Origin of the sequence: Pseudomonas sp. W2Jun17 (genome assembly GCF_023127795.1) — a bacterium.
GTDB classification, from domain to species: domain Bacteria; phylum Pseudomonadota; class Gammaproteobacteria; order Pseudomonadales; family Pseudomonadaceae; genus Aquipseudomonas; species Aquipseudomonas synxantha_A.
In genome coordinates, this window is record NZ_SPKO01000011.1 from 125,808 (window position 1) to 181,198 (window position 55,391).

Sequence of the window (55,391 nt, forward strand, 5' to 3'; positions counted from 1 at the left end):
TCTATGCGGGCGCTGTACACCCTCATGCTGCTCAGCAGCCCCAAGAACTGAAGTTTTAACGGAATAGTTCATTATGTCGGCGACTCAAAATTACGGCACTGGCCGTCGCAAAACCGCAACCGCACGCGTTTTCCTGCGTCCGGGCACTGGTAACATCTCGATCAACAACCGCTCCCTGGACAACTTCTTCGGTCGCGAAACTGCCCGCATGGTAGTTCGTCAGCCGCTGGAATTGACCGAGACCGTTGAAAAGTTCGACATCTACGTCACCGTTATCGGTGGCGGTGTAAGTGGTCAAGCTGGCGCAATCCGCCACGGTATCACTCGCGCTCTGATGCAGTACGACGAAACCCTGCGTGGCGCTCTGCGCAAAGCTGGCTTCGTTACTCGCGATGCTCGTGAAGTTGAACGTAAGAAAGTCGGTCTGCGTAAAGCGCGTAAGCGTCCGCAGTACTCGAAGCGTTAATTCGCTTTACGTTCCAGAAAACGCCCAGCCTCCTCACGGAGCTGGGCGTTTTTTATTGCCTGCGATTTATGCACATTTTTCGCCGTGACAACTTGCCACATCCGTAGACCCCCTATACTACAAGGCCTGAGGGCGGAGGCCCGGGCAATTCCCTTGTCATACGTGGGGCTTTTCATTACCATCCGTCAAAATTTTTATAAGTAAAGATTCAACACTTAGTAGACGCCTGATTTAACAGGCCAAAAAGCTGATGGGAGAGGACTGAATGAGCAATGACGGCGTGAATGCAGGCCGGCGTCGCTTCTTGGTAGCAGCCACATCCGTGGTGGGTGCTGCAGGAGCGGTGGGGGCTGCGGTCCCGTTCGTGGGGTCATGGTTTCCCAGTGCCAAGGCGAAAGCCGCAGGTGCACCGGTGAAGGTGAATGTCAGCAAGATCGAGCCAGGTCAGCAGATGATTGCTGAATGGCGCGGCCAGCCGGTTTTCATTGTTCGCCGTACCGAGGAAATCCTGGGGAATCTGAAAAAGATCGAAGGCCAGTTGTCTGACCCGAAATCCGAAAATTCCGATCAGCCCGCCTACGCCAAGAACGAAATGCGTTCGATCAAGCCAGAGATCCTGTTGCTGGTTGGTCTGTGTACCCACTTGGGTTGCTCGCCTACCTTCCGCCCGGAAGTGGCCCCTGTCGATCTGGGCAAGGATTGGGTCGGTGGTTATTTCTGCCCCTGCCACGGCTCGCACTACGACCTCGCTGGCCGTGTCTACAAATCCCAGCCTGCTCCATTGAACCTGCCCGTGCCTCCGCATACCTACGAAACTGACGACCTCATAGTCATTGGCCTCGACAAGGAGAACGCGTGATGAGCAAGTTCATGGATTGGGTGGATGCGCGCTTCCCCGCCACCAAAATGTGGGAAGACCATCTCAGCAAATATTACGCGCCAAAAAACTTCAACTTCTTCTACTTCTTTGGCTCCCTGGCCTTGTTGGTGCTGGTCAACCAGATCGTCACCGGCGTGTGGTTGACGATGAGCTACACCCCGTCGGCGGAAGAGGCCTTTGCTTCCGTCGAATACATCATGCGCGACGTCGAGTACGGCTCGATCCTGCGCCTGCTGCACTCCACAGGCGCGTCAGCGTTCTTCATCGTCGTCTACATGCACATGTTCCGTGGCCTGCTCTACGGTTCGTACCAGAAGCCGCGTGAGCTGGTGTGGGTGTTTGGCATGTTGATCTACCTGGCGCTGATGGCCGAAGCCTTCATGGGCTACCTGCTGCCATGGGGCCAGATGTCGTACTGGGGCGCCCAGGTGATCATCTCGCTGTTCGGTGCAATCCCGGTGATCGGCAACGACCTGACCCAGTGGATTCGTGGCGACTACCTGATCTCCGGCATCACCCTGAACCGCTTCTTCGCCTTGCACGTGGTGGCCCTGCCGATCGTGATCCTGGGCCTTGTGGTACTGCACATCCTGGCACTGCACGAAGTGGGTTCCAACAACCCTGATGGTGTGGACATCAAGAAGCACAAGGACGAGAACGGCATCCCGCTCGACGGCATTCCATTCCACCCTTACTACACCGTGAAAGACATTGTCGGCGTAGTGGTGTTCCTGTTTGTGTTCTGCTCGATCGTGTTCTTTTTCCCGGAGATGGGTGGTTATTTCCTGGAGAAACCTAACTTCGAACAGGCCAACGCCTTCAAGACGCCCGAGCATATTGCCCCGGTCTGGTACTTCACGCCGTTCTACGCGATCTTGCGTGCGATCCCCGACAAACTCATGGGCGTGATCGCCATGGGCGCAGCCATCGCGGTGCTGTTCGTGCTGCCATGGCTGGACCGCAGTCCGGTCAAGTCGATGCGCTACAAAGGCTGGCTGAGCAAGATCTGGCTGTGGGTGTTCTGCATTTCGTTCGTGATCCTGGGTGTGCTGGGCGTGCTGGCGCCGACCCCCGAGCGTACGTTGCTGTCGCAGGTCTGCACCTTCCTGTACTTCGCCTACTTCATTCTGATGCCGTTCTATACCCGGCTCGAGAAGACCAAACCGGTTCCGGAAAGGGTGACTGGCTGATGAAAAAGTTATTCGTTGCATTCGTGCTTGCGGCCCTGCCGCTACTGTCCTTCGCCGCCGAGCATGGCGCGCAGCTGGAAAAAGTCGATATCGATGTGTCTGACAAGGCCGCCATGCAGGATGGGCTGCGTACATTCACCAACTACTGCATGGGTTGCCACAGCGCCAAGTTCCAACGTTACGAGCGTGTCGCCGATGACTTGGGCATCCCCCATGAAGTGATGCTCAGCCACGCGGTGTTCACTGGCGCGAAGATCGGTGACCACATGAACACCGGCATGCAACCGGCCGATGCCAAGGCCTGGTTCGGCGCCGCACCGCCCGACCTGACCCTGGTGGCCCGCGTGCGCGGCACCGACTGGCTCTACGGCTACCTGAAATCCTTCTACGAAGACCCTGCGCGCCCGTATGGCGTGAACAACAAAGTCTTCCCGAACGTCGGCATGCCGAACGTTCTGGTCGGCCTGCAGGGTCGTCAAGTGGTAGGATGCAAGCAGGTTCAGGTCGTTGAAGACGGCAAGAAGCAATATGATCCGTTGACCGGTACGCCTCTGACCCATGAAGCATGCGATCAACTGACCATCGTGCCCAAGACCGGTACGCTGAACGAAGAGCAGTTCGACGAGAAGGTCAAGAACCTGGTGACCTTCCTGGCCTACTCGGCCAACCCGGTCAAACTGCAGCACCAGCGCATCGGTACGTACGTCTTGCTGTACCTGGCTTTCTTCTTCGTATTCGCTTATCTGCTCAAGCGCGAATACTGGAAGGATGTGCATTGATCCAACCGTAAGCAATTGCTGTTAATCTTGCGCGCCCAGCGGCATCTCTGAACACGTAACGCCTGGTTTGACCGGACGTTACAGAGATGCTCTCTGGGCGCGCTCGTTTTTGAGCTTTCGATAATTTCAACAAGCGAGGAGGACCGCCATGGGCGTGACCAATCGGTTGGCCTGTTACTCCGACCCCGCCGACCACTATTCCCACCGAGTACGCATCGTGCTCGCAGAGAAGGGTGTCAGCGCCGAGATCATCAGTGTGGAGGCGGGCCGTCATCCGCCGAAACTGATCGAAGTGAACCCTTACGGCAGCTTGCCCACCCTGGTCGATCGTGACTTGGCGTTGTGGGAGTCAACCGTGGTGATGGAATACTTGGATGAGCGTTACCCGCATCCGCCTTTGCTGCCGGTGTACCCGGTAGCGCGTGCCAACAGCCGCCTGCTGATCCATCGGATCCAGCGTGACTGGTGCGGGCTGGTGGATGTCATTTTGGATTCGCGTTCTAAGGAAGCCGCTCGGGTGCAGGCGCGCAAGGAATTGCGCGAAAGCCTGACCGGTGTTTCGCCGCTGTTCGCTGATAAACCTTTTTTCCTCAGTGAGGAACAAAGCCTGGTGGATTGCTGCCTATTACCCATACTCTGGCGCTTGCCGATCCTGGGCATTGAACTGCCACGGCCGGCCAAGCCGCTGCTTGATTACATGGAGCGCCAATTTGCGCGTGAGGCTTTCCAGGCGAGTCTGTCTGGTGTCGAACGCGATATGCGCTAAGGCTTAAGGAGCCGTTGATGAACTCCAGTCGACCTTATTTGGTCCGCGCGCTCTATGAGTGGATTGTGGACAACGATTGCACACCGCACATGCTGGTCAATTCCGAGTTTCCCAAGGTGGATGTGCCACAGGGTTTCGCCAGCGACGGACAAATCGTGCTGAACGTATCGCCCAGTGCCGTGCGCCATCTGCACATGGACAACGAAGCGGTGAGCTTTGAAGGGCGTTTCGGTGGCGTACCACATACGCTGTTCGTGCCGATTGGTGCCATCCTCGGGATCTACGCCCGGGAGAATGGCCAAGGCATGGTGTTCGATCTGGAGTCGCCTTTCGAGGACGACGAAACGATCGACGGTGAAGGCGGTGATGATCTACCGCCACCGGACAGCGAGCCGCCGCGTCCTAGCGGTCGGCCGAGCTTGAAAGTGGTGAAGTAGGCGGATTTTGCCTTCAGACCCCTCTGAAAAATGCCTCGACGTTTGTCGGGGCATTTTTTTGCGCGAAGGATATGGATGAAAGTCGCGCCACAACGGTGATCGTACAACCACCATGGGCTATGATGCGGTCTTCAGTTCGCCGAGAAAGATGGTTCATCATGGAAAACGCCAGCGCCGCTCCACGTCTGCCCCGCAAGCGCCGCAGCCTTGCCCAGGAATTGGTCACGGTGTTGTCCGAGCAGATCCGCGATGGCCAGCTCAAACGCGGCGATAAACTGCCTACCGAGTCGGCGATCATGGACGCCCACGGCGTCAGCCGCACCGTGGTGCGCGAGGCCATCTCGCGCTTGCAGGCGGCGGGGCAGGTCGAGACCCGCCATGGTATCGGCACCTTTGTGTTGGACACGCCCAGCCCTAGCGGTTTCCGCATTGACCCGGCCACCGTGGTGACCTTGCGTGATGTGCTGGCGATTCTGGAGCTGCGTATCAGCCTGGAAGTAGAGTCGGCGGGCCTTGCCGCCTTGCGTCGCAGTGATGCACAACTGGCCGCCATGCGTGCGGCCCTTGATGCGCTGAATGAAAGTGCGGCCCACGCTGGTGATGCGGTGGCGTCAGACTTTGCCTTCCACCTGGAAATTGCACTGTCTACCGGCAACCGCTACTTCACCGACATCATGACCCACCTGGGTACCAGCATCATTCCGCGTACCCGCTTGAATTCGGCGCGCCTGGCCCATGATGACCAACAGCATTACATGAGCCGCCTGAGTCGCGAACACGAAGAAATCTATGAGGCAATTGCCCGTCAGGATTCGGATGCGGCGCGGGCGGCCATGCGTCTGCATTTGACCAACAGCCGTGAGCGGCTGCGCCATGCCCATGAAGAGGCAGAAGCGCAGCGCGGCTGAGGTTTGCCATATCCCGTGTGGGAGCTGGCTTGCCTGCGATAGCGGTGTGTCAGTCATTGAGTTTGTTACTGAACCAGTGCATTCGCAGGCAAGCCATCTCCCACATTTGATCTCCATTATCTGGAGTACCGGGCCTGTTTAGCTGGCGGGTTGATTGGGCTTGTAGTCTTTGAGCAACAGATACGTACTCCACCCCCACCAATCATTGGTCCAGTGTTTGTCGTTCAGGTCATTGACGTCCTTGCGCCGCAGCACCTTGTCCCCCTCCATCTTGAACAACGGCGAGAAGTTATTCGCCGGGTTTTGCGCGGCGTTCAGGTCGGGCACATACAGCGGTGCCTTGAAGCTGGCCGGGGAGGGCGTGACGCCGCTGATGAAGGTTTCGAAGATCTCGTCTGCCGAAGCCTGCACCGCACGTTTTACCTGCACGCGATTATCGGCGTCGATGCTGTCGAAGTAGCGCTTGTCGCCGTAGGCATGCCACTGATCACCCATGGCATTACGCACCTTGAGCCCGAACTTGCTGTCTTCGTCGTGCATGAAGCGGCTGATCAGCGAGCCCAGTTCACCTGGCGTCACAACGGCTGCCAACTGTTTGCGCGGCACTCGCAGGTGCCCGGCAGAAAACAGGTCGGTCAAGAAGTGATCAGCGAAGCTGTTCATCGCATAGGCCAGTTCCAGGGCCTGGTCGGTACCCGTCTGGTGGGCCACAACGGCTTGTTGCAGCGCCGCCGTGTGACCGGCCAGGTACGCGGACAAGGCCCACTCACCGAAGTGATCGGCATTGTCCGCTGCCAGCTTGAGGTAGCGTCCCAAGGGAATCAGGGCCGAAACAGCGCTGCCGCCACCCGTGATGCGGTTCCACTCCTCCGACAACGTATCACCCAGTGCGTCGTAGGCTTCATGGGGTTGTTTGCCATCCTTGATCGCCTGCTTGACGGCGTTGATTTCCTTTTGCATCACCGCCAGGATCTTCTGCGCCTCTTCCCGTGAGGCGGGCAATACGGCGAGAGAGTTGAAGGCTGCAGTGAAACGTTGCACGCGCTCGGCCGCAGAGGCGCCATCGCTGATGGCTTGGCCGGGGATGCCATAGAAATCGCCACCCAAAGCGATCACTTGGCCGTAGGTCAGCGCGAGCCCGTTGGGCAGATGCAATTGCACCTGGTGTGCAGGAATCGCCGCAGCGTCCTTGGCGAAGCGCAGCAGGGTTTCATCGCCGATGGCGGTGTGTTCACCCCCTTCAAAACGCAGGGTTGGCGGGAGTTTCTCGGGTACTGCTAGTTCAAGACCTGACATGTTAGCTCCTTGCTATGTCGTGGGAATCTTCCTTTTTAACTGTATGTATATACAGCTAAAGTTACTATAGGTGAGAAATTTCCTACGTCAAGAGTTGCAATCCACACGTCAGGTGCGAGCGGAGGCTCAACGAATTGCAGTTGACGAATCTTTTTATAGTTGTACGATGACGTACGACATCATCAAAACCAACAACAACGCTTTCCTCAGAAAGTCTTCGCCCAGGGTGTTCGAATAATGAATCCACAAGAACTGAAGTCCATCCTCTCCCACGGTCTGCTGTCTTTCCCGGTGACCGATTTCAACGCCCAGGGTGACTTCCACCAGGCGGGTTACATCAAGCGCCTCGAATGGCTAGCCCCTTACGGCGCCACCGCGTTGTTCGCAGCCGGTGGGACGGGTGAGTTTTTTTCCCTCGCTGCCAGCGAATATTCCCAAGTGGTAAAAACCGCCGTGGACACTTGCGCGTCCAGCGTGCCGATTCTTGCCGGTGTGGGCGGTTCGACCCGCCAGGCCATCGAGTACGCCCAGGAGGCAGAACGCCTCGGTGCCAAAGGCTTGCTGCTGCTGCCGCACTACCTCACCGAAGCCAGCCAGGACGGGGTTGCTGCCCACGTTGAAGCGGTGTGCAAGTCGGTCAAGATCGGCGTGGTGGTTTACAACCGCAATGTCTGCCGCCTGACCGCGCCGCTGTTGGAGCGTCTGGCCGAACGTTGCCCGAACCTGATCGGCTACAAGGATGGCCTGGGTGATATCGAGCTGATGGTGTCGATCCGTCGCCGCCTGGGTGACCGATTCAGCTACCTCGGCGGCCTGCCGACTGCAGAGGTTTACGCCGCGGCCTACAAAGCCCTTGGAGTGCCGGTGTACTCCTCGGCGGTGTTCAACTTCATCCCGAAAACCGCCATGGATTTCTACCACGCCATTGCCCGCGAAGATCACGTCACCGTCGACAAGATCATTGATGACTTCTTCCTGCCTTACCTGGACATCCGTAATCGCAAAGCCGGGTACGCAGTGAGCATCGTCAAGGCCGGCGCGAAAATTGTCGGGTATGACGCCGGCCCGGTGCGTACGCCGCTGACCGATCTGTTGCCGGAAGAATACGAAGCCCTGGCCGCGCTGATCGACAAGCAAGGCGCGCAATAAATTATCCACAAGGCCGCTGAGCAATCAGCGGCCTTTTGCGTCAGGAGAAGATTTGTGTCCCAAGCAAAGCGTTTCGAAAACTACATCAACGGTGAATGGGTAACCGGCGCCGACTATTGCACCAATATCAACCCGTCTGATTTGTCCGATGTCATCGGCGAATACGCCAAAGCGGACGTGGCCCAAGTCAACGCGGCCATTGACGCGGCCCGCGCAGCTTTCCCGGCCTGGTCCACGTCCGGTATCCAGGCGCGCCACGACGCGCTGGATAAAGTCGGCAGTGAAATCCTTGCCCGTCGCGAAGAGCTCGGCACCTTGTTGGCCCGGGAAGAGGGCAAGACCCTGCCCGAAGCCATCGGCGAAGTGACCCGCGCCGGTAATATTTTCAAGTTCTTCGCCGGTGAATGCCTGCGCCTTTCAGGTGATTACGTGCCCTCGGTGCGTCCGGGCGTCAGCGTTGAAGTGACTCGCGAAGCCCTTGGCGTGGTGGGGCTGATTACTCCATGGAATTTCCCGATTGCCATTCCCGCGTGGAAAATCGCCCCGGCCCTGGCCTACGGCAACTGCGTGGTGATCAAACCTGCGGAGCTGGTGCCGGGTTGCGCCTGGGCCCTGACGGAGATCATTTCTCGCGCTGGTTTCCCTGCTGGTGTGTTCAACCTGGTGATGGGCAGCGGTCGTGTCGTCGGTGACGTGTTGGTTAACAGCCCGAAAGTCGATGGCATCAGCTTCACCGGCTCCGTTGGCGTGGGTCGTCAGATCGCCGTCAATTGTGTGTCGCGCCAGGCCAAAGTGCAGTTGGAAATGGGCGGCAAGAACCCGCAGATCATCCTCGATGACGCCGACCTCAAGCAGGCGGTGGAGTTGTCGGTGCAGAGCGCGTTCTATTCCACCGGCCAGCGTTGCACCGCGTCGAGCCGTTTGATTGTCACCGCCGGTATTCACGACCGGTTTGTTGCGGCAATGGCTGAGCGCATGAAGTCGATCAAGGTCGGCCACGCGTTGCATACCGGCATCGACATCGGGCCAGTGGTGTCCCAGGCCCAGTTGGACCAGGACATGAAATACATCGACATCGGCCAAAGCGAAGGTGCGCGGCTGGTCAGCGGTGGCGGCCTGGTGACCTGCGACACCGAAGGCTATTACCTGGCGCCGACCTTGTTTGCCGACAGCGAAGCGGCGATGCGCATCAGCCGTGAAGAAATTTTCGGCCCGGTGGCCAACGTGGTGCGTGTGGCTGACTACGAGGCGGCGCTGGCCATGGCCAACGACACCGAATTCGGCCTGTCGGCGGGTATCGCCACTACGTCGCTGAAGTACGCCAACCACTTCAAACGCCACTCCCAGGCCGGGATGGTGATGGTCAACCTGCCGACGGCGGGTGTGGACTACCACGTTCCATTCGGTGGCCGTAAGGGCTCATCCTACGGTTCGCGCGAGCAAGGTCGCTATGCGCAAGAGTTCTACACCGTGGTGAAGACCAGCTATATCGGCTCGTAATACGCAGCATCCTGTGGCACTGGCTTTATGTGGGAGCTGGCTTGCCTGCGATAGCATCACCTCGGTCTTGCTGACACACCGAGGTGTCTGCATTGCGGGCAAGCCCGGCTCCCACAGGAAAAACAAAAAATCATTACCCGCAAAAAAAATAATTAGTGGGAGTACCTCTTCATGCAAGCGACCAAGCCGACCCATGTCCGCTATTTGATCCTGCTCATGCTGTTTCTGGTGACCACGATCAACTATGCCGACCGCGCAACTATCGCCATCGCCGGCTCCAGCCTGCAAAAAGACCTCGGCATCGACGCGGTCACCCTCGGTTACATCTTCTCCGCATTCGGTTGGGCTTACGTGGCCGGGCAAATTCCTGGCGGCTGGCTGCTCGACCGCTTCGGCTCGAAAAAAATATACGCCTTGAGCATCTTCACCTGGTCGCTATTCACCGTGCTGCAAGGCTATGTCGGTGAGTTCGGCGTCTCCACCGCCGTAGTGGCGCTGTTCATGCTGCGCTTTATGGTGGGCCTGGCCGAGGCGCCGTCGTTTCCGGGCAATGCCCGTATTGTTGCGGCGTGGTTTCCTACGGCTGAGCGCGGCACCGCATCGGCAATCTTCAATTCGGCGCAGTACTTCGCCACGGTGTTGTTTGCGCCATTGATGGGCTGGATCGTCTACCGCTTCGGCTGGCAGCATGTGTTTATCGTGATGGGCGTGATCGGCATCGTGTTCTCGATGATCTGGCTGAAAGTTATCCACAGCCCGCGCCAGCATCCGATGATCAACGAGGCCGAGTTCAACCACATCGCTGCCAACGGCGCGATGGTCGACATGGATCAGGACAAGGGCAAGGGTAAGAAAACTGATGGGCCGAAGTGGGATTACATACGCCAGTTATTGACCAACCGCATGATGCTCGGCGTGTATCTGGGCCAGTACTGCATCAACGGCATCACCTACTTCTTTCTGACCTGGTTCCCGGTGTATCTGGTGCAGGATCGCGGCATGACCATTCTCAAGGCTGGTTTTATCGCCTCGTTGCCGGCGATCTGCGGCTTTATCGGCGGTGTGCTCGGCGGGGTGATTTCTGACTACCTGCTGCGTAAAGGCCACTCGCTGACCTTTGCACGCAAGGCGCCGATCATTGGTGGCCTGCTGATCTCCAGCAGTATCGTGGCCTGCAATTACGTGGACATCGAATGGATGGTGGTGGGCTTCATGGCCCTGGCGTTCTTCGGCAAAGGCGTTGGCGCACTGGGTTGGGCGGTAGTGTCCGACACCTCGCCGAAGCAGATCGCCGGCCTCAGTGGCGGCCTGTTCAACACCTTCGGTAACCTGGCGTCGATCACCACGCCGATTGTCATCGGCTACATCATCAGCACTACCGGCTCGTTCAAGTGGGCCCTGGTGTTCGTCGGCGCCAACGCGCTGGTCGCGGTGTTCAGCTACCTGGTGATTGTCGGCCCGATCAAGCGCGTGGTGCTCAAAGAGCCACCCACCAAAGGCCCAGAGTTGACCAACCTTTCCCAAGCGCATTCCTGAGGTTCGTGTGATGCAGTTGATTGAACATGCCGACTCGCCGCGCTCGATCCGTTTGCACGAGCGCGACAATGTGGTGATCGTGGTAAACGACCAGGGTGTACCGGCGGGGACCGAATTCCCCGACGGCCTGGTCACCGTGGAGTTCATACCCCAGAGCCACAAGGTGACGTTGGAAGATATCCCCGAGGGCGGCCGGATTATTCGCTACGGCCAGACCATCGGTTACGCCTTGGCTCCGATTCCGCGTGGCAGTTGGGTGCAGGAAGATCAGCTGCGCATGCCCACCGCGCCACCGCTGGACAGCTTGCCGCTGTCCACCGAGGTGCCTGAAACCCAGGCACCGCTGGAGGGGTTCACCTTCGAGGGCTATCGCAATGCCGACGGTACCGTGGGCACGCGCAATATCCTCGGTATCACCACCACCGTGCAGTGCGTCACCGGCGTGCTGGACCACGCAGTCAAGCGCATCAAGGATGAGTTGCTGCCCAAGTATCCCCACGTCGATGATGTGGTGGCGCTGACTCACAGCTACGGCTGCGGCGTGGCGATTACGGCGACGGATGCCTATATCCCGATCCGCACCGTGCGCAATCTGGCGCGCAACCCGAACCTGGGCGGTGAAGCCCTGGTGATCAGCCTGGGCTGCGAGAAATTGCAGGCCGGCCAGGTGATGCACGACAACGACAGCTCCGTGGACCTGAGCGAGCCGTGGCTTTACCGCCTGCAGGACTCCAGTCACGGCTTCACTGAGATGATCGAGCAGATCATGGCGCTGGCCGAAGTGCGCTTGAAGAAACTCGACCAGCGCCGTCGGGAAACCGTGCCGGCTAGCGAGCTGATCCTGGGTATGCAGTGCGGTGGTAGTGATGCGTTTTCCGGTATCACCGCCAACCCGGCGCTGGGGTATGCCTCGGACTTGTTACTGCGGGCCGGCGCGACGGTGATGTTTTCCGAAGTGACTGAAGTGCGCGATGCCATTTACCTGCTGACTTCCCGGGCGCAGAACCAGGAGGTTGCCCGGGAACTGGTCAGGGAAATGGACTGGTATGACCGTTACCTGGCCAAGGGTGAAGCAGACCGCAGCGCCAATACCACGCCGGGCAACAAGAAGGGCGGGCTGTCGAATATTGTCGAGAAGTCCTTGGGCTCCATCGTCAAGTCCGGCAGCAGCGCGATCAACGGCGTGCTCGGCCCCGGCGAGCGCTTGAAGGGCAAGGGCCTGATTTTTTGCGCCACCCCGGCCAGTGATTTTGTGTGTGGCACCTTGCAACTGGCGGCAGGGATGAACCTGCATGTATTCACCACCGGGCGTGGCACGCCGTACGGGCTGGCGATGGCGCCGGTGGTCAAGGTGTCGACCCGCACCGAGCTGGCCCAGCGTTGGCCGGACCTGATCGATATCGACGCCGGGCGCATTGCCACCGGGCGCGCGAGCATCGAGGAGCTGGGCTGGGAGTTGTTTCACTTCTACCTGGACGTGGCCAGTGGCAGGAAGCAGACGTGGGCGGAGCATCACAAGTTGCATAACGACATCACGCTGTTCAACCCGGCGCCGATTACCTGAGACCGAGTCGCCTGCATCGGGAGCAAGCCCCCTCCCACATTGGTCCGCATTTCAACAGAATGAATGCGTTCAAATGTGGGAGGGGGCTTGCTCCCGATAGCGGTAGACCAGACGACACGGGCTGCATGGCTTATCATTAGCCAACTAACGACGCCCACCAAGGTTCTCCCCGGCATGCTGGCAATCTTCCTTACCACCCTCACCATCACCGCGCCGGTGTTTGCCATGCTGTTTCTGGGGGTGCTGCTCAAGCGCATCAACTGGATCAACGACAACTTTATCCACACCGCGTCGTCCCTGGTGTTCAACGTCACCATGCCGGCGCTACTGTTCCTGGGCATCCTGCATGCCGACCTGCACGCGGCACTCAAGCCGGGTTTGCTGATCTATTTTGCCGTCGCCACCCTGGCGAGCTTTGCTTTGGCCTGGGGCTGGGCGATTTTTCGCTGCAAGCGTGAAGACCGGGGCATTTACACCCAGGGTGCGTTTCGCGGCAATAACGGGGTGATCGGCCTGGCGCTCGCCGCCAGTATGTACGGTGACTACGGGATCTCCCTGGGCGCAATCCTCGCGGCGCTGGTGATCCTGTTTTACAACACGCTGTCGACCATTGTGCTGGCGGTGTACAGCCCGGTGATCAAGTCCGACCCGTGGAGCATTTTCAAGAGTGTGGTGGCTAACCCACTGATCATCAGCGTGATCGTTGCGGCGCCGTTCGCGTACTTTCAGATCAGCTTGCCCGGCTGGTTCGAAAAGTCCTTGCAGTACCTGTCGGATACCACGCTGCCGTTGGCGTTGATTTGCATCGGCGGCACCTTGTCCATGGCCGCGCTGCGCAAGAGCGGCAACATGGCGTTGAGTGCGAGCCTGATGAAGATGATCTGGTTGCCGGTGATCGCAACCTTGGGCGCTTGGTTGCTGGGCTTTCGCGGGCCGGAGCTGGGGATTCTGTTCCTGTACTTCGGCGCGCCGACAGCCGCGGCCAGCTTCGTGATGGCCAGGGCGGCGCAAGGCAATCATGAGCTGGCGGCGGCGATTATCGTGATCACTACGCTGATGGCGGCGGTGACCACCAATATCGGGATTTTCGTATTGCAGGCGGGTGGCTGGATCTAGGCGTCTTTCTGGTAGCTTTCGATCACTTCCTGCGCCGCCCGAAAGGCATCAATCGCCGCCGGCACACCGGCATACACCGCGCAATGCAGCAGCGCTTCGCGAATCTCGTCTACCGTGCAGCCATTATTAAGTGCACCGCGCACGTGGCCCTTGAGTTCCTGCGGGCATTTGAGGGCTGTCAGGGCGGCGAGGGTGATCAGGCTGCGGGTCTTGAGCGGCAAGCCTTCGCGGTTCCAGACAGCGCCCCACGCATGTTCATTGACGAAGTCCTGCAGCGGCTGGGTGAACGCCGTGGCATTACCCAGGGCGCGGTCGACGAATGCATCGCCCATGACTTGGCGTCGTACCTCAACTCCGGGTTTTTTCTGATCGGTCATTTCGATTCCCTCTTGTGTTGGCGGTGCCAGGCGCGCACAGAGGTGAACAACAGCAAAGCCACCAACGCCGGCAGGACGTAATACAGCATCAATTGTTCAAGCTTGTTGGCCAGGGGCATACCGGTGGTGAAGGCCATTACGTGCAGCCCGTACGCCAGGTACAACCCCAGCAGCACCAGCCCTTCGATACGCGTCACGCGGTAGCCGGTATAAAACACCGGCAGGCACAGGACGATGGCACCGAGCATCACCGGCAAATCAAAGTCCAGAGCATTGGGTGATACCGACAGCGGCGACGGCGCCACCAGCGCGGTAAAGCCCAGCACGCCCAGCAGGTTGAACAGGTTGCTGCCGATCACGTTGCCCACCGCAATTTCCCGCTCGCCGCGCAAGGCGGCGATCAGCGATGTGGCAAGGCAGGGCAGCGAGGTGCCCACGCCGATGAGCGTCAGGCCGATGACACGCTCCGACAAGCCCAGGTCGCCCGCCACTTCCACCGCGGCGCCCAGCAACAAATGCCCGGCCAGTACCAGCACCAATAGCCCGGCGAATATCAGCAACGCGCTGCTCAACCAGGGTGCCTTGGCCACGGTGTCCAGGGTGCGCGGGCGGCGTGAATGACGCGTCTGGTGGTGCAGCACGCCAAGGTAAGCTACCAGCGCCACCAGCAGCAAAACACCATCGAGCGGGGTCAGCACTTCATTGGCGGCCAGGATAAACACCAGCAGACCGGCGAAGATCATCACCGGGATATCCACACGCACCAGTTGCCGCGAGACCCGCAGCGGAATGATCAGCGCCGACAGGCCCAGGGTGACGAGGATATTGAAAATGCTGCTGCCAATAACGCTACCCACGGCGATATCGGTATTGCCGGCCAGCGTGGCCTGGAGGCTGACGGCCATCTGCGGCGCGCTGCTGCCGAAGGCGACAACGCTCAGGCCGATGATCAGCGGTCGCACTTTGAGGCTGGCCGCCAGGCGCACGGCGGCGCGTACCAGGATCTCGGCGCCGACGATCAACAGCAGCAAGCCGCCGACCAGTTCGAGCAGGCTCCAGGGCGAAAGGGCGTTCAATCCGAAAATACTCAAGGCGGCCTCAATCAGTTGTTCAGGGCTTGCACGCGAACCCGTGCGGTGCCGCTGCCCAGCATACGCAGTTGCTCGGCAGCCTTGCGGGAAACGTCGATCAGGCGCCCACGGGTGTGCGGGCCGCGGTCATTGATGCGCACCACGACCGATCGGTCGTTGTTCAGATTGGTCACTTTGACCCGCGTACCGAAGGGCAGGCGCCGATGCGCAGCGGTCAAGGCGTTCTGGTTGAAGGGTTCACCACTGGCGGTTCTTTTGCCATGGTGTTTGGCGCCGTAATAGGAGGCGGTGCCGGTTTCGTCGTAACCGTTGGGGTCGATGAGACCGCTGGCGCAACCGGCCAGCAGGGAGGACAAGGCCAGGAGGCCGAGTAGACGTTTCATTGTCAGGACATCCCCAATAAAAAATGTGGAGAGGGAGCAAGCCCCCTCCCACACAGGTTGGAGCCAGACCTTGAAGTCTGCTCCAACCATTCACCGCAATCAGCCTTCGAGCTTGCTTTTAAGCAGTTCGTTCACCTGTTGCGGGTTGGCTTTGCCCTTGGAGGCTTTCATGGCCTGGCCGACAAAGAAGCCGAACATCTTGCCGCGCTTGGCTTCGTCTGCGGCGCGGTATTGCTCGACCTGTTCGGCATTCGCCGCGAGCATTTCATCGAGTACGGCCGAAATCGCGCCGCTGTCGGTGACTTGCTTGAGGCCACGCTTCTCGATGATCTCGTCGGCGTGGCCTTCACCCGCGGCCATCGCTTCGAACACCGTCTTGGCGATTTTGCCGGAGATGGTGTTGTCCTTGATGCGCAGCAGCATCCCGCCCAATTGTTCGGCAGTGACGGGCGCTTCGTCGATTTCCAGGCCCTGTTTGTTCAGCAGGCTGCCCAGTTCGACCATCACCCAGTTGGCCGCCAGCTTGGCGTCGCCGGCAATGCTCACGACTTTTTCGAAGTAGTTGGCTTGTTCACGGCTGGAGGCCAGCACGCTGGCATCGTAGACCGACAGGCCGAACTGCTCCTGGAAGCGCTCGCGTTTTTGCTGCGGCAGTTCCGGCAGGGTGGCGCGGATGTCGTTGAGGAACGAATCTTCCAGCACCACCGGCAACAGGTCCGGGTCGGGGAAGTAACGGTAGTCGTTGGCTTCCTCCTTGCTGCGCATGGCGCGGGTTTCGTCTTTGTTCGGGTCGTACAGGCGCGTTTGCTGGATCACCTTGCCGCCGTCTTCGATCAATTCGATCTGGCGACGCACTTCGCTGTTGATCGCCTTCTCGATGAAGCGGAACGAGTTGACGTTCTTGATCTCGCAGCGGGTGCCGAACTCAACCTGGCCCTTTGGCCGGATCGACACGTTGCAGTCGCAACGCAGCGAGCCTTCGGCCATGTTGCCGTCGCAGATGCCCAGGTAGCGCACCAGCGCGTGGATGGTCTTGACGTAGGCCACGGCTTCCTTGGCGCTGCGCATGTCCGGTTCGGAGACGATTTCCAGCAGCGGCGTGCCGGCACGGTTCAGGTCGATACCGGTGGCGCCGGGGAATTCTTCGTGCAGGCTCTTGCCGGCGTCTTCTTCCAGGTGCGCACGGGTTACGCCGACACGCTTGATGGTGCCGTCTTCCAGCGGGATGTCCAGGTGGCCCTTGCCGACGATCGGCAGTTCCATCTGGCTGATCTGGTAGCCCTTGGGCAGGTCCGGATAGAAGTAGTTCTTGCGTGCAAACACGTTGTGCTGGCCGATCTCGGCGTCAATCGCCAGGCCGAACATCACCGCCATGCGCACCGCTTCCTGGTTCAGCACCGGCAGCACGCCGGGCATGCCCAGGTCGACCAGGCTGGCCTGGGTGTTGGGCTCAGAGCCGAACGTGGTGGCGCTACCGGAGAAAATCTTCGATTGGGTGGCGAGCTGGGTATGAATCTCCAGCCCGATCACAACTTCCCATTGCATAGTGTTCTCCTCAGAAGCCGGTAGGGGTGCGGGTGTGCCAGTCGGTGTGCAACTGGTACTGGTGCGCCACATTGAGCAGGCGGCCTTCCTGGAAATACGGGGCGAGCAATTGTACGCCTACCGGCAAGCCATCGACGAAACCGGCGGGCATGGACAAGCCCGGCAGGCCCGCGAGGTTGGCGGTAATGGTGTAGAGGTCTTCCAGGTACTCGGCGATCGGGTCGCCGGTCTTGGCGCCGATCTTCCAGGCCGGGTTCGGCGTGGTTGGGCCGAGGATCACGTCGACTTCTTCGAAGGCGGCCATGAAGTCGTTCTTGATCAGGCGACGGATTTTCTGCGCCTTGAGGTAGTACGCGTCGTAGTAGCCGGCGGACAGGGCATAGGCACCGACCATGATCCGGCGCTGGACTTCACTGCCGAAGCCTTCGCCACGGGAGCGTTTGTACAGGTCGGTGAGGTCTTTCGGGTTCTCGCAGCGATAGCCGAAGCGCACACCGTCGAAGCGCGACAGGTTGGAAGACGCCTCTGCCGGCGCGATCACGTAGTAGGCGGGAATCGCGTGCTGGTTGTTCGGCAGGCTGATTTCCTTGATCACCGCGCCGAGCTTTTCCAGCTCTTTGATGCTGTTTTGCACCAGATCGGCGATACGCGGGTCGAGGCCGGCGCTGAAGTACTCTTTCGGCACGCCGATGCGCAGGCCCTTGAGCGAGGTATTCAGGCTGGCGCTGTAGTCCGGCACGGGCTCATCGATGCTGGTGGAGTCCTGTTTATCGAAGCCTGCCATGCCTTGTAACAATATTGCACAGTCTTCAGCGGTGCGTGCCAGAGGGCCGCCCTGATCGAGACTTGAGGCGTAGGCGATCATGCCCCAGCGGGAAACGCGACCGTAGGTCGGCTTCAGGCCGGTGAGGTTGGTGAACGCGGCGGGCTGGCGGATCGAACCACCGGTGTCGGTCGCCGTAGCGGCGGGCAGGAAGCGTGCGGCCACGGCCGCAGCCGAGCCACCCGACGAACCGCCGGGCACGTGCTCAAGGTTCCACGGGTTTTTCACCGCGCCGTAGTAGCTCGACTCGTTGGCCGAACCCATGGCGAACTCGTCCATGTTGGTCTTGCCCAGGGTCACAGCCCCGGCGGCGGCCAGCTTGGAGACCACGGTGGCGTCGTAGGGCGCCTTGAAGTTGTCGAGCATCTTCGAGCCGCAGCTGGTGCGAATGCCCTGGGTGCAGAACAGGTCCTTGTGGGCGATGGGGGCGCCCAGCAGAGGGTTGTTTTCACCGTTGGCGCGACGTGCGTCGGCGGCCTTGGCCTGGCTCAGGGCCAGCTCTTGGGTGAGGCTGATGAAGCTGTTGACCTTGGGATCGTGCTCGGCGATACGCGCAAGCAGGGTCCGGGTCAGCTCTTCGCTGGAAAACGTTTTGTCGGCGAGACCGCGGGCGATCTCGGCCAGAGTCATGTGATGCATGAAAGGCTCTTTCCCTTTAGTCGATGACTTTCGGAACCAGGTACAGGCCGTTTTCGACCGCTGGCGCGATGGACTGGTAGGCCTCGCGGTTATTGCGCTCGGTCACGACGTCTGCGCGCAGGCGCTGACTGGCTTCCAGCGGGTGAGCCAGGGGCTCGATGCCGTCGGTATCGACGGCCTGCATTTGGTCAACCAGCCCGAGAATGCTGTTCAGGGCTGCGGTGGTCTGTGGAAGATCGGCGTCATTGAGGCCAAGCGAGGCCAGATGCGCGATTTTTTCCACGTCGGAGCGTTCAAGCGCCATGGGATTCTCCAGTGGAAAACAGAACGGAAGGCGTCCGTGTGTTAGATTGTCGGAACACTACCGCATTTCTACGGTCATATGGCCGCGATTGTGGGGGTTGGTGCACAGAAAGTCGGCCAATTTAGCACATTGGCGCCTTGCCCAAAATCCCTGTCGTTGTTAGAGTTTGCCGCACTTTTTTACCCACGCGTTGCCTAGGGTCCCTTTCCCATGTTCAAGAAACTGCGTGGCATGTTTTCCAGCGATCTTTCCATTGACCTGGGCACTGCCAACACCCTTATTTACGTGCGCGAGCGCGGTATCGTTCTGAATGAGCCATCGGTTGTGGCCATTCGGACCCATGGTAATCAGAAAAGTGTCGTTGCCGTTGGCACCGAGGCCAAGCGTATGCTCGGCCGTACACCAGGCAACATTGCTGCCATTCGTCCGATGAAGGATGGCGTGATCGCCGATTTCAGCGTCTGCGAGAAGATGCTGCAGTACTTCATCAACAAGGTTCACGAAAACAGTTTTCTGCAGCCCAGCCCTCGTGTGCTGATCTGCGTTCCGTGCAAGTCCACCCAGGTTGAGCGTCGTGCCATCCGTGAATCGGCCCTTGGCGCCGGTGCCCGCGAAGTGTTCCTGATCGAAGAGCCGATGGCGGCTGCGATCGGTGCCGGCCTGCCGGTTGAAGAAGCCCGCGGCTCGATGGTGGTGGATATCGGTGGTGGTACGACCGAAATCGCCCTGATTTCCCTGAACGGTGTGGTGTATGCCGAATCCGTGCGCGTGGGTGGCGACCGTTTCGACGAAGCGATCATCACGTATGTGCGTCGCAACTACGGCAGCCTGATCGGCGAATCCACCGCCGAGCGCATCAAGCAGGAAATCGGCACCGCATACCCGGGCGGCGAAGTTCGCGAAGTCGATGTTCGCGGTCGCAACCTGGCCGAAGGCGTTCCACGTGCCTTCACCCTGAACTCCAATGAAGTGCTGGAAGCTCTGCAAGAGTCCCTGGCCACCATCGTTCAGGCCGTGAAGAGTGCCCTGGAGCAGTCGCCGCCGGAGCTGGCTTCCGATATCGCCGAGCGTGGCCTGGTGCTGACCGGTGGTGGCGCCTTGCTGCGCGACCTCGACAAGCTGCTGGCACAGGAAACCGGTCTGCCGGTGATCGTTGCCGAAGACCCGCTGACCTGCGTTGCTCGTGGTGGTGGTCGTGCGCTGGAAATGATGGATAAACACACCATGGACCTGCTCTCCAGCGAATAAGATTGCCTGGATGGTTCATGCTTGGTCGGCAGGCAGCACTTTGCAGTGCTGCCTGTTGGCGTTTATCTTCTTCAATCTGCATCCAGGCCGGTTTGATGCCGTATGAATAAAGAGAACATTTGCCTGGGAGGAGCGGCTTATTAAACCGCTTTTCGCCAAAGGCCCCTCATTGGGCGTGCGCTTATTGGTGCTGACCGTGCTTTCGGTCGCGCTGATGGTGGTCGATGCCCGCTTTGCACTGCTCAAGCCCGTGCGTAGCCAGATGTCGCTGGTGTTGATGCAGACCTACTGGATCACCGACCTGCCACAACGTCTCTACCAGGGCGTGGCCAGCCAATTTGGCAGCCGCACCGAGCTGATCGCCGAGAACGAAAAACTCAAGACTGAAAACCTGCTGTTGCAGGGGCGCATGCAAAAGCTGGCGGCCCTCACCGAGCAGAACGTTCGTCTGCGCGAGTTGCTCAATTCTTCCGCGTTGGTCAATGAAAAGGTTGAAGTCGCCGAGCTGATCGGCATGGATCCGAACCCGTTCACTCATCGCATCATCATCAATAAGGGTGAGCGCGACGGTGTGGTCCTCGGCCAGCCGGTGCTCGATGCCCGTGGCCTGATGGGCCAGGTGGTGGAGTTGATGCCCTACACCTCGCGCGTCCTGCTGCTGACGGACACGACCCACAGCATTCCGGTTCAGGTCAACCGCAACGGCTTGCGCGCGATTGCCAGCGGTACCGGCAACCCCGAACGCCTCGAACTGCGCCATGTTGCCGACACTGCGGATATCAAGGAAGGCGACCTGCTGGTCAGCTCCGGCCTGGGCCAGCGCTTCCCGGCCGGCTACCCGGTGGCGACGGTCAAGGAAGTGATCCACGATTCTGGCCAACCATTCGCGATCGTTCGGGCCGTGCCGACGGCTGCCCTTAACCGTAGCCGTTACCTGCTGCTGGTGTTCAGCGATAACCGCACCCCGGAGGAGCGCGCCAACGACGCCGCCCAGGCCCAGGAAGCGGAAGACAAGCAGAACGGCACCGCGCCGGTCGTCCCCGCCATTGTGCCCAAACCGGCCTTCGTCGGGCCACCAGCGCCTGCGGCTGCGCCGGCCGTTCCGGCAACCGCAGCGCCTGTCGCCACACCAGCCAAGCCTGCTGCACAGGGTGCTCGCCCGGCTAAACCGGCGGCGACCACCGCGCCCGCGAGGCCTGCGACAACCGCTCCGGCCACCACACGGCAGAGGGAGGAATAATGGCCGGTACTCATTCGCGCAATGGCTGGATCGTCTGGCTGACTTTCGCCATTGGCTTGCTGCTCAGCGTTTCGCCGCTGCCGCAATTCATGGAAATCCTGCGCCCGCTCTGGCTGGCCTTGCTGCTGGCGTTCTGGTCTTTGAACCTGCCGCACAAGGTGGGCATGGTCACGGCGATGTGCCTGGGCTTGGCGGAGGATGTGCTCTATGGCACCTTGCTGGGCCAGAATGCGTTGATCCTGACCCTGATCACTTTCCTGGTGCTGTCGTTGCAACAGCGCCTGCGCATGTTCCCTATGTGGCAGCAGTGCCTGGTGATCCTGGTGATTTTCGGTCTGGCGCAGTTGGTGCAATTGTGGCTGAGCGCATTGACCGGCAACCGTCAGCCCACCCTGGCGCTGGTCTTGCCGGCCCTGGTCAGTGCACTGCTGTGGCCCTGGATCAGTTTTGGCCTGCGTGGGCTGCGTCGCCGCTATAAAATCAATTGAATGGTTGCGAGGCTCTGCCTGGTTATCGAACCCAACAGGGAGAGGCTGCAATGATTTCGCTTTATCTGGCCTCGGGCTCCCCGCGGCGACGTGAGCTGCTGACCCAGATCGGTGTGCCCTTCACCGTAGTCAGCGCCGCTATTGATGAAACCCCTCATGCCAACGAACCCGCCGTTGCCTATGTCGAGCGCCTTGCGCGCGGCAAGGCAACGGCGGGTTTTGTTGCGCTTGGCCAAACCTCGGGCACCTGCGTATTGGGCGCCGATACGGCGGTGATTATTGACGGCCAGATCCTGGGCAAACCCGTGGACCAGGCCGACGCGCTGGCAATGCTGATGGCCCTTTCGGGCCGCGAGCATGAAGTGCTCACCGCGATTGCCCTCACCGACGGCCAGCGCTGCGAAACTCGATATGTAAGCAGTCTTGTACGTTTTCGCCAGCTTTCTGTCGAAGAGGCTACAACCTACTGGCACAGTGGCGAACCCCAGGACAAGGCCGGCGGCTATGCTATCCAAGGCCTGGGTTCGGTGTTCGTTGCCGGCCTCAATGGCAGTTATTCTGCGGTGGTTGGCCTGCCCGTGTGCGAAACCGCGCAACTGCTCGTCCAATTCGGCATACCCTGTTGGCAAAACATTACCGTGCGCTGAACGCCGTATTCCAGCGCCAAGCCTTGAGCGATCGGTCACTATTGTGAAAACGCCTGAACGAGACCCAGCCATGAGTGAAGAGATTCTGATCAATATCACGCCGATGGAATCGCGCGTGGCGGTGGTAGAGAACGGTGTTCTGCAAGAAGTGCATGTCGAGCGTACCCAAAAGCGTGGGATCGTCGGCAATATCTACAAAGGCAAGGTGGTGCGCGTACTGCCAGGTATGCAGGCAGCATTTGTCGATATCGGCCTGGACCGTGCTGCGTTTATCCACGCTTCGGAAATTTCCCTGCGCGAAGGCCCTGCGGTGGAAAGCATCAGCGCCCTGGTGCACGAAGGGCAGAGTCTGGTGGTGCAAGTCACCAAGGACCCTATCGGCTCCAAGGGCGCACGCTTGACCACCCAGTTGTCGATTCCCTCGCGCTACCTGGTGTACATGCCGCGCACTGCCCATGTCGGCATTTCCCTGAAGATCGAAGACGAAGCCGAGCGTGACCGCCTGAAAAAGGTGGTCAGCGACTGCGTGGCTGCCGAGGGCATCAAGGAAGCGGGGGGGTTTATCCTGCGTACCGCCGCCGAAGGCGCCGGCGCTGATGAGATCCTTATGGATATCCGCTACCTGCGGCGGTTGTGGGATCAGATCGACGCACAGATCAAGACCATTGGCGCGCCCAGCGTCATCTATGAAGACCTGGGCCTGGCGCTGCGTACGCTGCGTGACCTGGTCAGCCCGAAAATTGAGAAAATCCGTATCGACTCGCGGGAAACCTTCCAGCGCACCACGCAATTTGTTGCCGAGCTGATGCCGGAAATTGCCGACCGCCTGGAGCACTACCCCGGCGAGCGGCCGATCTTCGACCTGTATGGCGTTGAAGACGAAATCCAGAAAGCCCTGGAGCGCAAGGTGCCGCTCAAATCCGGCGGCTACCTGGTGGTGGATCCGGCCGAAGCCATGACCACCATTGACGTCAACACTGGCGCATTCGTGGGCCATCGCAACCTCGAAGAGACCATCTTCAAGACCAACCTGGAAGCCGCCACCGCGATCGCTCGCCAACTGCGCCTGCGCAACCTCGGTGGCATCATCATCATCGACTTCATCGACATGGAAGATGAGGAGCACCAGCGCCAGGTATTGCGCACCCTCGAAAAGCAGCTGGAGCGCGATCACGCCAAGACCAACATCATCGGCATCACCGAGCTGGGCCTGGTGCAGATGACCCGCAAGCGCACCCGCGAAAGCCTTGAGCAGGTGCTGTGCGAGCCGTGCAGCAGTTGCCAGGGGCGGGGTAAATTGAAAACCCCGGAAACCGTTTGCTACGAAATTTTCCGCGAAATCCTGCGTGAGGCACGTGCCTATCAGGCCGAGGGTTATAGAGTGCTTGCCAACCAGAAAGTGGTCGATCGCCTGCTGGACGAAGAGTCGGGGAACGTCGCGGAGCTGGAGAGCTTTATCGGTCGCACGATTCGCTTCCAGGTCGAAACCATGTATTCCCAGGAACAATACGACGTGGTGCTGCTCTGATCCCCAATTGCTTGCCTTATTCGAGACCGGCGGACTTTGATCTGCCGTCCGCCAACTGTTTTTTGAGGGTCGCCTGACATGGAGCGTCTGATACGCTTTTTTGCCGCTTTGACCCGCTGGGGCTTGGGCCTGTGTGCGTTGCTGCTGGTATTGGCGGCGGTGTACGTAAGCCTGGGGCGTGAATTGACCCCATTGGTCGCCGAATATCGCGCCGAAATCGAAGCCAAGGCCCAGGCTGCAGTGGATACACCACTGCATATCGGCAGCCTTGAAGGCCGCTGGAGCGGGTTTGCCCCGGTATTGCTGGCCCACGATGTGATGGTCGGCGAGGGCACCAGTGCCTTGCGCCTGGACCAGGTGGAAGTGGTACCGGATATGTGGGCCAGCCTGTTGGCCCGTGAAGTGCGCATCGCCCACCTTCAAGTCAGCGGCCTGCAATTGAGCGTCAAGGAAGACAAGGACGGCCGCTGGACGCTGCAAGGCTTGCCGGTTCAGGACGACCAGCCGCTGGACCCGCAACAGTTGCTGACGCGCATGCAAATGGTCAAGCGCGTGTCGGTGCTGGACAGTCAGGTTACCTTGCAGCCCTTCGATCAGGCGCTGGTGACCGTGACCTATGTAGGCCTGAGCCTGCATACCGGCATGAGCCATCAGCGTCTGGATGCACGGCTGACCTTGCCTGATGGCCAGCCGCTTGCTGTCAGCCTGCGTAGCCGTATTCGCGCCAGCCAGTGGAAGGACGCAGAGATCGACGCCTACCTGAGCCTGCCGCAAAGCGACTGGGCCAAATGGATTCCCGCCCGGCTAACCCAGCAATGGAAACTCACGCGGTTCAAAGCCGGCGGTGAGTTTTGGCTCAGTTGGGCCAAAGGCACCGTGCAAAGCGCTGCTGTTCGCCTCAACTCGCCGCAAGTGAAGGGCAGCTACGCCGACCGCAAGCCCGTGCATCTGGAGAATCTGGCGCTGACGGCCTACCTGCAACGCAGTGATAGTGGCCTTGAAGTGCTGTTCGATTCGCTGGCAATGAACATTGGCGACACCCGCTGGGAGTCGCGCATTCAATTGCAGCAAAACCTGGCGACCGATAAAGAACAGGAAGTGTGGAAGTTGCAGGCCGATCGTCTTGACCTGACGCCGATCACGCCGCTGCTCAATGCCTTGGCGCCGTTGCCCGAAGGTTTCGCCAAGACCGTCGAGCATCTCAAGGCCACTGGCCTGTTGCGTAATGTGCTGGTGGATTTCCGCCCTCAGGACGCCACCGACCAGAAAGTCAGCTTTGCCGCGAACCTTGAGCGTGTCGGTTTCGACGCGTATTTTGGTGCGCCGGCCGCGCGTAATGTGTCCGGCAGCATCAGTGGCGACCTGGGCCATGGCGAACTGCGCATGGACAGCAAGGATTTTTCCCTGCATCTGTTCCCCATCTTCGCCAAGCCCTGGCAGTACATCCAGGCCAATGCACGCCTGACCTGGAAACTCGACAAACAGGGTTTCACCCTGATCGCTCCGTACATCAAGGTGCTGGGCGAAGAGGGCAAGGTCGCGGCGGACTTCCTGATTCGCCTGCATTTCGATCATAGCCAGGAAGACTACATGGACCTGCGGGTCGGCATGGTCGATGGCGATGGCCGTTTTACCCCCAAATACTTGCCGGCCGTGTTGAGCCCGGCGCTGGATGAGTGGCTGCGTACCGCGATTCTCAAAGGGGCAGTGGATGAAGGCTTTTTCCAGTACCAGGGGTCGCTGAGCCACAACGCCCTGCCGGCGTCGCGCAATATCAGCCTGTTCTTCAAGGTGCATGACGCCGAACTGGCCTTCCAGCCGGGTTGGCCCCATGTGAACAAGGTTAATGGTGAAGTGTTCGTCGAGGAAAGCGGCGTGCGCATCCTGGCGAGCAAGGGGCAGTTGCTCGACACCCGGGTCAAGGATGTGTACGTCAATATTCCTCACGCACCGGCCGGCAAGGACAGTCATCTGTTGCTCACCGGCGGGTTTTCCGGTGGCTTGGGTGATGGTCTGAAAATTCTTCAGGAAGCGCCCATCGGTACCGCGTCCACGTTCGCCGGCTGGAAAGGCGAGGGTGACCTGCAAGGTAGCCTGGACCTTGACGTTCCCCTGGCCAAGGGCACCGAGCCCAAGATCGTGGTGGACTTCAAGACCGACAAGGCACGCCTGCAATTGGCTGAACCGCCCTTGGACCTCACCCAGCTCAAGGGTGATTTTCGCTTCGATAGCGCCAAGGGCCTGAGCGGTCAGAACATCTCGGCCCAGGCATTCGAGCAACCTATCACTGCGCAGATCTTCGCCGAGGGCAAGCCGGGCAATATCAGCACTCGCGTGACTGCCAAGGGCCAGGTGGCGGTCAAGCGCCTGACGGATTGGCTGAACGTCAGTCAGCCGTTGCCGGTATCCGGCGATATTCCTTACCAGTTGCAGGTTATTCTGGACGGTGCGGACAGTCAGTTGATGGTCAACTCCAACCTCAAGGGTGTTGCGGTGGATCTACCGGCGCCGTTCGGCATGCCGGCCAGCCAGGGACGTGACAGCACCTTTCGCATGACGTTGCAGGGCGCTGAGCGACGTTACTGGTTTGATTACGGCGAGCTGGCGAATTTCACCTTTGCGGCGCCGCCGGACAACTTCAATAACGGCCGTGGCGAATTGTTCCTGGGTGACGGTGACGCGCTGTTGCCCGGGGCCAAGGGCTTGCGCATTCGTGGCGTGCTGTCGGAACTGGATATCGATCCCTGGAAAAAGCTCGTGGACCGCTACGCGGGTAACGACCCAGGTGGCAATGCCAAGCAACTGCTAAGTGGCGCCGACTTCAGGGTAGGCAAGCTGACCGGATTTGGTACCCAGTTTGACCAGGTCAAGTTGCAGCTTGATCGCAAGCCGGCTGCCTGGGGCCTGCAGCTCGACAGCCAGCAAGCCAACGGCACGGTGAACCTGCCCGATGCCAAGGGCGCGCCGATTGCGATCAACCTCAAGTACGTCAAATTGCCCGCAGTGGACCCGACAGCCCAGGCCGACGAAAACGCACCGGACCCGCTGGCCGATATCGACCCCAAAAGCATCCCGGCACTGGACATCGCCATTGACCAGCTGTTCCAGGGCCCCGATCTGATAGGGGCATGGTCGCTGCGGATTCGTCCGACTGCCAAGGGCCTGGCCTTCAATAACCTGGACCTGGGCCTCAAGGGGATGCTGCTCAAGGGCGCCGGTGGCTGGGAGGGCGCGCCGGGCGCCAGCAGCAGTTGGTACAAGGGCCGCCTCGATGGCAGAAATATCGCCGATGTGCTCAAGGGCTGGGGTTTTGCGCCTACGGTGACCAGTGAGGATTTCCATCTGGACGTGGATGGCCGTTGGCCGGGCTCGCCGGCCTGGGTTGGGCCCAAGCGCTTTTCCGGCAGCCTGGATGCCGCATTCCGTAAAGGTCAGTTCGTTGAAGTGGAAGGGGGCGCCCAGGCATTGCGGGTGTTTGGCCTGCTTAACTTCAACTCCATTGGCCGGCGTTTGCGTTTGGACTTTTCCGACCTGTTTGGCAAAGGCTTGAGCTATGACCGAGTCAAGGGCTTGCTGGCCGCCAGTAATGGTGTGTTCGTGACCCGTGAGCCCATCACCATGACCGGGCCCTCGACCAATCTTGAGCTTAACGGCACCCTGGATCTGGTCACCGATCGCGTCGACGCCAAGCTGCTGGTCACGTTGCCGGTGACCAACAACCTGCCCATCGCGGCGCTGATTGTCGGTGCGCCTGCCATTGGTGGTGCGTTGTTCCTGATCGACAAGCTGATCGGTGATCGGGTTTCGCGCTTTGCCAGTGTGCAGTACAAGGTGCAAGGCCCTTGGAAGGATCCGAAAATCACCTTCGACAAGCCATTTGAAAAGCCAAACTGAGAGCCTGTGGAGTAGCATGGCCCCATGCCCTGTCTGGAGTGTCGGCCCATGTCCTTTGCAGTAATCCAAATGGTCAGCCAGAGCGACGTGCTGGCCAACCTCGCCCAGGCACGCCGCCTGCTGGAGCAGGCGGCGGCAAACGGCGCGAAACTCGCGGTTTTGCCGGAGAACTTCGCCGCCATGGGACGCCGTGACGTGGCCGACATTGGCCGCGCCGAAGCATTCGGTGAAGGCCCGATCCTGCCATGGTTGAAACAGGCCGCCCGCGACCTCACCTTATGGATAGTGGCCGGCACGTTGCCGCTGCCGCCCAGGGAACAACCCCACGCCAAGGCCAACGCTTGCTCGCTGCTGATCAATGATCAGGGTGAAATCGTCGCTCGCTATGACAAGCTCCACTTGTTTGATGTGGACGTAGCGGATGCTCGCGGTCGCTATCGCGAATCCGACGACTATGCTTTTGGAAGCAATGTAGTGGTGGCGGATACGCCAGTGGGCCGCGTGGGGCTGACGGTGTGCTATGACTTGCGCTTTCCCGAGCTGTACAGCGAATTACGCGCTGCGGGGGCTGAATTGATTACCGCGCCCTCGGCCTTTACGGCGGTGACTGGGGCTGCCCATTGGGATGTGCTGATTCGGGCGCGGGCCATTGAAACCCAGTGCTACCTGCTGGCAGCGGCTCAAGGCGGTGTGCACCCAGGCCCACGGGAAACCTTTGGCCACGCGGCAATCATCGACCCTTGGGGGCGGGTGCTGGCGCAACAGGATCAAGGCGAAGCGGTGCTACTGGCCGAACGCGATAGCGGTGAACAAGCGTCGATACGGACGCGCATGCCGGTGGCGAACCACCGGCGCTTTTTCTCGCAGGGCGCGCAGCGGCCTGCTTCAGAACGATGAATTTAAGGCCAAACCTATGAGCGAGTTGTTGTCCTCAGTCAGTGAACACCTCCTGGCACCCGGTGGCGTGACCATCGAAAGTTTGCAAACCGTGCTGGGCGATCTCGCCGGGCCAGGCATTGACGCGGCTGACCTGTATTTCCAGGGGCAGATTTCCGAGTCCTGGGCCCTGGAAGACGGCATCGTCAAGGAAGGCAGTTTCAACCTCGACCAGGGAGTGGGCGTGCGTGCCCAGTCTGGTGAAAAAACGGGTTTTGCCTACAGCAATGCGATCACCCTGGAGGCGCTGGGCCTGGCAGCACGTGCTGCGCGCTCGATCTCCCGCGCTGGACAAAATGGCACGGTGCAGGCGTTCAGCACCCAGGACGTGGCTCAGTTGTATGCGCCGGATAACCCCCTGGAAGTGATCAGCCGTGCGGAAAAAGTCGAGCTGCTGAAACGTATCGACGCCGCTACTCGTGCCTTGGATCCCCGTATCCAGCAGGTTACCGTAAGCATGGCCGGTGTGTGGGAGCGCATCCTCGTTGCCTCCACCGACGGCGGGCTGGCGGCGGATGTACGGCCGCTGGTGCGTTTCAATGTGAGTGTGATCGTTGAACAGAACGGTCGTCGCGAGCGCGGTGGCCATGGCGGCGGCGGGCGTACCGACTACCGCTATTTCCTCACCGATGACCGTGCCATGGGTTATGCCCGTGAAGCGCTGCGCCAGGCGCTGGTCAACCTCGAAGCCATCCCTGCACCGGCCGGCACCTTGCCGGTGGTGCTGGGCTCGGGTTGGTCTGGCGTGTTGCTCCACGAAGCCGTCGGCCACGGGCTGGAAGGCGACTTCAACCGCAAGGGCAGTTCGGCCTACAGCGGGCGAATGGGCGAGATGGTTGCGTCCAAGCTGTGCACCATCGTGGACGACGGCACGCTGGCCGGGCGCCGTGGTTCGCTGAGCGTCGATGACGAAGGCACGCCGACCGAATGCACCACCCTGATCGAAAACGGCGTGCTCAAGGGCTATATGCAAGACAAGCTCAACGCTCGCCTGATGGGCGTGGCGCGCACCGGTAACGGCCGTCGTGAGTCCTACGCGCATTTGCCGATGCCACGCATGACCAATACCTACATGCTCGGTGGCGAAAGCGATCCGGCGGAAATCATCGCCTCGGTGAAACGCGGCATCTATTGCGCCAATCTGGGCGGTGGCCAGGTCGACATCACCAGCGGCAAGTTCGTGTTCTCCACCAGCGAGGCGTACCTGATCGAAGACGGCAAGATTACCGCGCCGGTCAAAGGGGCGACCTTGATTGGTAACGGGCCGGAGGCCATGAGCAAGGTGTCGATGGTCGGTAACGACCTGTCGCTGGACAGCGGCGTGGGCACATGCGGGAAGGATGGGCAGTCAGTGCCGGTAGGCGTGGGGCAGCCAACCCTGAAAATTGATGCGATCACCGTGGGTGGCACGGGGTCGTAAGGACGGAGCTTCGGGTGGCGAAGGCCGCCACCCGTGGAAGAGGATCAGCGCAGGCCGCGTTGAGTCTCGTCCAGCTCACGGATGTACTTGAAGATTTTACGGCTGGTGGCCGGCGCTTTGTTGTGCGCCTGCTCGTGCTGGGCCTGACGGATCAGGGAGCGCAATTGCTGGCGGTCCGCATCCGGGTAGTCCATCACGAATTTCTCCAGCACGACGTCATCGCCCGCGATCAGGCGGTCACGCCAACGTTCCAGGTTATGGAAGCGTTCGTTGTACTGGCGAGTGGAGGCATCGGTTTGATCAAGCAAGGTCAGAATGGCGTCAATGTCCTGATCGCGCATCAGTTTGCCGATAAACGAGATGTGCCGTTTGCGCGCGATATTCGCGGTGTGCTTGGGCGCATCAGCCAGGGCCCGGCGCATTTCGTCGGTCAATGGCAGTTTGGCAATCAAATCTTTTTTGAGCGTTGTAAGGCGCTCGCCGAGGTCAACCAGAGCATGCAGCTCGCGTTTGACCTGGGTTTTGCTTTTCTCCCCATCGAGGGAGTCGTCGTAAGAATCAACCATGGTGGCAGTCCGCAAAGAAACGCCGCCATGATAACCAGTCGGGGGCCGCTTGTCCGGCCCGGTCGCTCGATGGCCTTAACCGAAAGCAGAATTTGAGTGGAGAAAACCATGAGTGCAGCCCAAAGCGTCGGTCCGCAAGCGTTACCGGCACTGCAGGAACAAGTCGAGCAGATCCTCGCCGAGGCCAAGCGCCAGGGGGCCAGCGCCTGTGAAGTGGCGGTGTCGCTGGAGCAGGGGCTGTCGACTTCGGTGCGCCAGCGGGAAGTGGAAACGGTCGAGTTCAACCGCGACCAGGGGTTCGGCATCACCTTGTACGCAGGCCAGCGCAAAGGCTCGGCCAGCACCTCGGCCAGCGGCCCGGAAGCGATTCGCGAGACCGTCGCCGCTGCGTTGGCGATTGCCAAGCACACCTCCGAGGATGAAAGCTCGGGGCTGGCCGACAAGGCGCTGATGGCCAGGGATGTGCAGGATTTCGACCTGTTCCACGCCTGGGACATCACCCCGGAGCAAGCCATTGAACAAGCGCTGATCTGCGAAGCGGCGGCTTTCGATACCGACTCTCGGATCAAGAATGCTGATGGCACCACGCTGAGCACTCACCAGGGCTGCCGTGTGTACGGCAACAGCCATGGTTTTATCGGCGGTTATGCGTCCACACGTCACAGCCTCAGTTGCGTGATGATCGCCGAAGCCAACGGCCAGATGCAGCGTGACTACTGGTACGACGTGAACCGCCAGGGTGATTTGTTGGCAGACCCCGTCAGCATTGGCCAACGGGCTGCACAGCGTGCCGCCAGTCGCCTGGGCGCGCGCCCGGTGCCGACGTGCGAAGTGCCGGTGCTGTTTTCTGCGGAACTGGCCGGTGGTTTGTTCGGTAGCTTCCTGGGGGCGATTTCCGGTGGCAACCTCTATCGAAAATCGTCATTCCTTGAAGGCGCAATCGGCCAAAAGCTGTTTCCTGAGTGGTTGACCATCGATGAGCGCCCGCATTTGATGCGTGCGATGGGCAGTTCGTCGTTCGACGGTGATGGCCTGGCGACCTATGCCAAGCCGTTTGTCGAAAATGGTGAGCTGGTCTCGTATGTGTTGGGTACCTATGCCGGTCGCAAGCTTGGCCTGCCGAGTACCGCCAACTCCGGTGGCGTGCATAACCTGTTCGTGACCCATGGTGACGAAGACCAGGCTGCATTGCTGCGACGCATGGGGCGTGGCTTGCTGGTGACTGAGTTGATGGGCCAGGGCCTGAATATGGTCACCGGTGATTACTCCCGGGGCGCGGCAGGTTTCTGGGTGGAAAATGGCGAAATTCAATTCGCCGTCCAGGAAGTGACGATCGCCGGCAACATGCGCGATATGTTCAAGCAAATTGTCGCTGTGGGTAATGATCTGGAGTTGCGCAGCAATATCCGCACGGGGTCTGTGCTGATCGAGCGGATGACGGTCGCCGGTAGCTAACCTCTCCGGTACTCAAGGAAAGGCGCGCCATCCCAAGGATGGCGCGCCTTTTTTATTGCCCATGTCACAGAGGTATTAATCGGGTACTCTTGTGTTGATTCTCAATATCATTTAATAATAAATATCATTACCGAATGAGTGTGGATCATGAGTTCTGTCCTGCATGAGGATCCGTATCTGGAAAGCTGGCGCTGGATGAGCCGCCAGATTCGCTGTGGCCTCGATCCCAATGAACCTCGCCTGATCGAACATTACCTCAATGAAGGTCGATACCTGGCCTGTTGCACCGCGACCCATCCGTGGACGATCGCCGAAACTTCATTCCGCCTGCTGATCGACACCGCCAGCGATATCGCGCTGCCCTGGCATTGGCGTTCGATGTGCCTGGACCAAGCGTGGCGCCCGCTGCGCGACCTGGAAAAACTCTCCCAGTGTGCCTGCCGCCTCAAGCGCTGGCAGGCCTTTGCCTGGCAGTTGGCGACCTGTGAATTACTGCCTTCGATTTCCGTTTCTGACTTGGTGCAAGGATCTAATGATGAGTAATACCCGTATCGAACGCGACAGCATGGGCGAACTGCATGTGCCGCAAGACGCGTTGTATGGCGCGCAAACCCAGCGAGCGGTGAACAACTTCCCGATCAGCCATCAGCGTATGCCGGCGCAATTCATCCGCGCCCTGATCCTGGCCAAGACAGCCGCGGCCAAGGTCAACGTCGACCTCAAGCAGATCAGCGAAGGGCAGGGCAAGGCCATTGTCGATGCCGCCCAAGGCTTGCTCGAAGGTGACTACATGCAGCACTTCCCGGTGGATATCTTCCAGACCGGTTCCGGCACCAGCTCCAACATGAACGCCAATGAAGTGATTGCGACCCTTGCCAGTCGTTTGCTTGGCGAGGTGGTCAACCCTAACGATCACGTCAACTGCGGCCAAAGCAGCAACGACATTATCCCCACCACCATTCACGTCAGCGCCGCCTTGGTACTGCATGAGCAAACGCTGCCAGCCCTGCTGCACCTGGTGCAGGTGATCGAGCAGAAGGCTGAAGAGGTGCATCCGTTCATCAAGACCGGCCGTACCCACTTGATGGACGCCATGCCGGTGCGCATGAGCCAGGTGCTCCATGGCTGGGCGCAGCAGCTCAAGGCCAATATCGGGCACTTGCAGGACCTGCTTCCGGCCTTGCAAGCACTGGCCCAGGGCGGCACAGCGGTGGGCACCGGGATCAACGCGCATCCTGAATTTGCCGGGCGTTTCAGTCAGCAACTGAGCCATTTGACCGGGGTGAAGTTCACGCCCGGCAAGGACCTTTTTGCATTGATTGGCTCCCAGGACACTGCCGTCGCAGTTTCCGGCCAGTTGAAGGCCACGGCTGTATCGCTGATGAAGATTGCCAACGACCTGCGCTGGATGAACTCCGGCCCCTTGGCCGGCCTCGGTGAAATCGAGCTGGAGGGCTTGCAGCCGGGCTCGTCGATCATGCCCGGCAAAGTCAACCCTGTGATCCCGGAAGCCACGGCGATGGTCGCCGCGCAGGTCATCGGCAATGACACCGTCATCACAGTTGCGGGTCAATCGGGCAACTTCGAGCTGAACGTGATGTTGCCGATCATCGCCCAGAACCTGCTCAGCAGCCTTGAGTTGCTGGCCAACTCCAGTCGTTTGCTGGCGGACAAGGCCATTGCCAGCTTCAAGGTCAACGAAGCCAAGCTCAAAGAAGCACTGTCGCGCAACCCGATCCTGGTCACCGCCCTTAACCCGATCATTGGTTACCAGAAGGCCGCTGAAATTGCCAAGAAGGCTTACCAGCAAGGCCGCCCGGTCATCGATGTCGCCCTTGAGCACACCGACCTGCCGCGCAGCCAACTGGAAGTCCTGCTGGACCCGGAAAAGCTCACGGCTGGCGGCGTGTAATTAACCACCCTGCTTTGGAGGCTCACCATGGAGCACTGGAAACGTACGATCGAACGGGCCAATCGCTGCTTTATGGCGGGCGAGCTGGTGGATGCCCGCGAGGCCTATCTGCAAGCCCTGGCCCTGGCCCAAGTGTTGTTCGAACGCTGGGCGGATGCCGACGAAGCAGTGGCGGCCTGCGTCATTTCTCATCACAACCTGGCGGACCTGCACTTGCGCCTGAATCAACCTGAGGAAAGCGCGGAATACCTCTGCGCCATTCACCAGCGATTGTTGCAGACCATGCAGGACCCGCGCCTTAACCCGCAGTTGCGCGAGGCGGCGTTGCGCCAGAGCAGCAAGACCTACGTCGAGCTGTTGAATTTCATCAGCGATCACGGCGAGTACCCCCGCACCCACCGGTTGCTGGGCGATGCTGCGCTGCAGTCGACCTCGTCTCACTATGGAGCACATTGATATGACTTACACCCTGCCGGCACTGCCTTACGCCTATGACGCCCTTGAGCCGCATATCGACGCGCAAACCATGGAGATTCACTACACCAAGCATCACCAGACTTACATCAATAATCTGAATGCTGCCGTGGAGGGCACGGAATTCGCCGGTTGGCCGGTGGAGAAGCTGGTGTCCAGCGTGCAGAAATTACCGGAGAAATTACGCGTTGCCGTGGTCAATCAAGGAGGCGGCCATGCAAACCATTCGTTGTTCTGGGCGGTCATGTCACCTACAGGGGGCGGTAAGCCCGAAGGCACGCTGGGCAAGGCTATCGATGAGCAATTGGGCGGTTTTGACAGTTTCAAGGAGGCATTCACCAAGGCTGCGCTGACCCGCTTCGGCAGTGGCTGGGCCTGGTTGAGTGTCACCCCGCAAAACACGCTGGTCGTGGAAAGCAGCGGCAACCAGGACAGCCCGCTGATGAGCGGCAACACGCCAATCCTCGGTCTGGACGTCTGGGAACATGCCTACTATTTGCGTTACCAGAACCGTCGCCCTGAATACATCAATGCGTTCTACAGCGTAATTAACTGGCCGGAAGTTGCTGCCCGCTACCAGGCCGCCTTGGCTTGACATTCACTCTAAAACAAGATCTAAGGGCGACTATGGGCACTGAAACACTGGCGATCAGCAGCGTGCGAATGTTCCGTTATGCGTTCGGTTCACTGCTGTTATTGGCAGGGACTGCGTTGCTGGTGGCCCATGGGCTGGCCTGGTTGGACCTTGAGCCGCGTATCCTGCGCGCGTTGCAGGGCGGCGCGATTTGCGCGCTCGGCACGGCGCTGGGCGCGGTGCCGGTCCTGGTGATACGGCGGATGCCGGTAGCGTTGAGCGACACCTTGCTGGGCTTCGGTGCAGGTGTGATGCTCGCAGCGACCGCTTTTTCCCTGGTCGTGCCGGGTATCGCCGCGGCTGAAGGCCTGGGCCTTTCGCCGTGGGGTGCGGGTGGGCTGATCAGCTTCGGCATCATGCTGGGCGCATTCGGGTTGTATCTGGTGGATCGCAAGGTCTCCGGCGCCAGCCCGGAGATGCTGGTGGGGACGCCGGATAAGCCGGTGATCCCGCCGCGCATCTGGCTGTTTGTATTCGCCATCATTGCGCACAACATTCCCGAAGGCATGGCAGTGGGCGTCTCCGCGGGAGGAGGGATGGCGGATGCTGACAGTCTCGCCATGGGCATTGCCTTGCAGGATGTACCCGAGGGCTTGGTGATCGCGCTGGTATTGGCTGGGGCGGGGATGTCGCGGATCAAGGCGTTCCTGATCGGCGCCGCATCAGGATTGGTTGAACCGGTATTTGCGGTGCTCTGCGCCTGGCTGGTGAGCCTGGCTGAGGTGTTGCTGCCGTTGGGGCTGGCGCTGGCCGCCGGTGCGATGTTGTTGGTAGTGACCCATGAAGTCATCCCCGAATCGCGTCGCAACGGTCACGAAAAGCTCGCCAGCCTGGGGTTGTGTATCGGGTTTTGCCTGATGATGGTGATGGATACGGCGTTGGGCTGAAGCCAGCTCTCGTATCGGCGGTTATTCGCCTTCATCGAATTTGTTGTTGATCAGCTCAACCAACGCCTTCATCGCTTCCTGCTCTTGCTCGCCTGCAGTGTGCAGATGAATCGTGGTGCCCTTGCCGGCTGCCAGCATCATCATCGCCATGATGCTCTTGCCATCGACCATGGACTCCGGTGTGCGCCCGGCGCGGATCTGGCAGGGAAACTTTCCGGCCACGCCGACGAACTTTGCCGACGCCCGGGCGTGCAGGCCCAGCTTGTTGATGATTTCAATTTCCAGAGCGGGCATCGCGCAGGTGTTCCTTTCAGCTTAGGTCGCGGTGGCGAACCTGGACATTCTTGAGGGTTTGTTGCAGCACCTGGCCCAGCCGCTCAGTCAGGTAAACCGAGCGGTGATGGCCACCCGTGCAGCCAATGGCAATGGTGACATACGCCCGATTGCTCGCGGCAAAACGCGGCAACCATTTAAGCAGGTAGCTGGAGATGTCCTGGAACATCTCTTCCACATCCGGCTGCGCGGCAAGGTAGTCGGCGACGGGCTGATCCAGCCCCGACTGATCGCGCAATTCCGGCTTCCAGTAAGGGTTGGGCAGGCAGCGCACATCGAACACCAGGTCGGCATCGACCGGCATGCCACGCTTGAAGCCAAACGACTCGACCAGGAACGCTGTGCCCGGCTCGGGCTGATTCAGCAGGCGCAACTTGATCGCGTCACGCAACTGGTACAGGTTCAGGCTGGTGGTGTTGATCTTCAGGTCGGCCAGATCAATGATCGGCCCCAGCAGTTTGGTCTCGTCTTCAATGGCTTCGGCCAGGGAGCGGTTGGCGCTGCTGAGCGGGTGGCGTCGACGGGTTTCGGAGAAACGCTTGAGCAGGGTTTCTTCATCGGCATCCAGGTACAGCACATCGCAATGAATGTGCTTGGCGCGCACTTCTTCGAGCAGTTCCGGGAACCGCGAGAGGTGGCTGGGCAGGTTGCGGGCGTCGATCGACACAGCGACCAGCGGCTGCGCCAGCTCGGTGTGGATAAGGGCGCGCTCCGCCAACTCCGGCAGCAGGCCGGCCGGCAGGTTGTCGATGCAATAGAAGCCGTTGTCCTCAAGCACATTGAGGGCGGTGCTTTTACCTGAGCCGGAGCGGCCGCTGACGATGATCAAACGCATGATTACTGCCCGTTTTGTTCATCCAGGACGACCTGATACAGCGCCTCGTTGCTGCTGGCACTGCGCAACTTGTCACGTACTTCCTTACGGTCGAGCATACTGGCTATCTGCCGGAGCAGTTCCAGGTGCGCATCGGTGGCGGCTTGCGGGACCAGCAGCACGAACAGCAGGTCAACCGGAGCACCGTCGATGGCGTCGAAGTCGATGGGTTTTTCCAGGTGTAGCAAGGCGCTGACCGGGGTCTGGCAGCCTTCGAGACGGCAGTGAGGAATAGCGATGCCGTTGCCAAAACCGGTGGAGCCGAGTTTTTCACGGGCAATCAGAGCCTCGAAAACATCTTGCATCTCCAGCTCAGGCACTTGGCTGCTGATCAGGTTGGCAATTTGTTCCAGGGCGCGCTTTTTACTGCCGCCCGGCACGTTCACAAGGGAACGGCCGGGGGTCAGGATGGTTTGAAGTTGGATCATGGGGGAGGGTTAACGACCTGTACCTTGCATCAGGTGCAGATTCTTTTCCTTATGCTTTATGAGTTGGCGGTCGAGCTTTTCGTAGAGCGAGTCAATCGCCGCGTACATGTCTTCGTGTTCCGCATTGGCGACGAGCTTGGCATTCGGTACGTGCAGGGTGGCCTCGATTTTCTGCTTGAGCTTATCGACCTCCATGATGACCTGCACGTTGGTGATCTTGTCAAAATGCCCCGCAAGCTTGTTCAGCTTGCTCTCGGTGTATTCACGCAGGGGCTTGGTGACTTCCAGCTGGTGTCCACTGATGTTGACTTGCATACAGCTTCTCCTTCGTTGCCAGTGCATAAAGCGGTGGGCAGGAATACCCACCACTGGAACGCTGTGGCCCGCCCGTCACATCAACCGCTTACGCTCGCTGGAAGGCGCGATCCCAAGGGACTCACGGTACTTGGCGACGGTTCGACGGGCGACCTGAATGCCTTGTGCCTCCAGTAAACCAGCGATCTTGCTGTCACTCAACGGCTTTTTCTGATTTTCCGCGGCAACCAGTTTTTTGATGATCGCGCGGATCGCCGTGGACGAGCATTCGCCGCCTTCGGAGGTGCTGACGTGGCTGGAGAAAAAGTATTTCAGCTCATAAATACCGCGCGGGGTATGCATGAATTTTTGCGTGGTTACCCGGGAAATTGTCGATTCATGCATGCCTACCGCTTCGGCGATATCGTGCAGCACCAGAGGCTTCATGGCTTCGTCCCCGTATTCCAGGAACCCGCGCTGGTGCTCGACGATCTGGGTGGCGACTTTCATCAGGGTTTCGTTGCGGCTTTGCAGGCTCTTGATGAACCATCGCGCTTCCTGCAACTGGTTGCGCATGAAGGTATTGTCGGCGCTGGTATCGGCGCGGCGCACAAAACCTGCGTATTGCGGGTTGACCCGCAGCCGTGGCACCGATTCCTGGTTCAACTCCACCAGCCAGCGCTCGTTGTCCTTGCGCACGATCACGTCGGGAACCACGTATTCGGCTTCGCTGGATTCAATCTGCGAACCGGGGCGCGGGTTGAGGCTTTGCACCAACTCGATGACCTGGCGCAAGTCGTCTTCCTTGAGCTTCATGCGGCGCATCAACTGGCTATAGTCGCGGCTACCCAGCAGATCGATGTAGTCGCTGACCAGGCGCTGGGCCTCGGCGAGCCATGGCGTCTTGGCAGGCAACTGGCGCAGTTGCAGCAACAGGCACTCGCTGAGCGTGCGGGCGCCGATGCCGGCGGGCTCGAATTGCTGGATGCGGTGCAGGACGGCTTCGATTTCGTCCAGCTCGATGTCCAGTTCCGGGTCGAAGGCTTCGAGGATCTCGTCGAGGGTTTCGTCCAGGTAACCCTGGTTATTGATGCAATCGATGAGCGTAACCGCGATCAGGCGATCAGTGTCCGACATCGGCGCCAGGTTGAGTTGCCACAGCAAGTGGCTCTGCAGGCTCTCGCCAGCCGAGGTGCGGGTGGTGAAGTCCCACTCGTCATCATCATTGCTCGGCAGGCTGCTGGCGCTGGTCTGGTAAACGTCTTCCCATGCGGTATCCACGGGAAGCTCGTTGGGAATGCGTTCGTTCCATTCCCCTTCTTCCAGGTTGTCCACCGTAGGGGCGGTTTCCTGGTAGGAGGGTTCCTGCACGTCGGGATTGGGTTTTTGCTCGATGTTGTCGGCCAGTGGGTCGGCATTGTCGAAGTCGTCGCCTTCTTCCTGGCGTTCGAGCATCGGATTGGACTCCAGGGCCTCCTGGATTTCCTGCTGCAGGTCCAGGGTCGACAATTGGAGCAGGCGGATGGCCTGTTGCAGCTGCGGTGTCATCGTCAGCTGCTGGCCCATTCTCAGGACTAGCGATGGTTTCATGGCAGGGGCTTAACACCTTATTCGCCGGCGCAATGCGCCATCCACGACAGGGCGCGTGAGCGCCAACATAAGCAAATTATATGCCTGATATCAGGGCCTTTGCCTAGAGCGCGGTAACAATAAAAAAACCAAGGTTTCTATTGACTCCTGCGCGCTCCGGCGAAAGGCGCGATACCACTCCGTCTACAGGCGGAACTCGTGACCCAGATAAACTTCCTTGACCAGTTCATTGGCCAGGATGGTCTCGGCGTCGCCTTCAGCAATCAACTGACCATCGTTGACGATATAGGCGGTTTCACAGATATCCAGCGTCTCACGGACGTTGTGGTCGGTGATCAGCACGCCAATACCCTTGGCCTTGAGGTGGTGAATGATCTGCTTGATATCGCCGACCGAAATCGGGTCAACGCCGGCAAACGGCTCATCCAGCAGGATGAACTTCGGTGCGGTGGCCAGGGCGCGGGCGATTTCCACGCGGCGGCGCTCACCACCGGACAGGCTCATGCCGAGGTTGTCGCGAATATGGTTGATGTGGAACTCCTGCAACAGGCTTTCCAGCTCTTTGCGGCGGCCGTCGCGGTCGAGTTCCTTGCGGGTCTCGAGGATCGCCATGATGTTGTCGGCTACCGACAGTTTGCGGAAGATCGACGCTTCCTGGGGCAGATAACCGATACCGGCGCGTGCACGACCGTGCATGGGCTGGTGGCTGACGTCCAGGTCGTCGATCAATACGCGACCCTGATCCGCCTGGACCAGCCCGACGATCATATAGAAGCAGGTGGTCTTGCCGGCACCGTTGGGGCCGAGCAAGCCGACGATCTGGCCGCTGTCGATCGACAGGCTGACATCACGTACCACCTGGCGGCTTTTATAGGCCTTGGCCAGATGCTGGGCTTTCAGGGTTGCCATTACTGGGCCTTCTTCTTCGGCTGGATAACCATGTCAATGCGCGGACGTGGCGCGGTGACCTTGGTGCCATTGGCGCGGCCAGCAGTGGCGACCTGCTTGACGGTGTCGTAGACGATTTTCTCGCCTTCGGTCGAGTTGCCGTCGCTGCTGATCACTTTGGCGCGGTCAGTCAGTACGATGCGGTTCTGCGGCGCGTGGTACTGGATGGTTACGCCGTAGCCTTTGATCGGGCCTGGATCGGCGGCGTTTTGCTTCTGTTCGAAATAGGCAAGGTTGCCCACCGAGGTCACGACGTCGATATCGCCGGCCGGGGTGCGGGTCAGGGTGACGGTATTGCCGGTAATCTTCATCGAACCTTGAGTGATGATTACGTCGCCCTTGTAGGTCGCGACACCTTGCTTGTCATCGAGCTGCGCATCGTCAGCCGAGATGTGGATCGGTTGCTGGCTATCGTTCGGCAGAGCCCAGGCGCTCACGCTTCCCAGTGCTGCGCCCAGACCGAGCAAAATAGGGAGGGTTTTAACGAGCCTCATACTGTCCTCTTACGTTCGATAGCAGGTGTATCCTGCTTTCTTTCAAATACGCTTTCATTCCCTTGCCAGTCGATACACCGCCAGCGCCGTCGATTCTAACGTCTTGCTCGGTCTGCGCATATTGCTTCTGTGGGAATACCGTCATGCGACTGCTGGTAATGATGGTGTCGCGGTTCTGCGCGTCTGTACGTGCGACGCGTACCGAGTCGATCAGTTCAACTTCGGTGCCGTCCGAGTTCACCTCGCCACGCTTGCTGGTCACGTGCCAGGGAAATTCTGTACCGCGATACAGATTCAGGTCCGGGTTGGTCAGCAGGCTGACATCGGCTACCTTCAAGTGCTCGACCTTGTCCGACGTCATTTCATACTGCACCTTGCCGTCTGGCAGGAACTGAATGCTGTAGGCGTTGGTGGCGTAATAGTCGATAACACCTTCGTCAACCTGCGCAACAGGCTTGTCGAGAAAGCGCTCCGGGCTGATATTCCAGTAGCCCACCGCCAGGAACAGCGCGGCAATGACCCCGAATAGCAGGAAGTTGCGAATCTTTTTGCTCAGCATATAACGCTCTATAGGTAGGCGGCGTGGGCCGCTTCAAGGCTGCCCTGGGCACGCAGGATCAACTCGCAGAACTCGCGGGCAGCACCTTCGCCGCCACGGGCGGTGGTGATGCCATGGGCGTGTTCGCGCACAAACGCCGCGGCATTCGCGACCGCCATGCCCAGGCCCACCCGGCGAATCACCGGCAGGTCGGGCAGGTCGTCACCCAGATAGGCGACTTGTTCATAGCTTAGGTTGAGTTGGCCAAGAAGCTCGTCCAGCACCACCAGTTTATCCTCGCGGCCCTGATACAGGTGAGCAATTCCGAGGTTTTGTGCGCGGCGTTCCACAACCGGCGTCTTTCGACCACTGATAATCGCCGTTTGTACGCCCGCCGCCATCAGCATCTTGATGCCCTGGCCATCGAGCGTATTGAATGTCTTGAATTCGCTGCCGTCTTCGAGAAAGTACAGGCGGCCGTCGGTCAGCACGCCGTCAACGTCGAAAATCGCCAGCTTGATGTTTTTACCGCGTTGCAACAGATCGCTGGTCATTTACATCACTCCTGCGCGCAGCAAGTCGCCAAGGTTAAGGGCTCCGATCGGTCGATCATCGTTATCGACGACGATCAGCGCGCCGATCCGGTGGTCTTCCATGATTTTCAGCGCTTCAGCCGCGAGCATTTCAGCGCGGGCGGTCTTGCCGTGGGGTGTCATCACCGCGTCGATGGTGGCGGTGTGAATATCAATGGTGCGGTCCAGGGTGCGGCGCAGATCACCGTCGGTGAATATCCCGGCCAAGCGTCCGTCGGTCTCCAGGATTGCCGTCATGCCGAGGCCCTTGCGGGTCATTTCCATCAGCGCATCCCTGAGCAGGGTACCGCGTGGAACGCTTGGCAGTTCGGCGCCCGAATGCATGACATTTTCCACTTTCAGCAGCAAGCGACGCCCGAGGGCACCGCCTGGATGGGAAAATGCGAAGTCTTCTGCGGTAAACCCGCGGGCCTCCAGCAGCGCCACCGCCAGGGCATCGCCCATGACCAGTGCGGCGGTGGTGGAGGAAGTCGGTGCCAGGTTCAACGGGCAGGCCTCATGGGCCACGTGCACGTTGAGGTTGACGTCGGCGGCCTTGGCCAGGGTCGATTCCGGGTTGCCCGTGAGGCTGATCATCTGGATACCCAGGCGCTTGATCAACGGCAACAGGGTCACGATTTCGTTGGTAGTGCCGGAATTGGACAGCGCCAGAATCACGTCATCCTTGGTGATCATGCCCATGTCGCCGTGGCTGGCTTCTGCCGGATGCACGAAAAAAGCGGTGGTCCCGGTGCTTGCCAGGGTGGCGGCGATCTTGTTGCCGATGTGGCCGGATTTACCCATGCCGACCACGACAACGCGGCCCTTGCTGGCCAGGATCATCTCGCAGGCGCGCACGAAATCCGCGTTGATATGGGCCAGCAAGCCTTCTACGGCTTCAAGCTCTAGGCGGATGGTGCGTTGTGCGGATTGAACAAGTTCGCTGGATTGGCTCATGTCTGAAATCGTATAGCCTGACGAAAAGGCGGCGATTATAGCGGTAATGATCAATTCCCTCACGTAAGTTCGTCAGGCTTTGTGCGCGAAGTTCCAGCCAATCACCTTCGGTAACGGTTATTCCCTGTCCTAAATCTGAACGAGCGCTGTTCCGGCCTTGGGGGCGCCGCACCAGCGGTGATATAGTTCGCCGCCAGTTCGGTCCGCCCAACCCATGTGCCTAATTATTGCGCATCCGTTGCAAACCAAAGTCGCACACATGGTGTCTGAGTGAAAGGCTGCATCCCAAGGAGATTAGATGAGTGCCGATAACGCCTACGCGGTCGAGCTGAAGGGCCTTACCTTCAAGCGCGGTTCGCGCAGCATCTTCAATAACGTCGATATTCGCATTCCTCGCGGCAAGGTCACGGGCATCATGGGGCCTTCCGGTTGCGGCAAGACCACCCTGTTACGCCTGATGGGCATGCAATTGCGCCCCAGTGCCGGCGAAGTGTGGGTCAACGGCCAGAACCTGCCGACGCTGTCGCGCAGCGATCTGTTCGATGCGCGCAAGCATATGGGCGTGCTGTTCCAGAGCGGTGCGCTGTTTACCGACCTCGATGTTTTCGAAAACGTAGCCTTCCCGCTGCGGGTGCATACCCAGCTGTCCGATGAAATGATTCGTGACATTGTGTTGCTGAAGCTGCAGGCCGTTGGCCTTCGCGGTGCCATCGACCTGATGCCGGACGAATTGTCCGGCGGTATGAAGCGCCGTGTCGCCCTGGCGCGGGCCATTGCCCTCGACCCGCAGATCCTTATGTACGACGAGCCATTCGTGGGGCAGGACCCGATCGCCATGGGTGTGCTGGTGCGCCTGATCCGCCTGCTCAATGATGCATTGGGAATCACCAGCATCGTGGTGTCTCACGATCTGGCCGAAACCGCGAGCATCGCCGACTACCTGTACGTAGTGGGTGATGGCCAGGTGCTGGGGCAGGGTACGCCTGAAGAGCTGATGAACGCCGATAACCCGCGTATCCGCCAATTCATGACCGGCGATCCCGATGGCCCGGTGCCTTTTCACTTTCCGGCAGCGGACTACCGCTCAGATCTTCTGGGGAAGCGCTGATGCGCAAGACATCTCTTATCGAAAAGGTTCGCCTTTTCGGTCGCTCGGGCATCGACATCATCGAAGTCCTGGGGCGTTCGACCATTTTCCTGTTCCACGCCTTGCTGGGCCGCGGTGGCATCGGCGGGGGCTTCGGCCTGCTGCTCAAGCAGCTGCACGCAGTGGGTGTGATGTCCCTGGTGATCATTGTGGTCTCCGGGGTGTTCATCGGCATGGTGCTGGCGCTGCAGGGCTTCAACATCCTGTCCAGCTACGGCTCGGAGCAGGCGGTAGGCCAGATGGTGGCCTTGACCCTGCTGCGTGAGCTCGGCCCGGTGGTCACTGCCTTGCTGTTCGCGGGGCGTGCAGGTTCGGCGCTGACCGCCGAAATCGGCAACATGAAGTCCACCGAGCAACTGTCCAGCCTGGAAATGATCGGTGTGGACCCGCTCAAGTACATTGTTGCCCCGCGCCTGTGGGCCGGCTTTATTTCCCTGCCATTGCTGGCGATGATTTTCAGCGTGGTGGGTATCTGGGGCGGTTCGTGGGTGGCGGTTGACTGGTTGGGCGTCTATGACGGTTCCTACTGGGCCAACATGCAAAACAGCGTGACCTTCACCGGTGACGTGCTCAACGGCATCATAAAGAGCATTGTCTTTGCCTTTGTGGTGACGTGGATTGCCGTATTCCAAGGCTATGACTGCGAGCCCACCTCAGAAGGGATCAGTCGTGCCACTACCAAGACCGTTGTGTACGCCTCGCTGGCGGTACTGGGCCTTGACTTCATTTTGACCGCCTTGATGTTTGGAGATTTCTGATGCAAAACCGCACTGTGGAGATCGGTGTCGGCCTTTTCTTGCTGGCTGGCATCCTGGCTTTACTGTTGTTGGCCCTGCGAGTCAGCGGCCTGTCGGCCAGCCCCACCGCCGATACCTATAAACTTTACGCGTATTTCGACAATATCGCCGGTTTGACGGTCAGAGCCAAAGTGACCATGGCCGGCGTTACCATCGGCAAGGTCACGGCAATCGATCTGGACCGCGACAGCTTCACCGGGCGAGTGACCATGCAGGTGGACAAGAAGGTAGATAACCTGCCGACCGACTCCACGGCATCTATCCTCACTGCGGGGCTACTGGGCGAGAAATACATCGGTGTCAGCGTGGGCGGGGAAACAGCCTTGCTCAAGGATGGCTCTACAATCCACGACACACAGTCGTCGTTGGTACTTGAAGACCTGATCGGTAAATTCCTGCTCAATACGGTCAATAAAGACGCTAAATGAGGAATCTGTTCATGATCTCTACCTTGCGACGTGGCCTGCTGGTACTGCTTGCAGCGTTGCCGCTGATGGCCAATGCGGCAGGTTCTGCGCACGATTTGGTGCAGGACACGACCAGCAGGATGCTGGCCGACCTGAAGGCCAACAAAGAGCAGTACAAGCAAGACCCTTCCAGGTTCTACGAAGCACTCAACACGATTGTTGGCCCGGTGGTCGATGCCGAAGGTATTTCCAAAAGCATCATGACGGTCAAGTATTCGCGCAAGGCAACCCCGGCGCAGATGCAGACGTTCCAGGAAAACTTCAAGCGTGGTCTGTTCCAGTTTTACGGCAACGCTCTGCTGGAATACAACAACCAGGGCATCGTCGTTGACCCTGCCAGGGAGGAGTCGGGCGACCGTGCCGAGGTCGGAATGAAAGTCTCGGGCAGCAATGGCGCGATCTATCCGGTGTCCTACACCCTGACGAAAATCAACGGTGAATGGAAGCTGCGCAACGTGGTCATCAACGGCATCAACATCGGCAAGCTGTTCCGTGACCAGTTCGCCGATGCGATGCAGCGCAATGGCAATAACCTGGACAAGACCATCAATGGTTGGGCCGGTGAAGTGGCCAAGGCCAAGGAAGAAACCGACAAAGCTGCCGGGAAGCCTGCGCAATGACCGAGGCGGCTGTTCGTATCGGCGACGCCGGCGAGCTGTTGCTCAGCGGCGTGCTCGATTACCGTACCGGGCCTGACCTGCGCAAGCAGGGCCAGGCACTGATCAAGGCCAGCAATGCGCCTGCGCTGGTGGTTGACTGTTCGGCGGTGACCAAGTCCAGCAGTGTCGGTCTGTCGTTGCTGCTGTGCTTCATGCGCGATGCCGAAGCAGCAAAAAAGCCGCTCAGTATCCGTGCCTTGCCTGAAGACATGCGCGAGATTGCCGAGGTTTCCGGCCTGACCGAGCTGTTGGCACACCCTTAATACACATTTATCAGAAAAGCCCCCCCGTCAGAGTCCTGCTATGCGGGGTTCGCAGGCGCGGGGCTTTTTTGTATGATGTGCGACCCGTGCGCACTGGGCGCCGATAGAGGTTGAGCATGCAGGCCCTAGAAGTTAAGAGCTTCCTTGAAGGAAAGCTGCCGGAAACGACTGTTGAAGTTGAAGGCGAAGGCTGCAATTTCCAGCTGAACGTGATTAGCGATGAACTGGCGGCATTGAGCCCGGTCAAGCGTCAGCAGCAGATCTATGCCCATTTGAACCCATGGATCACCGATGGCAGCATCCATGCGGTCACTATGAAATTTTTCAGCCGCGCGGCCTGGGCCGAGCGCACCTGAGCCCCCAAGGCGTCGAGATTCTTATGGATAAATTGATTATTACCGGCGGTGCCCGCCTTGATGGCGAGATCCGCATTTCCGGTGCGAAAAACTCCGCCTTGCCGATCCTGGCAGCGACCCTGCTGTGCGATGGCCCGGTGACTGTAGCCAACCTGCCGCACCTGCACGACATTACCACCATGATCGAGCTGTTCGGCCGCATGGGCATTGAGCCGGTGATCGACGAGAAGCTGGCCGTCGAAATCGACCCGCGCACCATCAAGACCCTGATCGCACCGTACGAACTGGTGAAAACCATGCGTGCGTCGATCCTGGTGCTGGGCCCGATGGTTGCTCGTTTCGGCGAAGCCGAAGTGGCCTTGCCTGGCGGTTGCGCCATTGGTTCGCGTCCGGTCGACCTGCACATCCGTGGCCTTGAGGCCATGGGCGCAGTCATCGACGTCGAAGGCGGCTACATCAAGGCCAAGGCGCCGGAAGGCGGCCTGCGTGGCGCGAACTTCTTCTTTGATACCGTCAGTGTGACCGGTACCGAAAACATCATGATGGCCGCTGCCTTGGCCAACGGCCGCAGCGTGCTGCAAAACGCTGCGCGTGAGCCGGAAGTGGTCGACCTGGCCAATTTCCTGAACGCCATGGGCGCGAAGGTTTCCGGTGCTGGCACTGACACCATCACTATTGATGGTGTAAAGCGTCTGCACACCGCCACCTACAAAGTCATGCCTGACCGCATCGAGACCGGTACCTACCTGGTTGCCGCTGCTGTGACCGGTGGCCGCGTGAAGGTCAAGGACACCGATCCGACCATCCTTGAAGCCGTCCTGGAAAAACTCAAGGAAGCCGGCGCAGAGATCACCACCGGCGAAGACTGGATCGAGCTGAACATGCACGGCAAGCGGCCAAAAGCCGTCAATGTGCGTACTGCTCCGTATCCGGCGTTCCCGACCGACATGCAAGCGCAGTTCATCTCCCTGAACGCCATTGCCGAAGGCACCGGTGCCGTGATCGAGACCATCTTCGAAAACCGCTTCATGCATGTGTATGAATTGCACCGCATGGGCGCCAAGATCCAGGTCGAAGGCAATACCGCCATCGTCACCGGCATCGACAAGCTCAAGGGCGCGCCAGTAATGGCTACCGACCTGCGTGCTTCCGCCAGCCTGGTGATCTCGGCACTGTGCGCCGAAGGCGACACCCTGATCGATCGCATTTACCACATAGACCGTGGCTACGAGTGCATCGAAGAAAAACTGCAGATGCTCGGCGCGAAGATCCGCCGCGTACCGGGCTAACCCCCACTGCCCTGTAGGGGTGAGCAAGCTCGCTCCTACACACTGGTTTGTTTCAAATCGAGGCTGTCATGGCCTCGATCTGTGTCTGGCACTGTTTGTGACCGGACAGCAATAGCATGATGAAGGACTGACGTTCCCATGTTGACCATCGCACTGTCCAAGGGCCGCATCCTTGACGACACGTTGCCGCTTCTGGCTGAAGCGGGCATCGTGCCGACCGAGAATCCGGACAAGAGCCGCAAGCTGATCATCCCCACGACCCAGGACGACGTTCGCCTGCTGATCGTGCGGGCTACCGACGTGCCGACCTACGTTGAACATGGTGCCGCCGACCTCGGTGTCGCGGGTAAGGATGTGCTGATGGAATACGGTGGCCAGGGCTTATATGAGCCACTGGACCTGCGTATCGCCCTGTGCAAGTTGATGACCGCTGGCCGTGTCGGTGATGTCGAGCCCAAGGGCCGTCTGCGAGTGGCGACCAAGTTCGTCAACGTCGCCAAGCGCTACTACGCCGAACAGGGCCGCCAGGTCGATATCATCAAGCTCTACGGCTCGATGGAGCTGGCACCGCTGATCGGCCTGGCCGACAAGATCATCGACGTGGTCGACACCGGCAACACCCTGCGCGCCAACGGTTTGGAGCCACAGGATTTCATCGCCGACATCAGCTCTCGCCTGATCGTCAACAAAGCTTCTATGAAGATGCAACACGCCCGTATCCAGGCGTTGATCGACACCCTGCGCAAGGCAGTGGAGTCTCGACACCGCGGTTGACTCACCCGCGTAGCCCAAAGGCTGCGCCCGTCTATCCGCCTCATAGCCAGAATTCTCAGGTGCCCAAGCGGAAACGACTGCTAGTTTAGGGCGCCTGAGTTTTTGCCAATTCTATTGAGGCCCTCGCTATGACCACGTCCACTGCAATTGCCCGACTCAACGCTGCCGACCCGGATTTCGCCCATCATCTGGATCATCTGCTGAGCTGGGAAAGCGTGTCCGACGATTCGGTCAACCAGCGGGTGCTCGACATTATCAAGGCCGTGCGCGAGCGCGGTGATGCGGCGCTGGTGGACTTCACCCGTCAGTTCGACGGCCTGGACGTCAAGTCGATGGCGGACCTGATCCTGCCCCGCGAGCGCCTTGAGCTGGCCCTGACGCGTATCACCGCGCCCCAGCGCGAAGCCCTGGAAGTCGCAGCGGCGCGGGTACGCAGCTACCACGAAAAGCAGAAGCAGGACTCCTGGAGCTACACCGAAGCCGATGGCACCGTACTAGGCCAGAAGGTCACGCCGTTGGACCGTGCCGGCCTTTACGTGCCGGGCGGTAAAGCCTCTTATCCGTCGTCCGTGTTAATGAACGCGATTCCGGCCAAAGTGGCGGGCGTCACTGAAGTGGTCATGGTGGTGCCGACCCCTCGTGGTGAAATCAACGAACTGGTACTGGCTGCCGCCTGCATCGCGGGTGTCGACCGAGTGTTCACCATCGGTGGCGCCCAGGCCGTCGCGGCCTTGGCCTATGGCACCGAAAGCGTGCCGAAGGTCGACAAGGTTGTTGGCCCAGGCAACATCTACGTCGCCACCGCCAAGCGCCATGTGTTCGGCCAGGTCGGCATCGACATGATCGCCGGCCCTTCGGAAATTCTGGTGGTGTGTGACGGCCAGACCGATCCGGACTGGATCGCCATGGACCTGTTCTCCCAGGCTGAGCACGACGAAGATGCCCAGGCGATCCTGGTCAGCCCCGATGCCGAGTTCCTCGACAAGGTCGCCGCCAGCATCAATAAGCTGCTGCCGACCATGGAGCGTGCCGAAATCATCGAGAAGTCGATCAATGGCCGCGGCGCACTGATTCTGGTGCGTGATATGGAGCAAGCCATCGAAGTGGCCAACCGCATCGCGCCGGAACACCTGGAGCTGTCCGTAGCGGACCCGCAAGCCTGGTTGCCGTCGATTCGTCACGCCGGTGCGATCTTCATGGGGCGTCACACCAGCGAAGCCCTGGGCGACTACTGCGCCGGGCCTAACCACGTGTTGCCGACCTCCGGCACTGCGCGTTTTTCATCGCCGCTGGGGGTGTATGACTTCCAGAAGCGTTCGTCGATTATCTTCTGCTCGCCACAAGGTGCTTCCGAGCTGGGCAAGACTGCTTCGGTGCTGGCCCGTGGTGAATCCCTCAGCGCTCACGCACGCAGCGCTGAATACCGCATCGTCAAGGGAGAGTAAGGCATGAGCAAATTCTGGAGCCCTTTCGTCAAGGACCTCGTGCCTTACGTACCCGGTGAGCAACCGAAGCTGACCAAGCTGGTCAAGCTCAACACCAACGAAAACCCATACGGCCCATCGCCCAAGGCATTGGCAGCGATGCAGGCCGAGTTGAACGACAACTTGCGCCTGTACCCGGACCCCAACAGCGACCTGCTTAAACAGGCAGTGGCCAGGTATTACGGAATCGACGCCGGGAAGGTATTCCTGGGCAACGGTTCCGATGAAGTCCTGGCGCACATCTTTCATGGCCTGTTCCAGCACGATCTGCCACTGCTGTTCCCGGATATCAGCTACAGCTTTTACCCCGTGTATTGCGGCCTCTACGGCATCAAGTACGACGCGCTGGCGTTGGACGAGCAGTTCCAGATTCGCGCATCTGACTATGCCAGGCCCAACGGCGGGATCATCTTCCCCAACCCTAACGCACCCACCGGCTGCGTACTGGCGCTGGATGCGGTGGAGCAGATCCTCAAGGCCAGCCCGGATTCGGTGGTGGTGGTCGACGAAGCCTACATCGACTTCGGTGGCGAAACCGCCATCAGCCTGGTGGACCGTTACCCGAACCTGCTGGTGACCCAGACCCTGTCCAAATCGCGCTCACTGGCCGGTTTGCGTGTGGGCCTGGCCGTGGGTCATCCGGACCTGATCGAGGCGCTGGAGCGGGTCAAGAACAGCTTCAACTCCTACCCGCTGGATCGCCTGGCGATTGTTGGCGCGGCGGCGGCGTTCGAAGACCGTGAATACTTCGAGCAGACCTGCCAGATGGTGATCGACAGCCGCAACAAGGTGGTCGCGCAACTGGAAGGCAAAGGGTTTGAAGTGTTGCCCTCGGCGGCGAACTTCATCTTTGCGCGCCACCCACGGCATGACGCTGCTGGATTGGCAGCCAAGTTGCGTGAGCAGGGGGTTATCGTGCGGCACTTCAAGCAGGAGCGGATTGCCCAGTTCCTGCGGATCAGTATCGGTACGCCTGAGCAAAACCAGGCGCTGGTTGATGGCCTGGGCGAGCTCTAAGCCACACTGAAAATCAAAAAAATGTGGGAGGGGGCTTGCTCCCGATAGCGGTGGATCAGTCGATTAGATGTCGACTGGCACTCCGTCATCGGGGGCAAGCCCCCTCCCACATTCTATTTTGCGGCGTTAGTTAAAGAAGCGGCTCATCCGGCTTCTTGTTCTTCCAGCCATCATTGCCCGGCAGCAGCAGGTTCAAGCCAATCGCCACCACCGCACACAGGGCAATGCCCTTGAGGCCGAAATCGTCCGGGCCGGTGCCGGTGCCGACCAGCACACCGCCAATCCCGAATACCAGGGTTACCGACACGATCACCAGGTTGCGTGCTTCACCCAGGTCGATCCTGTGGCGAATCAGCGTGTTCATCCCCACCGCGGCAATCGAGCCGAACAGCAGGCACAGAATCCCGCCCATCACTGGCACGGGGATGCTCTGCAGCAGTGCGCCGAACTTTCCGATAAACGCCAGGCTGATGGCAAACACTGCCGCCCAGGTCATGATTTTCGGGTTGTAGTTCTTGGTCAGCATCACTGCGCCGGTCACCTCGGCGTAGGTGGTGTTCGGCGGGCCGCCAAACATGCCGGCAGCCGTAGTGGCGATACCGTCACCCAGCAAGGTGCGGTGCAGGCCGGGCTTTTTCAGGTAGTCGCGACCGGTCACGCTGCCCACCGCAATCACACCGCCGATATGTTCGATCGCCGGGGCCAGGGCAACCGGGACGATAAACAGGATCGCCTGCCAGTTGAACTCCGGCGCGGTAAAGTGGGGCAGGGCGAACCACGGCGCAGCCGCGATCTTTGCCGTGTCGACCACGCCAAAGTAGAACGACATGGCAAAACCCACCAGCACGCCGGAGATGATCGGCACCAGGCGGAAAATACCTTTGCCGAACACGGCCACGATCAAGGTGGTCAGCAGTGCGGGCATCGAGATCAGCATCGCCGTCTGGTAATGGATCAACTCGGCTCCGTCGCCGGACTTGCCCATGGCCATATTGGCGGCAATCGGCGCCATGGCCAGGCCGATCGAGATGATCACCGGGCCGATGACCACCGGTGGCAGCAGCCGATCGATAAAGCCGGTGCCCTTGACCTTCACGGCCAGGCCCAGGAACGTATAGACGAAACCGGCCGCCATCACCCCGCCCATGGTCGCCGCCAGGCCGAATTGGCCTTTGGCGAGGATGATCGGGGTGATAAACGCGAAGCTCGATGCCAAAAATACCGGCACCTGCCGCCCTGTCACCACCTGGAACAGCAATGTGCCCAGGCCGGCGGTGAACAGTGCGACGTTTGGATCAAGACCTGTGATCAGCGGCATCAACACCAGCGCGCCAAATGCTACGAAGAGCATCTGTGCGCCAGACAGGATCTGGCGCCAAAGCGGGTCGTTGAATTCATCCTGCATGTTCACGCGTCCTTCTGCTTGGTGCCGAAGATCTTGTCACCGGCATCGCCAAGGCCTGGGATGATGTAGCCGTGTTCATTCAAGCGCTCATCAATGGATGCGGTGTAGATCTGCACATCCGGATGGGCTTTCTCGACGGCGGCGATGCCTTCGGGCGCGGCCACCAGCACCATGGCACGGATGTCCCGGCAGCCGGCTTTTTTCAGCAGGTCGATGGTCGCGACCATGGAGCTACCGGTGGCGAGCATCGGGTCGATGATCATGGCCAGGCGCTCGTTGATTTCCGGAACGAGCTTCTCCAGGTAGGTGTGGGCCTGCAGTGTTTCTTCATTGCGGGCAACGCCCACGGCGCTGACCTTGGCGCCCGGGATCAGGCTGAGTACACCTTCGAGCATGCCGATACCGGCGCGCAGGATAGGGACGACGGTAATTTTCTTACCGGCGATTTTTTCCACTTGTACGGGACCGGCCCAACCGGGGATCTCGTAGGTTTCCAGGGGTAAATCCTTGGTGGCTTCGTAAGTCAGCAGCGCTCCGACTTCCTGAGCAAGCTCACGGAAATTCTTCGTGCTAATGTCGGCACGGCGCATAAGGCCGAGTTTGTGTCGGATCAGCGGGTGGCGGATCTCGCGAGTGGGCATGGGAAAGGCTCCGGCGGCGGGCAAAAAAACCGGCCTAGATTAATCTATCCGAGAGTGTTGTCCTATAGACATCAAGTACGTTAGTCCATAAAGGCTTGATTGGAGCGCACGAGAAGCGTACCTTCGCCCGCTTTTCTTGCCACAGCACCCCCTTGGAGAGCGCCATGTCTGCTGATCTCGAGCATATCCGTCAAATCATGCACGAGGCTGACTGCCTGTACACCGAAGCGCAGGTCGAAGCAGCAATCGCCAAGGTCGGCGAGCACATCACCCGCGAAATGGCCGACACCAACCCGGTGGTCTTTTGTGTGATGAACGGTGGCCTGATCTTCGCCGGTAAATTGCTCACCCACCTGCAATTCCCACTGGAAGCCTCTTACCTGCACGCCACCCGTTATCGCAACGAAACCAGCGGCGGCGATCTGTTCTGGAAGGCCAAGCCGGAAGTTTCGTTCATTGACCGCGATGTGCTGATCATTGATGACATCCTCGATGAAGGTCATACCCTGGGCGCGATCATCGATTTCTGCAAACATGCCGGCGCGCGCAAAGTGCATACCGCTGTGTTGATCGATAAAGACCACGACCGCAAGGCCCGCCCTGAATTGAAGGCCGATTTTGTTGGGCTGCCGTGCGTCGACCGCTATATCTTCGGGTATGGCATGGATTACAAAGGCTACTGGCGTAACGCCAATGGCATCTTTGCCGTTAAAGGAATGTAATCGATGGCCCGCTTTCTTGATCAGACCCTGTTTGCCGAATTGGCCGAGAAAGCGGCCGCCAGCCCTCGTGGCCGGTATCACCATAATTTCCATCAGATGGAAGAACCTTGCCATCGCTTGGCTGTGGCCCTGCAACCGAGCACATATGTACCGCCCCATCGTCACCTGAGTGCCGACAAGGCGGAGACCTTGCTGGTGCTTCAGGGGGCCCTGGGTCTACTGATATTCACCGAAACGGGTGAAGTGATTGCCAAGCGCGTGATGCAGGCGGGTGGTAAGTGCGCCGGTGTCGACTTGCCGCCGGGCGTATTCCATGGCCTGGTGGTGCTGGAGCCTGACACTGTGATGTTCGAATGCAAGGCCGGGCCTTATCGACCGGTGGGTGAGGGGGAGCTGGCTGATTGGGCGCCGCGAGAAGGTGATGCCGGTGTGGCTGACTACCAACGCTGGATGCTTGCCCAGTTCGATTGAGCCCCTCCCACATCCTGCGTCGCGCAGGTAGACTTCAAACCCCGTGTAAATGTCTGCAGGCTGGAGTCGGTAATGCGTAAAGATAAGAAACAGGTGATTGGCGACGAGATCGGTGACGACCAAATCAAGTTGTTCCTGGACTTCGAGCCGGTTGATGCGACTTCGCCGTCCCTGCACAAACTGATCAAGGCCTATCGCGGCCTGCGTATCGACGACTTCGAGCGTTTCCTGGGCTTTTTCCAAGAAGCAGGCCTGGACCTGGATGGCAAGGACGAGCATGGCCAGACCTTCGTTGATCTGATCAAGGACCAGCGCAACGCCGCCGAGTACATCGAGCTGATCGAAAAAGCCCGCGGCTGATTATCCGAGCCACAAAAAAACGCCCCGAGGGGCGTTTTTTTTGCATTCAAACCTTAAGCGTAGCTTTGGGCTTCGTTGCTTTGCTCCACCAGCTCAAGGCTGATGTTGTTCTGGGTGTTGATCTTGCGATACAGCTCGGCATCCGTCTCCAGGACCTTTTCCCGCGCCGGGAAGATCTCGTGCAGCTTGCTCGCCCATTCACCGGCAGCCTTCTGCGGGAAGCAGCGTTCAATCAGCTCCAGCATGATCGATACGGTCACCGAGGCACCCGGAGATGCGCCCAGCAGCGCCGCGAGCGAACCGTCCTTGGCCGCCACCAGCTCGGTGCCGAATTGCAGCACGCCGCCTTTCTTCGGGTCTTTCTTGATGATCTGCACCCGCTGGCCGGCCACTTCCAGGCGCCAGTCTTCGGCTTTTGCCTCGGGGTAGAAGC

The 55,391-nt window shown here is 59.7% G+C and carries 61 protein-coding genes (2 of these 61 cut by a window edge); 40 read left to right on the top strand and 21 right to left on the bottom strand.

Annotation, left to right across the window (positions count from 1 at the left end):
* The 8 genes from rplM to E4O98_RS09545 all read left to right on the top strand — a co-directional run.
* A protein-coding gene (gene rplM, locus E4O98_RS09510) for a 50S ribosomal protein L13 (protein WP_003171742.1) crosses the window boundary here: on the top strand, nt 1–59 show its end. It extends 370 nt beyond the left edge of the window; only the last 59 of its 429 coding nucleotides appear in the window; the start codon falls outside the window, past its left edge; it ends in the stop codon at nt 57–59.
* Between the two features lie 14 nt (nt 60–73).
* A complete protein-coding gene (rpsI, locus tag E4O98_RS09515; RefSeq protein WP_002555064.1) occupies nt 74–466 on the top strand; it encodes a 30S ribosomal protein S9 in 393 nt (130 codons plus the stop codon).
* Nucleotides 467–731: 265 nt separating this feature from the next.
* On the top strand, nt 732–1,325 hold the full coding sequence (petA, locus tag E4O98_RS09520) for a ubiquinol-cytochrome c reductase iron-sulfur subunit (protein WP_032877804.1): 594 nt from the start codon (nt 732–734) through the stop codon (nt 1,323–1,325).
* On the top strand, nt 1,325–2,536 hold the full coding sequence (locus tag E4O98_RS09525) for a cytochrome bc complex cytochrome b subunit (protein WP_032877803.1): 1,212 nt from the start codon (nt 1,325–1,327) through the stop codon (nt 2,534–2,536). Before petA ends, E4O98_RS09525 begins: the two co-directional genes overlap by 1 nt.
* On the top strand, nt 2,536–3,315 hold the full coding sequence (locus E4O98_RS09530) for a cytochrome c1 (RefSeq protein WP_032877802.1): 780 nt from the start codon (nt 2,536–2,538) through the stop codon (nt 3,313–3,315). Before E4O98_RS09525 ends, E4O98_RS09530 begins: the two co-directional genes overlap by 1 nt.
* A gap of 148 nt (nt 3,316–3,463) precedes the next feature.
* On the top strand, nt 3,464–4,081 hold the full coding sequence (locus tag E4O98_RS09535) for a glutathione S-transferase N-terminal domain-containing protein (protein WP_005784778.1): 618 nt from the start codon (nt 3,464–3,466) through the stop codon (nt 4,079–4,081).
* A gap of 17 nt (nt 4,082–4,098) precedes the next feature.
* Nucleotides 4,099–4,518 (top strand): ClpXP protease specificity-enhancing factor, encoded by a 420-nt coding sequence (locus E4O98_RS09540; protein WP_005784780.1) that lies wholly within the window; start codon nt 4,099–4,101, stop codon nt 4,516–4,518.
* 158 nt (nt 4,519–4,676) lie between these two features.
* Nucleotides 4,677–5,426, top strand: a complete 750-nt coding sequence (locus E4O98_RS09545) for a FadR/GntR family transcriptional regulator (protein WP_032877801.1) — start codon at nt 4,677–4,679, stop codon at nt 5,424–5,426.
* 138 nt (nt 5,427–5,564) lie between these two features.
* Here E4O98_RS09545 and E4O98_RS09550 read toward each other — a convergent pair whose 3' ends face one another.
* Nucleotides 5,565–6,722, bottom strand: a complete 1,158-nt coding sequence (locus E4O98_RS09550; protein ID WP_103734634.1) for a phospholipase — start codon at nt 6,720–6,722, stop codon at nt 5,565–5,567.
* 237 nt (nt 6,723–6,959) lie between these two features.
* Here E4O98_RS09550 and kdgD point away from each other — a divergent pair, with 237 nt between their 5' ends.
* The 5 genes from kdgD (at nt 6,960) to E4O98_RS09575 (ending at nt 13,587) form a co-directional block, all read left to right on the top strand.
* On the top strand, nt 6,960–7,871 hold the full coding sequence (kdgD, locus tag E4O98_RS09555; protein ID WP_005784786.1) for a 5-dehydro-4-deoxyglucarate dehydratase: 912 nt from the start codon (nt 6,960–6,962) through the stop codon (nt 7,869–7,871).
* A gap of 54 nt (nt 7,872–7,925) precedes the next feature.
* Nucleotides 7,926–9,371 carry an aldehyde dehydrogenase family protein gene (locus E4O98_RS09560; RefSeq protein WP_078820288.1) on the top strand — a complete coding sequence of 482 codons (1,446 nt, stop codon included), beginning with the start codon at nt 7,926–7,928 and terminating at the stop codon, nt 9,369–9,371.
* Between the two features lie 171 nt (nt 9,372–9,542).
* A complete protein-coding gene (locus tag E4O98_RS09565; protein ID WP_228309343.1) occupies nt 9,543–10,907 on the top strand; it encodes an MFS transporter in 1,365 nt (454 codons plus the stop codon).
* Nucleotides 10,908–10,917: 10 nt separating this feature from the next.
* Entirely contained in the window at nt 10,918–12,471 is a 1,554-nt protein-coding gene (gene garD / locus E4O98_RS09570) for a galactarate dehydratase (RefSeq protein WP_005784791.1), read from the top strand.
* Nucleotides 12,472–12,645: 174 nt separating this feature from the next.
* Nucleotides 12,646–13,587 carry an AEC family transporter gene (locus tag E4O98_RS09575; RefSeq protein WP_005784792.1) on the top strand — a complete coding sequence of 314 codons (942 nt, stop codon included), beginning with the start codon at nt 12,646–12,648 and terminating at the stop codon, nt 13,585–13,587.
* On the opposite strand, the gene E4O98_RS09580 is transcribed toward E4O98_RS09575, so the two are convergent.
* The 6 genes from E4O98_RS09580 to gatC all read right to left on the bottom strand — a co-directional run bounded on the left by E4O98_RS09580 (nt 13,584) and on the right by gatC (nt 18,749).
* Complete coding sequence (locus E4O98_RS09580; protein WP_032877796.1) at nt 13,584–13,964, bottom strand: carboxymuconolactone decarboxylase family protein; 381 nt, start codon at nt 13,962–13,964, stop codon at nt 13,584–13,586. The genes E4O98_RS09575 and E4O98_RS09580 overlap by 4 nt on opposite strands.
* Nucleotides 13,961–15,040 (bottom strand): calcium/sodium antiporter, encoded by a 1,080-nt coding sequence (locus E4O98_RS09585; RefSeq protein WP_248134880.1) that lies wholly within the window; start codon nt 15,038–15,040, stop codon nt 13,961–13,963. The genes E4O98_RS09580 and E4O98_RS09585 overlap by 4 nt, the downstream gene beginning before the upstream one ends.
* 26 nt (nt 15,041–15,066) lie before the next feature.
* Nucleotides 15,067–15,438 carry a septal ring lytic transglycosylase RlpA family protein gene (locus E4O98_RS09590; RefSeq protein ID WP_005784798.1) on the bottom strand — a complete coding sequence of 124 codons (372 nt, stop codon included), beginning with the start codon at nt 15,436–15,438 and terminating at the stop codon, nt 15,067–15,069.
* A gap of 99 nt (nt 15,439–15,537) precedes the next feature.
* Nucleotides 15,538–16,983 (bottom strand): Asp-tRNA(Asn)/Glu-tRNA(Gln) amidotransferase subunit GatB, encoded by a 1,446-nt coding sequence (gatB, locus tag E4O98_RS09595; RefSeq protein WP_216090745.1) that lies wholly within the window; start codon nt 16,981–16,983, stop codon nt 15,538–15,540.
* Nucleotides 16,984–16,993: 10 nt separating this feature from the next.
* Entirely contained in the window at nt 16,994–18,445 is a 1,452-nt protein-coding gene (gene gatA / locus E4O98_RS09600) for an Asp-tRNA(Asn)/Glu-tRNA(Gln) amidotransferase subunit GatA (protein WP_148853462.1), read from the bottom strand.
* Between the two features lie 16 nt (nt 18,446–18,461).
* A complete protein-coding gene (gatC, locus tag E4O98_RS09605) occupies nt 18,462–18,749 on the bottom strand; it encodes an Asp-tRNA(Asn)/Glu-tRNA(Gln) amidotransferase subunit GatC (protein WP_005784804.1) in 288 nt (95 codons plus the stop codon).
* A 210-nt stretch (nt 18,750–18,959) separates the two neighbouring features.
* Between gatC and mreB the strand changes: the two genes are divergently transcribed.
* The 8 genes from mreB to tldD all read left to right on the top strand — a co-directional run bounded on the left by mreB (nt 18,960) and on the right by tldD (nt 30,150).
* Nucleotides 18,960–19,997, top strand: coding sequence for a rod shape-determining protein MreB (gene mreB, locus E4O98_RS09610; RefSeq protein ID WP_002555108.1), 1,038 nt, complete (start codon nt 18,960–18,962; stop codon nt 19,995–19,997).
* Between the two features lie 139 nt (nt 19,998–20,136).
* Nucleotides 20,137–21,237 carry a rod shape-determining protein MreC gene (gene mreC, locus E4O98_RS09615; RefSeq protein WP_348984629.1) on the top strand — a complete coding sequence of 367 codons (1,101 nt, stop codon included), beginning with the start codon at nt 20,137–20,139 and terminating at the stop codon, nt 21,235–21,237.
* On the top strand, nt 21,237–21,725 hold the full coding sequence (gene mreD, locus E4O98_RS09620; RefSeq protein WP_003188558.1) for a rod shape-determining protein MreD: 489 nt from the start codon (nt 21,237–21,239) through the stop codon (nt 21,723–21,725). Before mreC ends, mreD begins: the two co-directional genes overlap by 1 nt.
* 50 nt (nt 21,726–21,775) lie before the next feature.
* A complete protein-coding gene (locus tag E4O98_RS09625) occupies nt 21,776–22,372 on the top strand; it encodes a Maf family protein (RefSeq protein ID WP_078820291.1) in 597 nt (198 codons plus the stop codon).
* 70 nt (nt 22,373–22,442) lie between these two features.
* Nucleotides 22,443–23,900, top strand: coding sequence for a ribonuclease G (gene rng, locus E4O98_RS09630; protein WP_046070915.1), 1,458 nt, complete (start codon nt 22,443–22,445; stop codon nt 23,898–23,900).
* A 78-nt stretch (nt 23,901–23,978) separates the two neighbouring features.
* Nucleotides 23,979–27,794: a YhdP family protein gene (locus E4O98_RS09635; RefSeq protein ID WP_248134837.1), complete on the top strand. Its 3,816-nt coding sequence runs from the start codon at nt 23,979–23,981 to the stop codon at nt 27,792–27,794.
* A gap of 48 nt (nt 27,795–27,842) precedes the next feature.
* Nucleotides 27,843–28,691 (top strand): carbon-nitrogen hydrolase family protein, encoded by an 849-nt coding sequence (locus E4O98_RS09640; protein WP_248134839.1) that lies wholly within the window; start codon nt 27,843–27,845, stop codon nt 28,689–28,691.
* A 16-nt stretch (nt 28,692–28,707) separates the two neighbouring features.
* Complete coding sequence (tldD, locus tag E4O98_RS09645) at nt 28,708–30,150, top strand: metalloprotease TldD (protein WP_012722229.1); 1,443 nt, start codon at nt 28,708–28,710, stop codon at nt 30,148–30,150.
* 44 nt (nt 30,151–30,194) lie between these two features.
* Here the strand turns inward: tldD and yjgA are convergent, their stop codons facing one another.
* A complete protein-coding gene (yjgA, locus tag E4O98_RS09650) occupies nt 30,195–30,716 on the bottom strand; it encodes a ribosome biogenesis factor YjgA (protein WP_248134848.1) in 522 nt (173 codons plus the stop codon).
* Nucleotides 30,717–30,824: 108 nt separating this feature from the next.
* Here yjgA and pmbA point away from each other — a divergent pair, with 108 nt between their 5' ends.
* The 6 genes from pmbA to E4O98_RS09680 all read left to right on the top strand — a co-directional run bounded on the left by pmbA (nt 30,825) and on the right by E4O98_RS09680 (nt 36,078).
* Nucleotides 30,825–32,171, top strand: a complete 1,347-nt coding sequence (gene pmbA, locus E4O98_RS09655) for a metalloprotease PmbA (RefSeq protein WP_248134850.1) — start codon at nt 30,825–30,827, stop codon at nt 32,169–32,171.
* Nucleotides 32,172–32,318: 147 nt separating this feature from the next.
* The gene (locus E4O98_RS09660) at nt 32,319–32,714 is read left to right on the top strand and encodes a FagA protein (RefSeq protein ID WP_122733947.1); all 396 of its coding nucleotides are present in this window, start codon (nt 32,319–32,321) and stop codon (nt 32,712–32,714) included.
* Nucleotides 32,707–34,083, top strand: a complete 1,377-nt coding sequence (locus tag E4O98_RS09665) for a class II fumarate hydratase (protein ID WP_078820293.1) — start codon at nt 32,707–32,709, stop codon at nt 34,081–34,083. The genes E4O98_RS09660 and E4O98_RS09665 overlap by 8 nt, the downstream gene beginning before the upstream one ends.
* A 27-nt stretch (nt 34,084–34,110) precedes the next feature.
* Nucleotides 34,111–34,539 carry a hypothetical protein gene (locus tag E4O98_RS09670; RefSeq protein ID WP_248134852.1) on the top strand — a complete coding sequence of 143 codons (429 nt, stop codon included), beginning with the start codon at nt 34,111–34,113 and terminating at the stop codon, nt 34,537–34,539.
* A gap of 1 nt (nt 34,540) precedes the next feature.
* Nucleotides 34,541–35,152, top strand: a complete 612-nt coding sequence (locus E4O98_RS09675; protein WP_032877788.1) for a superoxide dismutase — start codon at nt 34,541–34,543, stop codon at nt 35,150–35,152.
* A gap of 32 nt (nt 35,153–35,184) precedes the next feature.
* Nucleotides 35,185–36,078 (top strand): ZIP family metal transporter, encoded by an 894-nt coding sequence (locus E4O98_RS09680; RefSeq protein WP_005784830.1) that lies wholly within the window; start codon nt 35,185–35,187, stop codon nt 36,076–36,078.
* A gap of 21 nt (nt 36,079–36,099) precedes the next feature.
* On the opposite strand, the gene E4O98_RS09685 is transcribed toward E4O98_RS09680, so the two are convergent.
* From E4O98_RS09685 to E4O98_RS09730, 10 genes are all read right to left on the bottom strand, one after another.
* Complete coding sequence (locus tag E4O98_RS09685; RefSeq protein WP_216090750.1) at nt 36,100–36,372, bottom strand: HPr family phosphocarrier protein; 273 nt, start codon at nt 36,370–36,372, stop codon at nt 36,100–36,102.
* Between the two features lie 16 nt (nt 36,373–36,388).
* The gene (gene rapZ / locus E4O98_RS09690; RefSeq protein WP_005784834.1) at nt 36,389–37,246 is read right to left on the bottom strand and encodes an RNase adapter RapZ; all 858 of its coding nucleotides are present in this window, start codon (nt 37,244–37,246) and stop codon (nt 36,389–36,391) included.
* A gap of 2 nt (nt 37,247–37,248) precedes the next feature.
* A complete protein-coding gene (ptsN, locus tag E4O98_RS09695; protein WP_032877784.1) occupies nt 37,249–37,713 on the bottom strand; it encodes a PTS IIA-like nitrogen regulatory protein PtsN in 465 nt (154 codons plus the stop codon).
* A 9-nt stretch (nt 37,714–37,722) separates the two neighbouring features.
* A complete protein-coding gene (gene raiA, locus E4O98_RS09700; RefSeq protein WP_223017593.1) occupies nt 37,723–38,028 on the bottom strand; it encodes a ribosome-associated translation inhibitor RaiA in 306 nt (101 codons plus the stop codon).
* Between the two features lie 75 nt (nt 38,029–38,103).
* On the bottom strand, nt 38,104–39,597 hold the full coding sequence (locus tag E4O98_RS09705; protein WP_005784839.1) for an RNA polymerase factor sigma-54: 1,494 nt from the start codon (nt 39,595–39,597) through the stop codon (nt 38,104–38,106).
* A 183-nt stretch (nt 39,598–39,780) separates the two neighbouring features.
* Nucleotides 39,781–40,506, bottom strand: coding sequence for an LPS export ABC transporter ATP-binding protein (lptB, locus tag E4O98_RS09710; RefSeq protein ID WP_005784841.1), 726 nt, complete (start codon nt 40,504–40,506; stop codon nt 39,781–39,783).
* On the bottom strand, nt 40,506–41,039 hold the full coding sequence (gene lptA, locus E4O98_RS09715; protein WP_032877782.1) for a lipopolysaccharide transport periplasmic protein LptA: 534 nt from the start codon (nt 41,037–41,039) through the stop codon (nt 40,506–40,508). Before lptA ends, lptB begins: the two co-directional genes overlap by 1 nt.
* A complete protein-coding gene (gene lptC, locus E4O98_RS09720) occupies nt 41,026–41,598 on the bottom strand; it encodes an LPS export ABC transporter periplasmic protein LptC (RefSeq protein ID WP_032877780.1) in 573 nt (190 codons plus the stop codon). The genes lptA and lptC overlap by 14 nt, the downstream gene beginning before the upstream one ends.
* 8 nt (nt 41,599–41,606) lie before the next feature.
* Nucleotides 41,607–42,131: an HAD family hydrolase gene (locus tag E4O98_RS09725; RefSeq protein ID WP_005784847.1), complete on the bottom strand. Its 525-nt coding sequence runs from the start codon at nt 42,129–42,131 to the stop codon at nt 41,607–41,609.
* A complete protein-coding gene (locus E4O98_RS09730; RefSeq protein WP_032877777.1) occupies nt 42,132–43,106 on the bottom strand; it encodes a KpsF/GutQ family sugar-phosphate isomerase in 975 nt (324 codons plus the stop codon). It lies immediately after the preceding gene.
* A gap of 298 nt (nt 43,107–43,404) precedes the next feature.
* On the opposite strand from E4O98_RS09730, the gene E4O98_RS09735 reads away from it, so the two are divergent.
* The 10 genes from E4O98_RS09735 (at nt 43,405) to hisC (ending at nt 51,359) form a co-directional block, all read left to right on the top strand.
* Complete coding sequence (locus tag E4O98_RS09735) at nt 43,405–44,214, top strand: ATP-binding cassette domain-containing protein (protein WP_005784851.1); 810 nt, start codon at nt 43,405–43,407, stop codon at nt 44,212–44,214.
* A complete protein-coding gene (gene mlaE, locus E4O98_RS09740) occupies nt 44,214–45,011 on the top strand; it encodes a lipid asymmetry maintenance ABC transporter permease subunit MlaE (RefSeq protein ID WP_005784853.1) in 798 nt (265 codons plus the stop codon). Before E4O98_RS09735 ends, mlaE begins: the two co-directional genes overlap by 1 nt.
* Nucleotides 45,011–45,478, top strand: coding sequence for an outer membrane lipid asymmetry maintenance protein MlaD (gene mlaD / locus E4O98_RS09745; protein ID WP_005784855.1), 468 nt, complete (start codon nt 45,011–45,013; stop codon nt 45,476–45,478). The genes mlaE and mlaD overlap by 1 nt, the downstream gene beginning before the upstream one ends.
* An 11-nt stretch (nt 45,479–45,489) precedes the next feature.
* Entirely contained in the window at nt 45,490–46,137 is a 648-nt protein-coding gene (locus E4O98_RS09750) for an ABC transporter substrate-binding protein (RefSeq protein WP_032877773.1), read from the top strand.
* Complete coding sequence (locus E4O98_RS09755; RefSeq protein WP_005784859.1) at nt 46,134–46,439, top strand: STAS domain-containing protein; 306 nt, start codon at nt 46,134–46,136, stop codon at nt 46,437–46,439. The genes E4O98_RS09750 and E4O98_RS09755 overlap by 4 nt, the downstream gene beginning before the upstream one ends.
* 116 nt (nt 46,440–46,555) lie before the next feature.
* Nucleotides 46,556–46,795 carry a BolA family protein gene (locus E4O98_RS09760; RefSeq protein ID WP_003188597.1) on the top strand — a complete coding sequence of 80 codons (240 nt, stop codon included), beginning with the start codon at nt 46,556–46,558 and terminating at the stop codon, nt 46,793–46,795.
* Nucleotides 46,796–46,818: 23 nt separating this feature from the next.
* Nucleotides 46,819–48,084 carry a UDP-N-acetylglucosamine 1-carboxyvinyltransferase gene (gene murA / locus E4O98_RS09765; RefSeq protein WP_032877771.1) on the top strand — a complete coding sequence of 422 codons (1,266 nt, stop codon included), beginning with the start codon at nt 46,819–46,821 and terminating at the stop codon, nt 48,082–48,084.
* 138 nt (nt 48,085–48,222) lie between these two features.
* Nucleotides 48,223–48,858 (top strand): ATP phosphoribosyltransferase, encoded by a 636-nt coding sequence (gene hisG, locus E4O98_RS09770; protein WP_003188599.1) that lies wholly within the window; start codon nt 48,223–48,225, stop codon nt 48,856–48,858.
* A 128-nt stretch (nt 48,859–48,986) separates the two neighbouring features.
* Nucleotides 48,987–50,303 (top strand): histidinol dehydrogenase, encoded by a 1,317-nt coding sequence (gene hisD, locus E4O98_RS09775; protein ID WP_003188601.1) that lies wholly within the window; start codon nt 48,987–48,989, stop codon nt 50,301–50,303.
* Nucleotides 50,304–50,306: 3 nt separating this feature from the next.
* On the top strand, nt 50,307–51,359 hold the full coding sequence (gene hisC / locus E4O98_RS09780) for a histidinol-phosphate transaminase (RefSeq protein WP_032877769.1): 1,053 nt from the start codon (nt 50,307–50,309) through the stop codon (nt 51,357–51,359).
* A gap of 130 nt (nt 51,360–51,489) precedes the next feature.
* On the opposite strand, the gene E4O98_RS09785 is transcribed toward hisC, so the two are convergent.
* The gene (locus E4O98_RS09785) at nt 51,490–52,764 is read right to left on the bottom strand and encodes a uracil-xanthine permease family protein (RefSeq protein ID WP_032877767.1); all 1,275 of its coding nucleotides are present in this window, start codon (nt 52,762–52,764) and stop codon (nt 51,490–51,492) included.
* A gap of 2 nt (nt 52,765–52,766) precedes the next feature.
* Nucleotides 52,767–53,405, bottom strand: coding sequence for a uracil phosphoribosyltransferase (gene upp / locus E4O98_RS09790; RefSeq protein WP_003188608.1), 639 nt, complete (start codon nt 53,403–53,405; stop codon nt 52,767–52,769).
* A 164-nt stretch (nt 53,406–53,569) separates the two neighbouring features.
* On the opposite strand from upp, the gene E4O98_RS09795 reads away from it, so the two are divergent.
* The 3 genes from E4O98_RS09795 (at nt 53,570) to E4O98_RS09805 (ending at nt 54,958) form a co-directional block, all read left to right on the top strand.
* Nucleotides 53,570–54,127, top strand: a complete 558-nt coding sequence (locus E4O98_RS09795; RefSeq protein ID WP_005784869.1) for a hypoxanthine-guanine phosphoribosyltransferase — start codon at nt 53,570–53,572, stop codon at nt 54,125–54,127.
* 3 nt (nt 54,128–54,130) lie between these two features.
* Nucleotides 54,131–54,598 carry a WbuC family cupin fold metalloprotein gene (locus E4O98_RS09800; RefSeq protein ID WP_032877765.1) on the top strand — a complete coding sequence of 156 codons (468 nt, stop codon included), beginning with the start codon at nt 54,131–54,133 and terminating at the stop codon, nt 54,596–54,598.
* Nucleotides 54,599–54,670: 72 nt separating this feature from the next.
* Complete coding sequence (locus E4O98_RS09805) at nt 54,671–54,958, top strand: PA4642 family protein (protein WP_248134854.1); 288 nt, start codon at nt 54,671–54,673, stop codon at nt 54,956–54,958.
* 53 nt (nt 54,959–55,011) lie between these two features.
* On the opposite strand, the gene mqo is transcribed toward E4O98_RS09805, so the two are convergent.
* Nucleotides 55,012–55,391, bottom strand: partial view of a malate dehydrogenase (quinone) gene (mqo, locus tag E4O98_RS09810; protein WP_005784875.1) — the 3' end only. 1,129 nt of this gene lie beyond the right edge of the window; the window shows 380 of its 1,509 coding nt (coding positions 1,130–1,509); the start codon falls outside the window, past its right edge; the stop codon is at nt 55,012–55,014.

Coding starts and splice junctions, on each gene's coding strand:
- rpsI (WP_002555064.1), top strand. CDS start 74: ATGTCGGCGACTCAAAATTACGGCACTGGCCGTCGCAAAACCGCAACC.
- petA (WP_032877804.1), top strand. CDS start 732: ATGAGCAATGACGGCGTGAATGCAGGCCGGCGTCGCTTCTTGGTAGCA.
- E4O98_RS09525 (WP_032877803.1), top strand. CDS start 1,325: ATGAGCAAGTTCATGGATTGGGTGGATGCGCGCTTCCCCGCCACCAAA.
- E4O98_RS09530 (WP_032877802.1), top strand. CDS start 2,536: ATGAAAAAGTTATTCGTTGCATTCGTGCTTGCGGCCCTGCCGCTACTG.
- E4O98_RS09535 (WP_005784778.1), top strand. CDS start 3,464: ATGGGCGTGACCAATCGGTTGGCCTGTTACTCCGACCCCGCCGACCAC.
- E4O98_RS09540 (WP_005784780.1), top strand. CDS start 4,099: ATGAACTCCAGTCGACCTTATTTGGTCCGCGCGCTCTATGAGTGGATT.
- E4O98_RS09545 (WP_032877801.1), top strand. CDS start 4,677: ATGGAAAACGCCAGCGCCGCTCCACGTCTGCCCCGCAAGCGCCGCAGC.
- E4O98_RS09550 (WP_103734634.1), bottom strand. CDS start 6,722: ATGTCAGGTCTTGAACTAGCAGTACCCGAGAAACTCCCGCCAACCCTG.
- kdgD (WP_005784786.1), top strand. CDS start 6,960: ATGAATCCACAAGAACTGAAGTCCATCCTCTCCCACGGTCTGCTGTCT.
- E4O98_RS09565 (WP_228309343.1), top strand. CDS start 9,543: ATGCAAGCGACCAAGCCGACCCATGTCCGCTATTTGATCCTGCTCATG.
- garD (WP_005784791.1), top strand. CDS start 10,918: ATGCAGTTGATTGAACATGCCGACTCGCCGCGCTCGATCCGTTTGCAC.
- E4O98_RS09575 (WP_005784792.1), top strand. CDS start 12,646: ATGCTGGCAATCTTCCTTACCACCCTCACCATCACCGCGCCGGTGTTT.
- E4O98_RS09580 (WP_032877796.1), bottom strand. CDS start 13,964: ATGACCGATCAGAAAAAACCCGGAGTTGAGGTACGACGCCAAGTCATG.
- E4O98_RS09590 (WP_005784798.1), bottom strand. CDS start 15,438: ATGAAACGTCTACTCGGCCTCCTGGCCTTGTCCTCCCTGCTGGCCGGT.
- gatB (WP_216090745.1), bottom strand. CDS start 16,983: ATGCAATGGGAAGTTGTGATCGGGCTGGAGATTCATACCCAGCTCGCC.
- gatA (WP_148853462.1), bottom strand. CDS start 18,445: ATGCATCACATGACTCTGGCCGAGATCGCCCGCGGTCTCGCCGACAAA.
- gatC (WP_005784804.1), bottom strand. CDS start 18,749: ATGGCGCTTGAACGCTCCGACGTGGAAAAAATCGCGCATCTGGCCTCG.
- mreB (WP_002555108.1), top strand. CDS start 18,960: ATGTTCAAGAAACTGCGTGGCATGTTTTCCAGCGATCTTTCCATTGAC.
- mreD (WP_003188558.1), top strand. CDS start 21,237: ATGGCCGGTACTCATTCGCGCAATGGCTGGATCGTCTGGCTGACTTTC.
- E4O98_RS09625 (WP_078820291.1), top strand. CDS start 21,776: ATGATTTCGCTTTATCTGGCCTCGGGCTCCCCGCGGCGACGTGAGCTG.
- rng (WP_046070915.1), top strand. CDS start 22,443: ATGAGTGAAGAGATTCTGATCAATATCACGCCGATGGAATCGCGCGTG.
- E4O98_RS09635 (WP_248134837.1), top strand. CDS start 23,979: ATGGAGCGTCTGATACGCTTTTTTGCCGCTTTGACCCGCTGGGGCTTG.
- E4O98_RS09640 (WP_248134839.1), top strand. CDS start 27,843: ATGTCCTTTGCAGTAATCCAAATGGTCAGCCAGAGCGACGTGCTGGCC.
- tldD (WP_012722229.1), top strand. CDS start 28,708: ATGAGCGAGTTGTTGTCCTCAGTCAGTGAACACCTCCTGGCACCCGGT.
- yjgA (WP_248134848.1), bottom strand. CDS start 30,716: ATGGTTGATTCTTACGACGACTCCCTCGATGGGGAGAAAAGCAAAACC.
- pmbA (WP_248134850.1), top strand. CDS start 30,825: ATGAGTGCAGCCCAAAGCGTCGGTCCGCAAGCGTTACCGGCACTGCAG.
- E4O98_RS09660 (WP_122733947.1), top strand. CDS start 32,319: ATGAGTTCTGTCCTGCATGAGGATCCGTATCTGGAAAGCTGGCGCTGG.
- E4O98_RS09665 (WP_078820293.1), top strand. CDS start 32,707: ATGAGTAATACCCGTATCGAACGCGACAGCATGGGCGAACTGCATGTG.
- E4O98_RS09670 (WP_248134852.1), top strand. CDS start 34,111: ATGGAGCACTGGAAACGTACGATCGAACGGGCCAATCGCTGCTTTATG.
- E4O98_RS09675 (WP_032877788.1), top strand. CDS start 34,541: ATGACTTACACCCTGCCGGCACTGCCTTACGCCTATGACGCCCTTGAG.
- E4O98_RS09680 (WP_005784830.1), top strand. CDS start 35,185: ATGGGCACTGAAACACTGGCGATCAGCAGCGTGCGAATGTTCCGTTAT.
- E4O98_RS09685 (WP_216090750.1), bottom strand. CDS start 36,372: ATGCCCGCTCTGGAAATTGAAATCATCAACAAGCTGGGCCTGCACGCC.
- rapZ (WP_005784834.1), bottom strand. CDS start 37,246: ATGCGTTTGATCATCGTCAGCGGCCGCTCCGGCTCAGGTAAAAGCACC.
- ptsN (WP_032877784.1), bottom strand. CDS start 37,713: ATGATCCAACTTCAAACCATCCTGACCCCCGGCCGTTCCCTTGTGAAC.
- raiA (WP_223017593.1), bottom strand. CDS start 38,028: ATGCAAGTCAACATCAGTGGACACCAGCTGGAAGTCACCAAGCCCCTG.
- E4O98_RS09705 (WP_005784839.1), bottom strand. CDS start 39,597: ATGAAACCATCGCTAGTCCTGAGAATGGGCCAGCAGCTGACGATGACA.
- lptB (WP_005784841.1), bottom strand. CDS start 40,506: ATGGCAACCCTGAAAGCCCAGCATCTGGCCAAGGCCTATAAAAGCCGC.
- lptA (WP_032877782.1), bottom strand. CDS start 41,039: ATGAGGCTCGTTAAAACCCTCCCTATTTTGCTCGGTCTGGGCGCAGCA.
- lptC (WP_032877780.1), bottom strand. CDS start 41,598: ATGCTGAGCAAAAAGATTCGCAACTTCCTGCTATTCGGGGTCATTGCC.
- E4O98_RS09725 (WP_005784847.1), bottom strand. CDS start 42,131: ATGACCAGCGATCTGTTGCAACGCGGTAAAAACATCAAGCTGGCGATT.
- E4O98_RS09730 (WP_032877777.1), bottom strand. CDS start 43,106: ATGAGCCAATCCAGCGAACTTGTTCAATCCGCACAACGCACCATCCGC.
- E4O98_RS09735 (WP_005784851.1), top strand. CDS start 43,405: ATGAGTGCCGATAACGCCTACGCGGTCGAGCTGAAGGGCCTTACCTTC.
- mlaE (WP_005784853.1), top strand. CDS start 44,214: ATGCGCAAGACATCTCTTATCGAAAAGGTTCGCCTTTTCGGTCGCTCG.
- mlaD (WP_005784855.1), top strand. CDS start 45,011: ATGCAAAACCGCACTGTGGAGATCGGTGTCGGCCTTTTCTTGCTGGCT.
- E4O98_RS09750 (WP_032877773.1), top strand. CDS start 45,490: ATGATCTCTACCTTGCGACGTGGCCTGCTGGTACTGCTTGCAGCGTTG.
- E4O98_RS09755 (WP_005784859.1), top strand. CDS start 46,134: ATGACCGAGGCGGCTGTTCGTATCGGCGACGCCGGCGAGCTGTTGCTC.
- E4O98_RS09760 (WP_003188597.1), top strand. CDS start 46,556: ATGCAGGCCCTAGAAGTTAAGAGCTTCCTTGAAGGAAAGCTGCCGGAA.
- murA (WP_032877771.1), top strand. CDS start 46,819: ATGGATAAATTGATTATTACCGGCGGTGCCCGCCTTGATGGCGAGATC.
- hisG (WP_003188599.1), top strand. CDS start 48,223: ATGTTGACCATCGCACTGTCCAAGGGCCGCATCCTTGACGACACGTTG.
- hisD (WP_003188601.1), top strand. CDS start 48,987: ATGACCACGTCCACTGCAATTGCCCGACTCAACGCTGCCGACCCGGAT.
- hisC (WP_032877769.1), top strand. CDS start 50,307: ATGAGCAAATTCTGGAGCCCTTTCGTCAAGGACCTCGTGCCTTACGTA.
- E4O98_RS09785 (WP_032877767.1), bottom strand. CDS start 52,764: ATGCAGGATGAATTCAACGACCCGCTTTGGCGCCAGATCCTGTCTGGC.
- upp (WP_003188608.1), bottom strand. CDS start 53,405: ATGCCCACTCGCGAGATCCGCCACCCGCTGATCCGACACAAACTCGGC.
- E4O98_RS09795 (WP_005784869.1), top strand. CDS start 53,570: ATGTCTGCTGATCTCGAGCATATCCGTCAAATCATGCACGAGGCTGAC.
- E4O98_RS09800 (WP_032877765.1), top strand. CDS start 54,131: ATGGCCCGCTTTCTTGATCAGACCCTGTTTGCCGAATTGGCCGAGAAA.
- E4O98_RS09805 (WP_248134854.1), top strand. CDS start 54,671: ATGCGTAAAGATAAGAAACAGGTGATTGGCGACGAGATCGGTGACGAC.